General features: G+C 46.2%; 49 protein-coding genes and 3 pseudogenes (2 of these 52 only partly in view). 22 read left to right on the forward strand and 30 right to left on the reverse strand.

Annotation, left to right across the window (positions count from 1 at the left end):
- From D0A34_17200 to D0A34_17225, 6 genes are all read right to left on the reverse strand, one after another.
- Window positions 1-1,002 carry the 5' portion of an ATP-binding cassette domain-containing protein gene (locus D0A34_17200; GenBank protein UNU20378.1) on the reverse strand. Its footprint begins 999 nt before the window's first position, so the window shows 1,002 of its 2,001 coding nt (coding positions 1-1,002); it begins with the start codon at window positions 1,000-1,002; its stop codon lies off the left edge, out of view.
- 218 nt (window positions 1,003-1,220) lie between these two features.
- A complete protein-coding gene (ntrB, locus tag D0A34_17205; GenBank protein ID UNU20379.1) occupies window positions 1,221-2,066 on the reverse strand; it encodes a nitrate ABC transporter, permease protein in 846 nt (281 codons plus the stop codon).
- 64 nt (window positions 2,067-2,130) lie between these two features.
- Window positions 2,131-3,516: a bicarbonate-binding protein gene (locus D0A34_17210; protein ID UNU20380.1), complete on the reverse strand. Its 1,386-nt coding sequence runs from the start codon at window positions 3,514-3,516 to the stop codon at window positions 2,131-2,133.
- 781 nt (window positions 3,517-4,297) lie between these two features.
- The gene (locus tag D0A34_17215; protein UNU20381.1) at window positions 4,298-7,063 is read right to left on the reverse strand and encodes an HAD family hydrolase; all 2,766 of its coding nucleotides are present in this window, start codon (window positions 7,061-7,063) and stop codon (window positions 4,298-4,300) included.
- Between the two features lie 680 nt (window positions 7,064-7,743).
- Window positions 7,744-9,201 carry a chemotaxis protein gene (locus D0A34_17220; GenBank protein UNU20382.1) on the reverse strand — a complete coding sequence of 486 codons (1,458 nt, stop codon included), beginning with the start codon at window positions 9,199-9,201 and terminating at the stop codon, window positions 7,744-7,746.
- A 719-nt stretch (window positions 9,202-9,920) separates the two neighbouring features.
- Window positions 9,921-11,375: a chemotaxis protein gene (locus D0A34_17225; GenBank protein UNU20383.1), complete on the reverse strand. Its 1,455-nt coding sequence runs from the start codon at window positions 11,373-11,375 to the stop codon at window positions 9,921-9,923.
- Window positions 11,376-11,795: 420 nt separating this feature from the next.
- Between D0A34_17225 and D0A34_17230 the strand changes: the two genes are divergently transcribed.
- Window positions 11,796-12,818, forward strand: coding sequence for a hypothetical protein (locus tag D0A34_17230; protein UNU20384.1), 1,023 nt, complete (start codon window positions 11,796-11,798; stop codon window positions 12,816-12,818).
- A 383-nt stretch (window positions 12,819-13,201) separates the two neighbouring features.
- Here the strand turns inward: D0A34_17230 and D0A34_17235 are convergent, their stop codons facing one another.
- Together D0A34_17235 and D0A34_17240 are read right to left on the reverse strand one after the other, a co-directional pair.
- The gene (locus tag D0A34_17235) at window positions 13,202-13,690 is read right to left on the reverse strand and encodes a hypothetical protein (GenBank protein UNU20385.1); all 489 of its coding nucleotides are present in this window, start codon (window positions 13,688-13,690) and stop codon (window positions 13,202-13,204) included.
- Window positions 13,691-13,860: 170 nt separating this feature from the next.
- Window positions 13,861-14,889 (reverse strand): isochorismatase, encoded by a 1,029-nt coding sequence (locus D0A34_17240; protein UNU20386.1) that lies wholly within the window; start codon window positions 14,887-14,889, stop codon window positions 13,861-13,863.
- A 78-nt stretch (window positions 14,890-14,967) separates the two neighbouring features.
- Here D0A34_17240 and D0A34_17245 point away from each other — a divergent pair, with 78 nt between their 5' ends.
- Together D0A34_17245 and D0A34_17250 are read left to right on the forward strand one after the other, a co-directional pair.
- Window positions 14,968-15,699 (forward strand): TVP38/TMEM64 family protein, encoded by a 732-nt coding sequence (locus D0A34_17245; protein ID UNU20387.1) that lies wholly within the window; start codon window positions 14,968-14,970, stop codon window positions 15,697-15,699.
- A gap of 16 nt (window positions 15,700-15,715) precedes the next feature.
- Window positions 15,716-17,251 (forward strand): mercuric reductase, encoded by a 1,536-nt coding sequence (locus D0A34_17250; protein UNU20388.1) that lies wholly within the window; start codon window positions 15,716-15,718, stop codon window positions 17,249-17,251.
- A gap of 116 nt (window positions 17,252-17,367) precedes the next feature.
- Here D0A34_17250 and D0A34_17255 read toward each other — a convergent pair whose 3' ends face one another.
- Window positions 17,368-18,216, reverse strand: coding sequence for a polynucleotide kinase (locus tag D0A34_17255; GenBank protein ID UNU20389.1), 849 nt, complete (start codon window positions 18,214-18,216; stop codon window positions 17,368-17,370).
- A gap of 236 nt (window positions 18,217-18,452) precedes the next feature.
- Window positions 18,453-19,538, reverse strand: a complete 1,086-nt coding sequence (locus tag D0A34_17260) for a 2'-5' RNA ligase (protein UNU20390.1) — start codon at window positions 19,536-19,538, stop codon at window positions 18,453-18,455.
- Window positions 19,539-19,728: 190 nt separating this feature from the next.
- Here D0A34_17260 and D0A34_17265 point away from each other — a divergent pair, with 190 nt between their 5' ends.
- The 7 genes from D0A34_17265 to glgA all read left to right on the forward strand — a co-directional run bounded on the left by D0A34_17265 (window position 19,729) and on the right by glgA (window position 26,516).
- Window positions 19,729-20,289 (forward strand): hypothetical protein, encoded by a 561-nt coding sequence (locus D0A34_17265; GenBank protein UNU20391.1) that lies wholly within the window; start codon window positions 19,729-19,731, stop codon window positions 20,287-20,289.
- A gap of 147 nt (window positions 20,290-20,436) precedes the next feature.
- On the forward strand, window positions 20,437-21,438 hold the full coding sequence (locus D0A34_17270) for a hypothetical protein (GenBank protein UNU20392.1): 1,002 nt from the start codon (window positions 20,437-20,439) through the stop codon (window positions 21,436-21,438).
- A 138-nt stretch (window positions 21,439-21,576) separates the two neighbouring features.
- Window positions 21,577-21,813 carry a type II toxin-antitoxin system prevent-host-death family antitoxin gene (locus D0A34_17275; GenBank protein UNU20393.1) on the forward strand — a complete coding sequence of 79 codons (237 nt, stop codon included), beginning with the start codon at window positions 21,577-21,579 and terminating at the stop codon, window positions 21,811-21,813.
- A 262-nt stretch (window positions 21,814-22,075) separates the two neighbouring features.
- Complete coding sequence (locus D0A34_17280; protein ID UNU20394.1) at window positions 22,076-22,315, forward strand: hypothetical protein; 240 nt, start codon at window positions 22,076-22,078, stop codon at window positions 22,313-22,315.
- 48 nt (window positions 22,316-22,363) lie between these two features.
- Window positions 22,364-23,335, forward strand: a complete 972-nt coding sequence (locus tag D0A34_17285; protein UNU20395.1) for a hydroxymethylbilane synthase — start codon at window positions 22,364-22,366, stop codon at window positions 23,333-23,335.
- Window positions 23,336-23,694: 359 nt separating this feature from the next.
- Window positions 23,695-24,519, forward strand: coding sequence for a serine protease (locus tag D0A34_17290; protein UNU20396.1), 825 nt, complete (start codon window positions 23,695-23,697; stop codon window positions 24,517-24,519).
- Window positions 24,520-25,088: 569 nt separating this feature from the next.
- Window positions 25,089-26,516 carry a glycogen synthase GlgA gene (gene glgA, locus D0A34_17295; protein UNU20397.1) on the forward strand — a complete coding sequence of 476 codons (1,428 nt, stop codon included), beginning with the start codon at window positions 25,089-25,091 and terminating at the stop codon, window positions 26,514-26,516.
- 133 nt (window positions 26,517-26,649) lie between these two features.
- Here glgA and D0A34_17300 read toward each other — a convergent pair whose 3' ends face one another.
- The 3 genes from D0A34_17300 to D0A34_17310 all read right to left on the reverse strand — a co-directional run bounded on the left by D0A34_17300 (window position 26,650) and on the right by D0A34_17310 (window position 28,761).
- Window positions 26,650-27,078, reverse strand: coding sequence for a DUF1824 family protein (locus D0A34_17300; protein ID UNU20398.1), 429 nt, complete (start codon window positions 27,076-27,078; stop codon window positions 26,650-26,652).
- Between the two features lie 219 nt (window positions 27,079-27,297).
- A complete protein-coding gene (rnc, locus tag D0A34_17305; GenBank protein ID UNU20399.1) occupies window positions 27,298-28,011 on the reverse strand; it encodes a ribonuclease III in 714 nt (237 codons plus the stop codon).
- 168 nt (window positions 28,012-28,179) lie between these two features.
- Window positions 28,180-28,761, reverse strand: coding sequence for an NYN domain-containing protein (locus D0A34_17310; GenBank protein ID UNU20400.1), 582 nt, complete (start codon window positions 28,759-28,761; stop codon window positions 28,180-28,182).
- A 663-nt stretch (window positions 28,762-29,424) separates the two neighbouring features.
- On the opposite strand from D0A34_17310, the gene D0A34_17315 reads away from it, so the two are divergent.
- Entirely contained in the window at window positions 29,425-29,568 is a 144-nt protein-coding gene (locus D0A34_17315; protein UNU20401.1) for a high light inducible protein, read from the forward strand.
- Window positions 29,569-29,761: 193 nt separating this feature from the next.
- Here the strand turns inward: D0A34_17315 and D0A34_17320 are convergent, their stop codons facing one another.
- The 8 genes and pseudogenes from D0A34_17320 to D0A34_17355 all read right to left on the reverse strand — a co-directional run bounded on the left by D0A34_17320 (window position 29,762) and on the right by D0A34_17355 (window position 38,082).
- Entirely contained in the window at window positions 29,762-29,974 is a 213-nt protein-coding gene (locus D0A34_17320) for a hypothetical protein (protein UNU20402.1), read from the reverse strand.
- 106 nt (window positions 29,975-30,080) lie between these two features.
- Window positions 30,081-30,299, reverse strand: coding sequence for a hypothetical protein (locus D0A34_17325; protein ID UNU20403.1), 219 nt, complete (start codon window positions 30,297-30,299; stop codon window positions 30,081-30,083).
- Between the two features lie 466 nt (window positions 30,300-30,765).
- Entirely contained in the window at window positions 30,766-31,158 is a 393-nt protein-coding gene (locus D0A34_17330) for a response regulator (GenBank protein ID UNU20404.1), read from the reverse strand.
- A gap of 359 nt (window positions 31,159-31,517) precedes the next feature.
- On the reverse strand, window positions 31,518-34,082 hold the full coding sequence (locus tag D0A34_17335; GenBank protein ID UNU20405.1) for a PAS domain-containing sensor histidine kinase: 2,565 nt from the start codon (window positions 34,080-34,082) through the stop codon (window positions 31,518-31,520).
- Between the two features lie 365 nt (window positions 34,083-34,447).
- Complete coding sequence (locus D0A34_17340) at window positions 34,448-36,694, reverse strand: glycoside hydrolase (GenBank protein ID UNU20406.1); 2,247 nt, start codon at window positions 36,692-36,694, stop codon at window positions 34,448-34,450.
- Window positions 36,673-36,858: pseudogene (locus D0A34_17345) on the reverse strand (hypothetical protein). Before D0A34_17345 ends, D0A34_17340 begins: the two are co-directional and overlap by 22 nt.
- Window positions 36,859-36,915: 57 nt before the next feature.
- Window positions 36,916-37,152, reverse strand: a complete 237-nt coding sequence (locus D0A34_17350) for a NifU family protein (GenBank protein ID UNU20407.1) — start codon at window positions 37,150-37,152, stop codon at window positions 36,916-36,918.
- Between the two features lie 279 nt (window positions 37,153-37,431).
- Window positions 37,432-38,082, reverse strand: coding sequence for a DUF3386 domain-containing protein (locus D0A34_17355; protein UNU20408.1), 651 nt, complete (start codon window positions 38,080-38,082; stop codon window positions 37,432-37,434).
- Between the two features lie 320 nt (window positions 38,083-38,402).
- Between D0A34_17355 and D0A34_17360 the strand changes: the two genes are divergently transcribed.
- Window positions 38,403-39,941: a PAS domain S-box protein gene (locus tag D0A34_17360; GenBank protein ID UNU20409.1), complete on the forward strand. Its 1,539-nt coding sequence runs from the start codon at window positions 38,403-38,405 to the stop codon at window positions 39,939-39,941.
- A 307-nt stretch (window positions 39,942-40,248) separates the two neighbouring features.
- On the opposite strand, the gene D0A34_17365 is transcribed toward D0A34_17360, so the two are convergent.
- Entirely contained in the window at window positions 40,249-41,058 is an 810-nt protein-coding gene (locus tag D0A34_17365) for a GAF domain-containing protein (protein UNU20410.1), read from the reverse strand.
- A gap of 337 nt (window positions 41,059-41,395) precedes the next feature.
- Between D0A34_17365 and D0A34_17370 the strand changes: the two genes are divergently transcribed.
- Window positions 41,396-41,578, forward strand: coding sequence for a hypothetical protein (locus D0A34_17370; protein UNU20411.1), 183 nt, complete (start codon window positions 41,396-41,398; stop codon window positions 41,576-41,578).
- Between the two features lie 247 nt (window positions 41,579-41,825).
- Here D0A34_17370 and D0A34_17375 read toward each other — a convergent pair whose 3' ends face one another.
- The gene (locus D0A34_17375; protein ID UNU20412.1) at window positions 41,826-43,724 is read right to left on the reverse strand and encodes a GAF domain-containing protein; all 1,899 of its coding nucleotides are present in this window, start codon (window positions 43,722-43,724) and stop codon (window positions 41,826-41,828) included.
- Window positions 43,725-44,288: 564 nt separating this feature from the next.
- Window positions 44,289-44,516 carry a hypothetical protein gene (locus D0A34_17380; protein UNU20413.1) on the reverse strand — a complete coding sequence of 76 codons (228 nt, stop codon included), beginning with the start codon at window positions 44,514-44,516 and terminating at the stop codon, window positions 44,289-44,291.
- 327 nt (window positions 44,517-44,843) lie between these two features.
- Between D0A34_17380 and D0A34_17385 the strand changes: the two genes are divergently transcribed.
- Window positions 44,844-46,658 carry an elongation factor 4 gene (locus tag D0A34_17385; GenBank protein ID UNU20414.1) on the forward strand — a complete coding sequence of 605 codons (1,815 nt, stop codon included), beginning with the start codon at window positions 44,844-44,846 and terminating at the stop codon, window positions 46,656-46,658.
- A gap of 216 nt (window positions 46,659-46,874) precedes the next feature.
- Here the strand turns inward: D0A34_17385 and D0A34_17390 are convergent, their stop codons facing one another.
- The 3 genes from D0A34_17390 to D0A34_17400 form a co-directional block, all read right to left on the reverse strand.
- Window positions 46,875-47,321, reverse strand: coding sequence for a hypothetical protein (locus tag D0A34_17390; GenBank protein ID UNU20415.1), 447 nt, complete (start codon window positions 47,319-47,321; stop codon window positions 46,875-46,877).
- Complete coding sequence (locus tag D0A34_17395) at window positions 47,305-47,643, reverse strand: hypothetical protein (protein UNU20416.1); 339 nt, start codon at window positions 47,641-47,643, stop codon at window positions 47,305-47,307. The genes D0A34_17390 and D0A34_17395 overlap by 17 nt, the downstream gene beginning before the upstream one ends.
- 83 nt (window positions 47,644-47,726) lie before the next feature.
- Entirely contained in the window at window positions 47,727-47,897 is a 171-nt protein-coding gene (locus D0A34_17400; protein UNU20417.1) for a hypothetical protein, read from the reverse strand.
- Here D0A34_17400 and D0A34_17405 point away from each other — a divergent pair.
- Window positions 47,896-48,078 carry a hypothetical protein gene (locus tag D0A34_17405; protein UNU22346.1) on the forward strand — a complete coding sequence of 61 codons (183 nt, stop codon included), beginning with the start codon at window positions 47,896-47,898 and terminating at the stop codon, window positions 48,076-48,078. The genes D0A34_17400 and D0A34_17405 overlap by 2 nt on opposite strands.
- Window positions 48,079-48,183: 105 nt before the next feature.
- Here D0A34_17405 and D0A34_17410 read toward each other — a convergent pair whose 3' ends face one another.
- Window positions 48,184-48,477: a hypothetical protein gene (locus D0A34_17410; protein ID UNU20418.1), complete on the reverse strand. Its 294-nt coding sequence runs from the start codon at window positions 48,475-48,477 to the stop codon at window positions 48,184-48,186.
- A 159-nt stretch (window positions 48,478-48,636) separates the two neighbouring features.
- Between D0A34_17410 and D0A34_17415 the strand changes: the two genes are divergently transcribed.
- The 4 genes and pseudogenes from D0A34_17415 (at window position 48,637) to D0A34_17430 (ending at window position 54,075) form a co-directional block, all read left to right on the forward strand.
- Window positions 48,637-49,644 carry an ATP-binding protein gene (locus D0A34_17415; GenBank protein UNU20419.1) on the forward strand — a complete coding sequence of 336 codons (1,008 nt, stop codon included), beginning with the start codon at window positions 48,637-48,639 and terminating at the stop codon, window positions 49,642-49,644.
- A gap of 504 nt (window positions 49,645-50,148) precedes the next feature.
- Window positions 50,149-52,565: pseudogene (locus D0A34_17420) on the forward strand (ATP-binding protein).
- Between the two features lie 101 nt (window positions 52,566-52,666).
- Window positions 52,667-52,753, forward strand: a pseudogene (locus tag D0A34_17425) (Zeta toxin family protein).
- A gap of 383 nt (window positions 52,754-53,136) precedes the next feature.
- Window positions 53,137-54,075 carry an SDR family oxidoreductase gene (locus D0A34_17430; protein ID UNU20420.1) on the forward strand — a complete coding sequence of 313 codons (939 nt, stop codon included), beginning with the start codon at window positions 53,137-53,139 and terminating at the stop codon, window positions 54,073-54,075.
- On the opposite strand, the gene D0A34_17435 is transcribed toward D0A34_17430, so the two are convergent.
- On the reverse strand, window positions 54,022-54,243 hold the full coding sequence (locus tag D0A34_17435) for a hypothetical protein (protein UNU20421.1): 222 nt from the start codon (window positions 54,241-54,243) through the stop codon (window positions 54,022-54,024). The genes D0A34_17430 and D0A34_17435 overlap by 54 nt on opposite strands.
- Between D0A34_17435 and D0A34_17440 the strand changes: the two genes are divergently transcribed.
- Window positions 54,238-55,626 carry a UDP-glucose/GDP-mannose dehydrogenase family protein gene (locus tag D0A34_17440; protein UNU20422.1) on the forward strand — a complete coding sequence of 463 codons (1,389 nt, stop codon included), beginning with the start codon at window positions 54,238-54,240 and terminating at the stop codon, window positions 55,624-55,626. The two genes, D0A34_17435 and D0A34_17440, sit on opposite strands and share 6 nt — an antisense overlap.
- A gap of 104 nt (window positions 55,627-55,730) precedes the next feature.
- On the opposite strand, the gene D0A34_17445 is transcribed toward D0A34_17440, so the two are convergent.
- Window positions 55,731-56,201, reverse strand: a complete 471-nt coding sequence (locus D0A34_17445; protein ID UNU20423.1) for a hypothetical protein — start codon at window positions 56,199-56,201, stop codon at window positions 55,731-55,733.
- A gap of 166 nt (window positions 56,202-56,367) precedes the next feature.
- Here D0A34_17445 and D0A34_17450 point away from each other — a divergent pair, with 166 nt between their 5' ends.
- Together D0A34_17450 and ppk1 are read left to right on the forward strand one after the other, a co-directional pair.
- Window positions 56,368-56,586 (forward strand): XRE family transcriptional regulator, encoded by a 219-nt coding sequence (locus tag D0A34_17450; protein ID UNU20424.1) that lies wholly within the window; start codon window positions 56,368-56,370, stop codon window positions 56,584-56,586.
- Window positions 56,587-56,711: 125 nt separating this feature from the next.
- A protein-coding gene (gene ppk1 / locus D0A34_17455; protein UNU20425.1) for a polyphosphate kinase 1 crosses the window boundary here: on the forward strand, window positions 56,712-57,671 show its beginning. Its footprint extends 1,224 nt past the window's final position; 960 of the gene's 2,184 nt are visible here — the first part of the coding sequence; the start codon lies at window positions 56,712-56,714; its stop codon lies off the right edge, out of view.

Raw genomic sequence — 57,671 nt, forward strand, 5'->3', positions numbered from 1 at the left:
AGCTGCGTCTAAGTAACCTGCGGCGATGCCGTCTACGATGCCGCGCCAGCTTGTTTCCCGCACGAGGTGGACTTCATCGAGGCCGTGCTTGGCAAATAAGCCTTTTTCTTTGGCGACGGCGAGGGGAGCGCAGGCTGCGAGGGGGACGAAGCCGATTTCGAGGTTTACTTTTTCTAGGCCGTGGCGGGCGATCGCGGGTACTTTCCGCGCCCGCAGTTTTTTCACCCGCTTCTGCTGGTTGAGGAAGTAAATCATTTCGCTACGTAGAGCGTAGTAGCTGGGGTGTGAGACGACTTCCATCCGCTGGCGGGGGCGGGGGATGTCTACTTCGAGAATCCCGCCAATCTTCGATTCTGGGCCGTTGGTGAGCATGACAATGCGATCGCTCAGCAACACCGCCTCATCCACATCGTGCGTTACCATCAGGGCGCTGATTTCGTACTCTTGGCAAATTTCCATCAACTTTTCTTGCAAGTTGCCGCGAGTCAAAGCATCCAAAGCGCCGAAGGGTTCGTCTAAGAGTAACAGTTTGGGGCGCAGGGCCAGAGCACGGGCGATCGCCACGCGCTGTTTTTGTCCGCCCGACAGCAGTGCCGGTTGCTTCTCGGCGTGGGGAGTTAAGCCCACCATATCGATGTGTTTTTGAATGATTTCGAGGCGTTCCGCCTTGGGTAAGCCACTCATCACCGAATCTACAGCTAGAGTAATATTTTCTCTGACCGTCCGCCACGGTAGCAGCGAATAGTTTTGGAATACTACCATGCGATCGGGGCCTGGCTGGGTGATTCTTTGCCCTTCAATTGTCACCAATCCGGATGTCGGCAAATCCAAACCTGCCACCATATTGAGCAGCGTAGATTTGCCGCAGCCAGAGTGTCCAATTAATGAGATAAATTCGCCTTTTTTAATTTCCAGATCGATGCCTTTGAGGGCTATGTATGTGCCACCGTCTGATAAATTAAAAACTTTTTCGACTTGTTCTACTGCAATCAAAACAGACATGATTTTCTTGCCTTTTTTGTAGGTTTGTTATTTCGATAGCTGCTAATTAACTTCCCAGGCAGAGCCTAGAAGTAGATTGGAGGGAGAGACTGGAAGTATAAATACTGTGACTTTCCCGTAGAATATTATCTACTTCTTCCCTCTTCTTCCTTCGTGTCCTTCGCGTCTTCGCGGTTAAATAATCCTAATTCTTCCGGCATCCAAGAAGTAACTCAAAACTACTTTCCTTGACTAGGAGCAATCTTTTGCTGCAACCAAGCCATCATGCGATCGAGCAACAAACCAACAGCGCCAATGTAGAACACCGCTAACAGAATTTCGCTGATGTAGTTTTGCTGGTAAGCATTCCAAATAAAGAAGCCGATACCCGTAATCCCAGACATCACAATTTCCGCAGCAATAATCGCCAGCCAAGCCAAACCGATCGCAATTCTCAATCCTGTGAAGATATAAGGAAGCGCCGACGGAAACAAAATATTCATGTAATATTCCTGACGAGAAAGTTGCAGCACTTTCGCCACGTTGTTGTAATCGTCGGGAATTTGGCGAACACCTTCAGCCGTGTTGATTAAAATCGGCCAAACTGAGGTGATAAAAATCACGAACAAAGCAGCAGGTTCGTTTTGTTGCAGTGCAGCCAGGGCGATCGGCACCCAAGCCAAAGGCGCTACCATCCGCAAAAACTGGAAAATCGGATCTAAAGCCCTATTTAAAAAAGGATTCGTACCTACGACAACCCCCATGCTGATTCCCACAGCCGCCGCGAGAGTGTAGCCTTTTGCCACCCGTTCCAAACTAGCCAAAGTCTGCCAAAATAAGCCGACTCCGTAGGTTTTGGAGTTCATGAAAGGATACAGCAACAAAATCCGCGTCCGTTCGTCAGTCCAAACGCTGATCGGCCCGGGCAGTTTGATCAGTCCCGTACTTGACAAGAACTGCCAAACTAACAAAAATCCAATTACTCCCAAAATTGGCGGCAAGATATTCGGGGAATTCTTCTTCCAAAATTCGCCAAATGCTCCTTGGGCATCGACTCCGCCTCTCCGATTTGTGCTGACAGCCATCTTGTTAATCTCCTATGTTTCTGCTGTTTTTTTCGAGACTCAATTATGCGAAGCTAAGACCCCATCACACTTTTTTAATTGCCAAACTCTTAAGGTAAGCTTCGGGATTTTCCGGGTTGAACTCTTTGCCGTCAAAGAACTTCTCAATGCCGCGAGACGTACTTTTCGGAATGTCAGCATCAGCAACTCCGGCTAATTTAGCTGCTTTCTTCCAGATATCTGCACGGTTGACTTTATCGATGAGTGTCTTTTTGTCTGCCAAGGTTTTTGTCGGCAGGAAACCCCAGCGAACGCTTTCGGTAATGAACCATAAATCGTGACTCTTGTAGGGATAAGAAACGTTGCCGAGGTCGTCTTTCCAGTACAGCGGACTGCTCTTGAAGTCGTTGATGTCTGGTTTGCCGTCGCCCATGACATACTTGCCTTCATAAGGAGGCGTCAAAACCGTCGGAGATACGTCAAAGAAGTTTCTTCCAGAAACAATGGCGACTAATTCGGCTCGATGTTCGGGCTTGTCGCACCACTGCTGTGCCTCAATTAGTCCTGCGAGTAAGGCTTCGGTGGCTTTGGGGTGTTTGTCTACCCAGTCGCCGCGAATTGCTAGATATTCCTCTGGATGTGCTTTCCAGATTTCGGAGGTGAGGGCGGACATGAAGCCGATGTTTTCTTTGACAATCCGCAGCGGCCAGGGGTCGCCGGTGCTGAAACCGTCCATACTTCCGGTTTTCATGTTGGCCACGGTTTGGGCGGCCGGTACTGTTAGCAGTTCGACATCTGTATCGGGATTGATGCCGTTAGCTGCCAGCCAGTAGCGAAGCCACAAGTCTTGGTTGACTTTGGGGAAGGTGTAGGCTGCTTTGAAGGGAGTACCTGCTTGTTTGAGGCCTTTGATGTAGTCTTGGGCCGCTTGATCTAGTTTAAGTCCGAGCCCTTTGCCTTGGTGTTTGCTCGCGATCGCAATTCCATTTCCTTGAGTGTTCAACTGGGCTAGAACATACATCGGGATTTGGACGCCGTTTTTGGTGATCAGACCTTTACTAATTTGATAAGGCATCGGCATTTGCCACTGGCCGCCGTCAATGCCGCCGCCGGCAGAGCCGATTTCTACGTTATCTCTGGCAGAGCCCCAGTTGGCTTGTTTAGCAACTGTTACCTCAGTCATGCCGTATTTGGCAAAAAAGCCTTTTTCTTGGGCAATGATTAAAGGTGCTGCTTCGACGATCGGGATATATCCCAATGTAATTTTAGTGCTTTCAATTCCTTCGACTCTTTTCTCGTTGGCAACAGCCATTACTGAGGTAGCCGCGGGTATTGCGCCGTCAGCACCGGCAGTTGCACCGGGTTCTGGGGGATTTCCCAAACAGCCTTTGAGCAGTATTGAACTGACAGCAGATGCACCTGCTGTAACGATAAATTTACGCCGAGAAAATTGCTCTGAAAACTTTGTCATAGTCTAGCCTCGCTGCAATTCATAATCTTCTGTAACGACATCACTGAAGTTTATCAAGGCGCTTTTTTTCTGTTCGCTAAGGGAATTTAGCGAACTGTTTTGAGCGCTGGTTGGCAGGAGGGAGCAAAAGATTTATCGCTAGCATAAGTCTTTAAACTATCCCTGCTGATTTGACTTTTTTGATTAATATCGATATTTCGATCGGCCGAGTTCTGTGAACTCACTTTTTGCGAGCCGCACGTTTCCTTGACTTGATAATTAACTCTACCTTACTCGCGCCACAATTCTAAAACAATTATTAAATTTGATTGATAAGTAAATCTTTTAGGATGACGCTATCGATAACGAACCGTTGGGAAGGGCGATCTGGTTTGCTTATCAAAACTGGTTCAAACCAAGACTTGCTGGGTAAAGGTTGTAGCGAATGGCGATCGGGGCTCATTTAAATCTATTGTCAATAAGCGGCAAATCTCGCTACCCGCGCACATTTACTTTGTTAATATCTCTCTACTTTTTTAATGGTTAATTGTAGTGCATTATACAGAAACAATTAAGGTTTTACGAACCGGCTGTTTTCAAAGGGTTAACGGGTTTTCATTGGTGGACTAAAATTGGCGCTTAATCGTAAGTGATTTACCGAATATGATATGACGTGGGCTTTCAGGTTCGATTTCTGTAAAACAGAGAAACCCGGTTTCTTGAAGAAACCGGGTTTCTGAACACCCGAAATTACTAATCGGTGGCAGTACCTACAAGTTCGATCGCACTTTTGTGCAGCAGGTTAGTTGGGCGGGTCAAAGCGGTTGACCGAGAGAGCAACACCGATCATCGGTAGCGCGACTCCGAAACAAATCAACCACTGATCCAAGTTCATTGGAGCCGTCTCAAATATGCGATTGACAAACGGAGAATTAGCAAAGATGATCTGCAAAATCACCGCCAGGACAATTCCCACACCGAGGGCGGGAGCGCCGCTAACTTCTTCCTTAGAACCGCTAAACTTAGCAATCAAAGAAGGCAACAACTGGCTGAGACTCAACAGGTAAAAAATTCTCCCCATTACCAAAGCTTGAATCGCCATCGTGCGAGCCAGTTCCAAAGTTCCCCACTCCGCTTGGCGCACCCATTCAAACATTCCGAAAATCAGAGTCCAGTTGTAAAGAGAAATAGCGATGATCCGCTTGATCCGATTTCCGGTGAGAAAAGGTTCGTTTACCGGTCGGGGCTGCTGTTTCATGACTCCCACGGACTTGGGCTCGAAAGCCAGAGGCACAGTCATGGTGATCGAGTTGAGCATATTCAGCCAGAGAATTTGTAGCGACAAAATCGGCAATTCTCGACCTAGGAGCGTGCTGAGCAAAATTGTCATCGATTCTCCGCCGTTGACTGGGAGAATGAAGCTGATTGCTTTGAGCAGATTTTTGTAAACCGATCGCCCTTCTTCTACAGCAGATTCGATCGAAGCAAAGTTATCGTCAGTCAGAATCATGTCCGCGGCTTCCTTAGAAACCTCCGTACCGCTACCCATGGCAATCCCGATATCCGCTTGTTTGAGAGCGGGCGCGTCGTTAACGCCGTCTCCCGTCATCGCCACAATTTCGCCTTTCTGCTGCAAGGCTTCTACGAGGCGGAGTTTTTGTTCGGGGGCGACGCGGGCAAAAACTGAACCTGCTTCTACAGCTTCGGCGAGTTCGTTCTTGCTCATTTCGGCGAGTTGGGCGCCGGTGTAGGCTACAAGTTCTCTGTGGTGTTTAGTTTTGCGGAATCCCATGCGGCGGGCGATCGCCTTGGCTGTAGCGATGTGGTCGCCGGTAATCATTTTGACTTGGATGCCGGCGGTTTGACAAGCTTGGACGGCTGCGATCGCTTCTGCCCGCGGCGGGTCAATCATGCCTTGCAGTCCCAAGAAAACCAGGCCTGACTCCAAATCCGAGTGATCGACGGAATTTTGGCTTTGGGGTACTGGCTTTTTCGCTAAAGCCAAGACGCGCAAGCCTTGCTTTGCCATTTCATCGACTTGATGGTGAATTTGTTCGCGATCGACTTCTACCGGATTTCCTTGAGTGTCGAGACTGGAAGCGCAGCGGCCGAGAATTGATTCTACTGAACCTTTGACGTACAAAATTTTGCCAGTGGGAGTTCGGTGCAGCGTCGCCATGTATTGAAACTGAGATTCAAAGGGAATTGAATCCAGCCGCTGCATTGACTTGGACAAAACTTGCTGACTCAAATCAGCTTTTTTGCCTGCAGCAATTAATGCTCCCTCTGTCGGATCTCCGACGACAATCCAATCATCATCTTTAAATTCCAAGTGAGAGTCGTTGCAAAGGAGTCCAGCTTGCAAACATTCTTGCAAAGTTGGAGCTTGACTGACAGTAATTGGCAGTTGATTGAGTTGAATTTCACCTTCGGGGCTGTATCCCGTACCCGTAACCGAGTAGGATTCGCCGCCAGAATAGATTTCTTGCACCGTCATTTGGTTTTCCGTCAAAGTTCCGGTTTTGTCGGAACAGATGACTGTAGCGCCGCCGAGGGTTTCCACTGCGGGCAATTTGCGGACGATCGCGTGGCGATTTGCCATCCGGGAAACGCCTACGGCTAGGGTGACGGTGATGACGGCGGGTAAGCCTTCGGGAATTGCGCCGACAATCAGGGCGACTGCGGGTTCGACTGCTTCTTTAAAGGCTGAAACCCCCTCAGGGACTGGCCGCCCCAATCGAACGGCGAAGGTCAAGGTTGCCATTCCCAGCACGAATAACAGCCAGTTTTGACTGAATTGGTTGAATTTGCGGGTTAAGGGGGTGGTGAGGTCGAGGTGCCGATCTAATAGTTGGGAGATTTTGCCGGTTTCGGTTTTATTGGCGATCGCAATTACGATGCCGCTACCTTGGCCAAAAGTGACAAAACTGCCGGCATAGGCCATGTTATCCCGTTCTGCTAGTGGCGTTTCTTGTGGCAGAACCAAGTCTCCAGATTGTCCTAATTCTTTTTCGACAGCAACTGATTCCCCGGTGAGTCCCGATTCGTCGATTTGCAAGTCGCGCACTTTCACTAAGCGCAAGTCGGCCGGTACTTTGTCGCCGGAACTCAGGATTACTAAGTCGCCGACTACGAGTTCTTTGGAGGGAATTCTTAATTTTTTGCCACCCCGAATGACTGTGGCTTCGGTGGTGACAGCTTGGGCTAGGGCTTCAATTTTTTTCTCGGCTCCAGCTTCTTGGATGAAACTAATAGTAGCGTTGGTGGTTGTTACGCCCCAAATTACGCTAGCGTTTAGCCATTCTCCGATCACTGCTTTGATTAAACCTGCACTCAGCAAGATGATCAGGAGGGGTTGGTTAAATTGCAGGATAAATTTTAACCAGGCTGGTTTCGCTGCTTTAACCGTTAGTTCGTTGGGCCCGAATTTCTGTTGGCGATGGTTGGCTTCTGTCGGTTCTAAACCGCTTTCCAGGTTGGTTCCTAAGATAGTTGCAACCTTGGATATTTCTAGGTAGTGCCAATATTGCTCTGCTACGTCTACATCGTTGGCGGATCTTGATGGCATGATTCTTCCTGAATATTTGGGGTGTCTGACGAACTTCGATCGCTCATTAATAGGCACGCTCAATACAACTCACCGCTCGTTGGAGCGTGAATATATTGAGCGGCCTAATTGTTTGTTGAATGCTTTAACGGGCTGTGACTTACATCTATATTACAACGGATGTGGCCGTTTGTGGCAATAGATTTGGGAAATTTTTTCCGGCGCTAGATCTTGTTTGGGGCTTGGTGGCTAAGATGGGGAAAAGTCGATCGAGTCGCTTGACATTTGGCAAATTTTAGGTGTGGTTAAAGAAATAGGGAAGAAGGCAGAAGGCAAAAGAAAAATGCTGCGACTCCCCCACTCTCCTCCTCCTGGGCTCCCCGACGGACGATCGCCGATCGTGTTAAAACCTAGTTAAGCGACCATATTCTGAACTTATAGAAATAGTAGTGAGGCTGGTGCTGGGTTCGGTGCTCTTAGTCTGGGGAATACGGTTCGGGCGGGTGTTAGTTCGATCGTCCGTTACTGCTAACGATTTGTTTAAGGGCAGAAATTCGATCGCCCTGGCTTTCGGGATGCCATCGCCTGCGATCGTTTTGACTTGGAGGTCGGCTGTTTGACAAGCTGGGAGGGCTGCCAGATCAATTCATGACTCAATGCTATCAATTGCTAGTCTGCTAGCCCAAAACACTCAGCGCCCTTTAGACAATTGAATTGAGATTTTGGGCTGCATCGTTCAATTGTTGAGTGCCTACTTTGGTTTGAGTAATACCGCTAGCGGTTTCTTTTGCCGATAGGTTGAGGCTGTTCATCGCCTCCACTACTTGTTGAATGGCCACGGCTTGTTGTTGGGCAGTTAGAGAAATTTGTTGATTGTTCAATACCACATTATTAACAGCATTTGCTACTTCCGAGAAAGCTGCTGCCGTTTCTTGACTGATTTTGGTTCCTTCTTCTACTGTTTTAGTACCTTCCTGTGTCACCGTTACGGTGGAATTTATCGCCTTCTTGATATCACCGACTAGGCGGTTAATTTTCTCGGCAGATTTCTTACTTTTATCTGCTAGTTTGCGGATTTCTGTGGCTATGACGGTAAAACCTTTGGCGTTTTCGCCCGCCCGGACTGCTTCTACTGAGGCATTCAGTGCCAGCATATTTGTTTGATTGGCTAAATCTGTGACATCAGTAGAGATATTGCCAATCTGATGGGTTTGTTCGCTCAAGTTCAGAATTTGTGCCGCGATCGCCCCGACATTTTCTTTCAATATTGTCATTGATTCCAGGGTTTGCTCCACTGCTAGGGTTCCCTTTTCAGTGATCTTTAAAGCTTGCCGTGCAGATTCCGCACCAGCTTGGGCTTGGTGGGCTGATTGTTGGGAAGCCGCGCTCAACTCATCCATTGTGATTGTAGTTTGATTGACAGAGCTAGATTGTTGTGCGGCTGTGCGTTCCTGTTGTTCAACTGTGGCAGCAATCTCTGTGGAAGAACTGGCGATCGTATTTGCTACCTGATTGATTGGTCGGATAATTTTAGCAAAAATAAATAATACAATAAATGAACCAAATACTACAGCAACAATCGTACCTCCTATCGAAACAATCGCCGCTAATTGCTCCGACTGTTTTGCTAATTTGGTTCTTTGAACCAGTAGATTATCTTCTACCTTAAGCATTTCTGCCAGCTTAGCCCTGATTTCATCCATAAATATCTTGCCTTTACCTGAAAGCACCAAGGCTCTTAGCTCTGGTTCTTTCCCCGCCCTTTTCAGGGATATAGTTTCCGCTAATTCATCTAGTTTTTGCTGACCCAACTTTTCAACTTGGTCCAATTTTTTAACTTGCTCAGGGTTATCTTTTATTAACTCTTTTGTCTCATTTACTGTTTGATAAAATGCTACTTGACCATTTTTATAAGGTTCTAAAAATTCCTCCTTGCCAGCGAATATAAACCCCCGCTGTCCTGTTTCAGCATCCAATAAATCTTTTTCTAGGGCTTGTAAATTTGTCTTGACTACATAAGTATGCGTTTGCCACTCAATAGCTTCGGCTAAATTATCCATACTCAATTTAGTGGCAAATCCGATGGTAATCATTAACAAAAAAAGGGACCCGAAGCCCAACGGAACTACTTTACTAAGCCGAATAGTATTTTGCGACATTTCCGTTTTTACTCCTTGATGAGTTGTTGACTTTTGTGGGTAAGTTACAGCATCAATAATTTCCTGCTATTTTTAACCAGAGTAATTATTTAATCCCTAATACTAATTCATAATTAATGCCCCTTTTTACCTCGAAAAAAATTCCAGCGCTTCTTTTTGCTTTCCTTGCTTTACTAACTCAACCATTGACTCAGACTCATCAACAAAAATCTGACAAAAGTTAATGTCGAGCAAGCGATGCAGGTCAAGCCTTTAGAATTAATGGTTGTTTTCCCTGCTTCGATTTTGGATAAATCCTGTTTATTCGATTGTAGCGAGAAATTGAGGAACGAAACCTAAATATCGTCAAATTCTCTAAATTCTCTCCCCCACTCTTCTTCTCTCCCACTATTGATTGGGGTTCAAGTCGATCGCATAAATGTTAAAACCTAGTTAAGCGACCATATTCTGAACTTATAGAAATAGTAGTGACGCTGGTGCTGGGTTCGGTACTCTTAGTCTGGGGAATGCGGTTCGGGCTGGTGTTAGTTTGATCGTCCGTTACTGCTAACGATTTGTTTAAGGGCAGAAATTCGATCGTCCTGGCTTTCGGGATGCCATCGCCTGCGATCGTTTTGACTTGGATGCCGGCTGTTTGACAAGCTGGGAGGGCTGCCAGATCAATTCATGACTCAATGCTATCAATTGCTAGTCTGCTAGCCCAAAACACTCAGCGCCCTTTAGACCATTGAATTGAGATTTTGGGCTGCATCGTTCAATTGTTGAGTGCCTAATTTGGTTTGAGTAATACCACTAGCGGTTTCTTTTGCCGATAGGTTGAGGCTGTTCATCGCCTCCACTACTTGTTGAATGGCCACGGCTTGTTGTTGGGCAGTTAGAGAAATTTGTTGATTGTTCAATACCACATTATTAACAGCATTTGCTACTTCCGAGAAAGCTGCTGCCGTTTCTTGACTGATTTTGGTTCCTTCTTCTACTGTTTTAGTACCTTCCTGTGTCACCGTTACGGTGGAATTTATCGCCTTCTTGATATCACCGACTAGGCGGTTAATTTTCTCGGCAGATTTCTTACTTTTATCTGCTAGTTTGCGGATTTCTGTGGCTATGACGGTAAAACCTTTGGCGTTTTCGCCCGCCCGGACTGCTTCTACTGAGGCATTCAGTGCCAGCATATTTGTTTGATTGGCTAAATCTGTGACATCAGTAGAGATATTGCCAATCTGATGGGTTTGTTCGCTCAAGTTCAGAATTTGTGCCGCGATCGCCCCGACATTTTCTTTCAATATTGTCATTGATTCCAGGGTTTGCTCCACTGCTAGGGTTCCCTTTTCAGTGATCTTTAAAGCTTGCCGTGCAGATTCCGCACCAGCTTGGGCTTGGTGGGCTGATTGTTGGGAAGCCGCGCTCAACTCATCCATTGTGATTGTAGTTTGATTGACAGAGCTAAATTGCTGTGCGGCTGTGCGTTCCTGCTGTTCAACTGTGGCAGCAATCTCTGTGGAAGAACTAACAATCATATTGACTGAGTGATTCATTCTCTTTGCAATGCCTGAAGCAATCCACAGAGCGATCGCAATTGCCGTAAGTGCAGCTAAAGCAGTGCTTAAAATCACGACTGTAGTCAGGAACTGCAAAGCTTGAATTTGCTCTTTTTCTCTGTTAGCTAAAATCTGTTCCTGGGTGCTTTCAAACTCCTTAGCTATAGCATCAACCTGACGAAGCTTTGGTACAATTTGTGTCTTCCACAAGTTAATTCCCTCGTCTCGCTTACCTTGATCAACCAAAGAAAAGGCTTGTCTATAGCCTTGGTCTATCTTATCTTGTAATACATTCATTTCATCTAGCCGCTGGAGCTGCTTCGGGTTTTGAACCCGCTTAAGTAAATCCTGATAGAAAGAGTCAAAGCTGTTTACCCCTTCATTGTATTCAGTTAAGAAAGCACTCTCTTGTCTCAAAAAATAGCCGCGAGCAGCTTTCTGCATACCTGAGAATCCCAGTTCAAGATCTTTTATGCCTATAACAATAGCATTAGAATTGTTTAGAACTTTTGCTTTTTCTTCTACTCCTTTAGCATTAAAAAAAACCCAAGTAGCTGCTCCAACTGAGAGCAAAATCGGTATGGAATATCCCCACAGGATACGCTCTCTTAATTTGGTGGCTTTGAAGTTAAGCATCTTAAAGTTTTCCTATAATTACAAAAAAAATTACTTAATCCCCTTCAAATCAATGGGAACTCCATATCCGAGTAACATCCGGTTTCTCAGATTTAAGTTGGCAAACATAAGAATATCTCCTTTTGGGTTAGGTAGCTGAATTATCTGATTGTCAACCATTGATTCACACTCATCAATAAAAACCTGGCAAAACTTAATGTCGAGCAAGCGATGCAGGTCAAGCCTTTAGGATTAAGGGTTGTTCTACCTGCTTCAATTTTGGATAAATCCGCTTTATTCGATTGTAGCTAGAAATGGAGGAACGAAACCCAAACATTGTCAAATCTTCTCTCCCACTCTTCCTCTCTCCAACTATTGAGTGGGCTCCAAGTCGATCGCCGAGCGTGTTACAACCTAGTTAAGCAACAAAATTTTGAGTTCATGGAAATAGTAGTGACGCTGGTGCTGGGTTCGGTGCTGTTTGTCTGGGGAAGGCGCTTCGGGCGAGTGTTAGTTCGCTCTGGAGTGACGGCTAACGATTTGTTTAAGGGCAGAAATTCGATCGCCCTGCTGTTTTTGGGTTTTTATATTGCCTTGCTGCTACTGGCTCTAAATCTGCCTCAAATGCCAGCTTTGCCGATCGAGTGGCGCTTTCACGGGATGCAAGTTACTTGGACTTTGCTACGAGTGATGTTGATGGGAGTCTGCGGTATTGGCTTTAGTATAAGTTGGTTGACAGCGCGATCGCAAGTAATCGCAGTAATCTTAATTGGTTGCTTGGGATTGGCAGGATTTACAGGCGCTGAAAACTATTTTCTGGCGCCAATTTATGCTGATTTAATAAATAATTTGCAGCCCAACGGTGTTTTTCGACAAACATCTAACAGCAGTTGCGCCCCCGCGGCGCTAGCAACAGTGTTAAGGCGTTGGGGAATCGATGCGACGGAATCGAGTGTAGCGCGTTTTGCGGGGACGAGTCGCTTGGGAACTTCCATGCCACAGTTAATTATAGCAGCAAGAGCTTTGGGCGTAAATGCGATCGAATTAACGCCAACTTGGGAGCAAATTCAGCAAATTAATCGCCCCGGAGTGCTAGCAGTTTGGCTGTTTGACGGCCCTCGGAAGCTACCGCACGCGGTGGCTTTGCTGGGAATGAATGACAGTGTAGCTGCCATTGGAGACCCGGCGCGGGGCAGGATTTTCTATTTAGATAGGACAACTTTTGCCCAGATTTGGCGAGAGGAATACGTGCCGATTTTTCGTTCTGCGGATATCTTGTTAAGCAATCAGCAAGCTATTGACTATTTGAGTAAATTAGGATATAATTCTGGTAATTTGCAAGCAGATATTGAGCGCTTTCAAACAGATAAAAAATTAAAAATCAGCGGCAACTTAGACCGGATGACTGAGTTAATGTTGAGCGGCAGTTTTTTGGAAGGAGTCCCCCGATTGGATGGGAAATAGTTATTACAAATCATCAAGCGCAGAGGCACTCTTGACCGACAGAAAATAGGAATCATGCGGTTTTTTTTCAGACAATCTTTGAGTCATTCGTTCATAGCGATCGCAAATATTTGATCGCCCCAGCAGATGAGCGACGATCGCACCTTCGTAGCATGGCTGCATGAAATTACCCATATAACCGTAGGCAGTTGCATCTAATTCCTCCTCTATTTTTGGCGTTGCAGAATTTGAGGAGGATTCTTGTGGGGACTAGGGTTAGGCGTTCCGCCTGCTGTGAAAATACACGCCTTCGGGGTACGAGAGTCCATGCCACAAAACCATCAAAATCATCCCGCAATTATGCAACACCCTATTTTTAGGGTCGATCGCACCTTAGCCACGCCTCACCGTTTTTGACAATTGGGAACAGTTGAATCGCTCATTTTAGGCTCAGACAGCTTGACTTCCCATCCAGGTAAATTCCACCAATTAACTCGCTGATTCGGCTGAATCCAAAAGTTTAGTTGCGTAATTTTGCCATCCTCAAATCTGAGTGTGGGAAAGGTAGGATAACTGGTATCATCGGTTTCGCGATAAGTGCGTCCAAGGTAATTTAGGCAGGTCGTTAATCCCTCCGTAATTCCCAATTCTTCCACTCCCGTTCCCTTCAATTTGGCATCATCGTAGCTGAAAGAACCGTTGAATGAATTGCCCGCTAACCCGCCTTTGGTAACAGTGATAGTGAAATCGTAGGTGACGGGAGCTGCGTAGGCTTGGGTTGCAGTGACAACTGTGCTCAGAAGAGTAGTGGCGATTGCCACCGAGAGTTTTGAAATTGCGGGCACACTCGCAGCCCGATAAAGAACAACACTATAAATTTCGCTTTCAATCATCGGGAAACTCCTTGATTACACTTCTCTAGTAAGTGATTTAGCGGATATGATATCATAAGTAATCAGTTAAATGCGATCGCAGCAGAGTGCCAAGCGAACAAAAATTACCGCCTCTGGTGAATCATGTATACTTTTTTTTCACTGAAAACCCCAACAGAAAACACTCGTCTTTAATCGCCCAGAATTAACTCAGTAGATGGAACAATCTTCATTCCCGCCGCAGCAAATTTTTGATAAGCTGCATCTGCTTGTTCCGTAAAATCAACAACACCCGGAACAACCACAGGCGAAGTGCAATCTTCCAGCAAATAAACCTTCTTTGCCAAATTCGGATCTCGCGCCAAAATTTCCGTTAACAAATCATCAATTGTCCAAGCAACGCAGTGACTTTTGGCTTGTCCGGCAATAATTACTGCATCAAAATCGAGCAATTTATCAATAAACTTAGCATTCTTTTCGGCAATCGGATTGCCGTCGAATCCATCTAAAACTTCTGGGCGCAAAACAGAATAGTTTTCTGTCAGTGGATTCCCACCTTTGATTTCAAAAAGTGCTTGGCTGTTGCGGGCGATGCTGTGGAAAAATATTGCTTCTTCCACCGCAGAAACCAGGGCGTGTCCGATGCCGCCCAGCATCGAGTGATAGGGCCAAATTGTCAGGGGATATTTCCCATCGTCGCTAAGTTTTTTGACGTAGTGGCAAGCCTGTTTTTCCAGTGCTGAAAGATTGCCGCCGCTGATGCTGTCGGCGACGGCTGGATTGACTTTCCAAATGCCTTTTTGAACATCTTCGAGTGTAATAGAAGTTGCCGCTGGTAGGGGGTGTTCGCCTGCTTCGTCGATCCAAAAAATTGGATGAAAAATTTGCAGGGCGGTGTGGGTGTCCATTGTCGGTGCAATGGTGGTAATTGCATTTAAATTGCGATAGATGAATTCGCACAGCCGCAGGTTATCATCAACTGCACCGCTACCGGAACGCCCCCCGACAAATAATTCAAATTCGGGCAAACAAAAGGTATTTTGGGCATCGATTATCATCAAACAAATGCGGTTTGTGTCCTTTGTGGCTGGCTGGATGTTGTGCTGTTTGGCCCAATCTTTCGCTTGGGCGGCGCGTTCTCGGTAGGGGACTCGCCAGACTTCGCCTACTTTTTTCGGGTCGAAATGTTCGGGGGTTGGGAGTTGGGCTTTTGATGTCATAACCTATCGCTTGTAGGGTAGTTTACAGTAATAATTTAAGTTTGGAGTATAATGTTGATAAATATTTGCAGGTGAATCATGCCCAAAGAACGAATCCAAGATTATGCTAGGGTAAAATTTAAACGCATAGTGTTGTTTTTTTCGATCGCACTTTTGCTCGCTCTGTTAATTGTAGCAACTAGATCGGCCTACGTTCAAGATGTTTTGAGAACTCTGTTAATGCGGATCGAGGATTTAGGGTGGTGGGGGCCAGTGGCTTTTGTAGCTACTTATAACTTGGCTACTGTGCTGTTTGTACCGGGTTCGGTACTGACGGTGGGAGGGGGGGCGATTTTTGGTTTGTGGTGGGGTTCGGTTTACGTCTTTGCGGCGTCCACTTTAGGTGCTGTATTTGCTTTTGCGATCGGGCGCTATTTGTGTCGCGATCGCGTGGTAAAATATATGGAATCTCACCCCAAGTTTAAAGCTCTCGATCGCGCAGTTTCCCAACAAGGATTAAAAATAGTTTTTTTAACTCGCCTTTGTCCTTTATTTCCTTTCAATTTATTGAATTACGCTCTGGGAATTACTCAGGTTTCTTTGAAAGATTACGTGCTGGGTTCCTTTGGCATGATACCGGGTACAATTATGTACGTTTACTCTGGTTCTTTGGTGGGAGAGGTTGCTGCGATAGGCAGGGAAACTGTGTATGTAAGTCCTCAAGATTCCGCCGTAAAATGGTTGATTAATATTATCAGTTTTCTTGCTACAGTCGCTGTTACTGTCTATATCACTCGGATTGCCCGCAAGGCTTTGGATGAAAGTATTTAATTAGCAGGATTTGCCCATGTCGCAGTCAAAAGTCGAGCGCGTAACAGTTCCCCCGATGGACGAACACAACCAGAAATTAGTCTCCTATTTGCATCCGCCCGATTGGGTAAATCCGCAACCGGCTAGCAGTTATAATTTAGTAGTAATTGGCGCGGGCCCCGCTGGATTAATTGTTGCTGCGGGTGCGGCAGGTTTGGGCGCGAAAGTTGCTTTGATTGAAAAACATTTGATGGGGGGCGACTGTTTGAATGTGGGTTGTGTACCCTCAAAAGCTTTAATTCGTTCGTCTCGCACTGTCGGCGATATCTGGGAAGCAAATAAATTTGGTGTTAATGTTTCTGAAAGTGTAGAAGTGGATTTTGCTGCTGTGATGGAACGGCTGCGCCGCATCAGGGCGGGAATCAGCGATGTTGATTCTGTTCAACGATATCAGGAGAAATTAGGAGTCGATGTTTTTTTAGGTTCTGGTCGTTTTACTAGCAATAATACAGTTGAAGTTGCAGGTCAAACTCTCCGCTTTAAAAAAGCAGTAATTGCCACAGGTGCAAGGGCGCTACAACCGCAAATTCCCGGCTTGCAGGAAGCTGGATATTTGACAAATGAAACTGTTTTTAACCTCACAGAAAGACCTCAGCGTTTGGCAGTAATTGGCGCAGGGCCGATCGGCTGCGAATTGGCTCAAGCATTCCGCAGGCTGGGTTCGGAAGTCGTATTGCTGCACAAAAATGCTCAGATTTTAGATAAGGAAGATGCGGATGCTGCTAAAATCGTGCAGCAGGCTTTTGTACGCGAAGAAATTCAACTAATACTAGAATCCCAAATAGAGCGCGTTGAGAAAACAAATGCAGGCAAAGTAATTTATTATAAATCTCAAGGTAAGGAAGCATCGGTAACAGTAGATGAAATTATTGTGAGTACAGGGCGATCGCCCAACGTCGAAGGATTGAATCTGGAGGCTATCGGCGTCGAATATGACACACAAACAGGCGTCTTTGTCAACGATTATTTGCAAACTACTAATCCCCGCATTTATGCCGCCGGCGATATTTGCATGAAACATAAATTTACTCACGCTGCTGATTTTGCCGCGAGGATGGTGATTCAAAACACTCTATTTTTCGGACGCAAAAAACTCAGCGCTTTGACGATACCTTGGTGTACTTACACAAACCCGGAAATTGCGCGCGTCGGATTGGGCGATCGCGAGTTGCAAGCCGCAGGGATTGATATCGATACGTTTTTGATTCCTTTCGATAAAGTCGATCGGGCAATTATTGACGGCGAAGAGGAAGGATTTGTGAAAATTCACGTCAAAAAAGGCAGCGATAAAATATTAGGTGCAACTATTGTAGCGCGACACGCTGGGGATATGATCGGCCAGATTACTTTGGCAATGGTTAACAATATTGGTTTGGGAAAGATTGCTAGCACAATTCAACCGTATCCGACACAAGCTGAGGCAATTCGCAAAGCCGGAGATGCTTACAATCGCACTCGTTTGACTCCCTTTGTGAAGAATTTGTTTAATAAATGGCTGGCTTGGACGCGATAAATAATATCCAATCCGGTCGATCGCACGCGATATCTGTAGGACACGGCATTGCCGTGTCCCTACCCGTAACCCGTTCATTAACCGCATTTGGGATAATTTGAGAGAATTTTGGTATTTCAAAAATCCCCTTCATCTACTTGAAATACAGTCATTCCCAACGACCGCCACATATCAACAACTTGCTGGCGATCGTCCAACACAAACTTAACATTATATTTTCCTTCAATATGTCGCCGATAGAACTCCTCTTTAATAATCGAATCCTTCCTCATATCTCCGGTTTTCCGCATATAAAGACTGGCATAATTAACGTCGTACTGCTGCAACCATTTTTTAGTTTGAGGCTGAGAGTCATCCGTCCGGCCCGACACTACAATGATATTAACGCTAGACTGCCACTTGCGAACGGTATCTAAGACGGGCTGATTGGGCAAATCGCGATCGCACGTAGAAGCATCAAAAGGATTTCTGCCGTTGAGAAGCGCTAATGTGCCGTCCATATCAACAATAATTGCATCCGGCAAATCCGGGTTATATTTCGGCGGCGCAACGCGAACACGCACGTACTTATTGTACATCTTCATAATCACATCTTTGCCCACCGAATTAAGTCTTTTCAAATCCCGTTTAATACATTCCTCTACCGGAACTTGGAGAAAAGAATCATTAACTTCCACAACAGCTTTACCTTTAACCAACTCCTTGATATGCTCGATGTGAGGGCCAAAATTAGTATCATCAACAATGACGTGTTTGCCACTTTCCAAAGCCATCAAAATAATTGTATCTCTCAACTGCACAATAAACTTTTCATTGGCAGGCGACCAATGAGAAGCGTGAGCCATTTCTCTGAGCAAATCTTTATTGCTACGCACCCACTTGGCAGGTTCAGACAGCAACAATTCCCTAGCAAATTGAGATTTTCCCGAAGCAGGTAAACCGACAAGTACAATAACTCTTTTCATGGTAAGTAGAAGGAAGAAGGAAGTTCGGCAACGGATTCTGTAACGGATGTAACGGATGTAACGGATGTCAGGAAGAAGGAATAAGGAATAATGCTCATACAGCAAGCTTTTTAGCCACCTGTATCTTAGGTTTAATTAGGTGCATTTACTTCTTTATTCTGTCACCTAAATATAATGTTAATTTTCGTTTGCAGTGAAGATTTTAGTCCTCATTCAAGAAACGACTGTAGTCGTTACTACAAACCTAGATGGAGGTAATCTAAACCCAAGAGCTCCTCTATTTTATGGATCGTAACATCACGGAGAGCTTCTTTCACTCCCGCAACTCTTCGGGCCCGCAAAGAAAACAAAATCCCGGAATACGGCAAATGCTTTACAGCTAATGCAAAATCTTTCTGAACTTCGATATGTTCGTGCTGTCGGTAAGCTTCCTCGATTTCTTCAACCAAAGATTGATATTTGTCTTTAACTTTTTGATACAACTCACTCCACTCAGGAAAATAAGCTAAAAACTCTTCTCCTTCATTAGTTAAAACAATTTCTATCAGGCGGCGAGTCGAAAACCCTTCGCGCAGATGGGAAATCGCGACATATTGCGGAGACTTAACTTTAACTCTGTTGAAGTTAGCATCGCAGATAATATACCCTTCCGAATCCATCGGATCTAAATGTTGAGCCGCTTCGATAACTTCTTTCCAGCTAGTTAAAGGATAGGAAGCGACCAATTCCCAGCCATATTTATTGGCCCAACTACTCGGGTCTGTTTCTATCAGCGTTTGAGTGTTGCGAACCCCGTGCAGCACGATTTGATTGTTTTGTTGCTGGACAACTATTCTATTGTAAGGCGTCATCAACTCAAATATAAAACACTGGTCGGTTTCTTGTGGCAATTGATATCCCAATTCTTGCCAGACTTTCCAAAAAAGTTCCGCAAAGCTGAACCCAAAACCATTAACTTCGCCGGCCGCGTCGGGAGTGCCGCTAGATTGCACTCTCCATTCTCCCTTGTAAAAATACAGTACAGTCAGAGAACCGTCTAGTTTTTCATAAACTTTGGCATTTCTCCAATCAATTGCAGCGGCGTGAATTTCTCCGTAATTAAAAAATTTGTCGTAGGGATAAGAAACTATCTGCCAATCCTGAGATGAATCTAAAATAATGCCTCGGCACTGCTGGACTATTTTTTCGCCTAGGGGAGATTCTATCTGCGAGTATTTCAGACAGACTAAATCGGGATATTGGCGGTGGCGGGTAACTTTGATATGATAAGTTTCGGACAAAGTTTCCAATCCGTGCTGGCGCAAATACTCTTGCAGTTCCACGATCGACTCCTAAATTGCTCGCCTTCTCTATATTATATATGACTTCATATTCTGCCAACCTTGTCAAGATAGTCAAAAAACATTTTTCCCGGAAAAGCGAGTGTTAATTTGGTATTTTGAATTATGGTTGTACATACGTGAATGTGGTTCGCCGCCCAACTAAACTATTGGAATATTAAGGGAAAAGACCGTGAAGAATAAATTATTACTTTTGGCTACTTCTGCTTGTGTATTGACTGCTTTAGTACCTCCCTCGGTTGTTTTTGGATCTTCGCAATTGTCGCTGCGACAATCGGGAACAACACAAATTGCTCAAGGAGGCACTGCGTTTCCGGCAAATGAAATTTTGCGAAAGTTAAAAGGCAAAACGCAAGTGCCTATTTTTATTCCCACCAGGATTCCGGTTTCGCAAAAAATGTACTATCCAACTACAGCAGAAGCAAACAGCTATACTATTTCAATCGAGTATAAACCAGATTGTGGCGGTACGACAGTTTGCACTTTTGGGTCAATTCAAGGTCAAAAAGGCGGGGAGTTTACTACAAAACTAGAAGGGGTAACTAAGACGTTAAAAAATGTCAAGCTTGCGGGCGGAGTGAAAGGAGTTTTTCATAACGGTTGCGGGGCTTACTGCACAGCAACTCTTGAGTGGAAAAGTCAGGGTTTTATGTATACCGTAGCCATTAAGAACGGACGAGAATCTGATTTAATTTTAATAGGAAATTCTGCTATTCAAGCTGGGAAGCGTTAAGTTTAGCAGTCTGGGAGGGACAACTTCTATCTGTAGGGTGCGTAAGGGCGCACCTTACCGTTATTGTATGATATATCTTAACTCGCACTCGCCCCTTACAAGATGCTATTGTTTTTTTTGCGCTGACCTACTTAGGGGGAAATCAGGATGAGGGGAAGATGGCTATTTGCGGCGATTTTTGCTTGTGTGGTGACTGCTTTTACGATCGCACCTTTGACACCAAACTCAGCGTTAGCAAGGACTGAACTCCCGATTACAGAAATCCGCTGGTTTAATTATTCCCCTGAAGATAGCTGGCAACCTATACAATTTATTGTACCCGATCGCAACACTGCAAAATCGGCCGGCAGCCGCAAGTTGCGGTTGTACGATGTTCATATTGCCAAGATGTTTGAGATTTCTCATTTTCTGTGCGATCGCGATCGTGCTTCTGAAGGTTACAATTGGTCTTATCAAGCGGAAAATGGCAGTATTGAGATGGGACGCTTCAAAATTAGCTGCAACCTCGCCCGTTCCATAGCCACAGCTTACGGGTTAGGGAAACCAGAAATTACAGCGATTCGCCGCAGCTTCAACCTGAAAAACGGCCGCCCTTCTATTGCGGTAGAAAAATATTCGATTCCCACTCTCAACATTGCTAAAAATAGAGTTGTGCAGTGGAGGGATTTTGTGGGAAAGTTTTCCCCAATCCCGGATAAGTCAACAAACCAAGCTAACAGTATTTTCCCTGCAAGTAACATTTCTAGGCAAATCAAAAGCAAAACGCGAGTGCCTGTTTTTCTTCCGAGTATACTTCCTTTATCTAACACTCAGCAAGTTGATTTTGATGTGCAAGCAGGTTCCCACGGTTACATTGTGGAAATGTATTTAGGCAAAGGATGCCGCGGGGGAGCCTGTTATTTTGGTACCATCGAAGCTAAAAGAAATGAACCGTTTTCGCCTCCTTCGCGATTGCCGCAGGATACTTACAGAAGCATTGAATTGGCCGGCGGCATCAGGGGAATTTATTTCAATAATTGCGGTGCTTACTGCACTGCTTTTGTTGAGTGGCAAAGGCTGGGGGTGCTGTACCGAGTCACAAGGAAAAACGGACGGCAGCAAGAAGTTGTCCAGATAGCAAATTCTGCACTTCAAGCAGGGCAACGTTAAATTTTGCGGGAAAAGGAAAAACAAACGCGCGAGCGAAGCTATCTTCCTGCAGGAGTTCCCGAAGGGTAGGGAATCGACTTTTTTCGCATTAAATATCCCGTTGCTGTACACTTAAAAAGTACCTAAAAAACTAATGAGATGCCTGCGATTAGCCTTGAAGAAGCCAAGCAGAGTCTGCAAGCTATCTTGGAAAAGGTGGCCAAAGGCGAAGAAGTGACGATCGTACACGAAGGCCAAGTAGTAGCTCGCGTAGTCCCGCCGCTATCCAAGGAGCAGCGCTTAGCTAGACCTAAAGCATTCCGAAACTCCATTAATGTCAAGGGGGAGCCGATGAGTGCAACAGTCATTAGGCTAAGGGAGGAAGCGCGGTATTGATTTATATAGATACTATTAAAGTAAAATTCAGTTATTAATTGCCGTAGCTGAGGGCTAAAAGTTCGAGATCCCTTTGGTCACCGAAGCTGCTACAAATAAATCCGCTCGCCCTTTTCCCCTCGCCACTACATTTCTCTCTCCAAATCGCGCAACTTTTGAGCTAATTTTTTCTCGCTGCAGCTAAGCTAACTCCTCATGTCAACCAGGTTCATCCGGCTCTAAGCTAGGTAAATCCTACATCGCCGGCAGCCTTTGCTTCGGAATGTCGATCGCCCTCGTGCAAGCGACGCCCAATGCTGGATGGGAAACATCATCAAGGCTTACGGCTACTGGCGGTCATACGATTTTAGATTTTAGATTGGCAATGGCTTATTATGTAAAGGTTTGGAACTTGCCTACCGTTGCATCCTTTTTTCAAACTGGCGGTCAAAATCTGGTATTTCTCTTTTATCGCCCGAATTGTCCCAACCAGCAATTAAAGTCCCCACCTGCGGTACGCTAGATCAGGTGAATATATTGGCTGATTTCAAGCTATCCTCCGATCGATCTTATGTCCCCAACCACATCTGCCCCTTCCCGAACCGTTCGCATCGGTTCTCGCAAAAGCCAACTCGCTCTCGTGCAAACCCACTGGGTGCAAGAACAGCTACAGAAACACTTCCCGGAACACACTTTTGAAGTCCACACCATGTCAACCCAAGGGGACATAATTCTTGATGTCGCCCTCGCTAAAATTGGCGATAAAGGACTTTTCACCAAAGAATTAGAAACGGGGATGATTAACAATGAAACGGACTTTGCCGTTCATTCCCTCAAAGATTTGCCTACCAATTTGCCGGAAGGTTTAATTTTAGGATGCGTCACCGAACGGGAAAATCCCGCTGACGCCTTGGTAGTTCACTCCAAGCACAAAGACAAGCAACTCGACACTCTCCCAGAAGGTTCCGTAATCGGCACTTCTTCCCTGCGGCGGCTAGCTCAACTGCGACACCATTTCCCTCATTTTGAATTTAAAGATATTCGCGGCAATCTCAATACTCGACTCGCTAAATTAGATGAGGGCGGTTACGACGCGATTATTTTAGCAGTTGCTGGTCTCGAAAGATTGGGAATGGGCGATCGCATCCACCAAATTATCCCTGCTGAAATCTCCCTTCACGCCGTCGGACAAGGTGCTTTGGGCATCGAATGCCGCGCTGGAGATACAGAAATCATGGCAGTGATTAAAGCTCTCGAACACTCGGAAACTGCCCAAAGATGTTATGCCGAACGCGCATTTCTGCGGGAATTAGAAGGTGGCTGTCAAGTGCCGATCGGCGTCAATACCAAAATAGAAAACGGTCAATTAACCTTAACCGGAATGGTATCGAGTCTCGACGGCAAGCGGTTCGTCAAAGATACTGTTTCAGGCGCTGCCGAGACGGCTGAAATGCTGGGAATTGACCTCGCTCACCGCCTGCGCCAACAGGGTGCTAGTGCAATTTTGGAGGAAATATTTGTCCAAGTTCAACGTGGTTCCTAAAACCGATCGGCATCTATTTGTTAAGGCTTTGAGACGCGAGCTATCGCCTTTAGTAAAATAAAAATAACAGGCGGTTCGCTTTGGCTTTCATAGGTAGAGTAGCAGTCTGATTGTAGATTTTTGGTGGGGATTTTAGATAGGACTTGCGCGATAGATTTCAAAAATATCTGACTAATTTAGGACGCTCCGCACGGGTGTTAAGCAACCCGGTTTCTGATGTAAGTCTCGCTGTATAGCCCAAGATTTATGGTAAAAACCGGTTTTTTTTCGTGAGTCCTATAGTTCTTAACCTACCCACCCACAATCTACAATCAAACATCCAAAATTAATCAGCAATTTATTTCAGGTAAAGGCAAAATATGAGCGCTAGAGAAATTCAATTAAAGCTGGAATTGAAAAAGGTTCAGCAACTGTATAGCAAAATGCAGGCAGACCAACAAGCTTTGCAGAAGCAGTTGAAAGAGTTCAAAACTCAAGCAGGAAATTTTTCGGATGTAGTCGAGCAAGTCTTGCCGTCCGTAGTGTCAATTTACGTCATGGATTGGGATACAGAAGAAGAGATTTCTTCTGGAAGCGGGTTCTTTGTATCGCCGGACATAATTGTCACGAACTATCACGTTGTAGAAGATATTGCCGATCAAGATTACTTCTATGAAGAAGATGAAATCGAACAGGTTTTAGTCGAAACTCACGACGGAAAATTGAGATTGGCCGAGGTGGTGTTTACTGGTAATGCTGAAGAAGATTTAGCATTACTCTTAATTAGCGATTTTACCTTCGACCCGAATACAGGGGAACAAGTGGATTCTCCCCAAGAATATCCTCCCCTCGAGTTGTCTTTTGATGTGAAAGTGGGAGATAGAGTAATTGCTGTGGGCAATCCTTTGGGGCAGTTTGCTTCAACTGTAACTCAAGGTATTGTGAGTGCAATTCGCGAACCCGAGGAATATGAAGAAGGCGACGAAGAAGATGATGTTGCTGAGGTGAAGGTGTTGCAAACTGATGCGGCGATTAATCCGGGCAATTCCGGCGGGCCACTGATTAATATGGCAGGTCAAGTGGTTGGGGTGAATACGTGGGGATGGGAAGATGCTGATAATATTAATTTGGCGATCGCCTCTGAAGCTTTGGATGATTTTCTAGCAGGATTTGAGGAGACTTTTGAGGACAATTCTCAGAATTAGTCGGGAGTTGTCCGGGGAGCATCTCACATTTGTAAAAACACTTCTTTTGGCTCATTCCTTCTTCTTCTTTCCTCCTGCCTCCTGTATCCTGTCTCCTGCCTCAAAACTCCAATTTCTAGCTTGGCTGCTTTCATTGAGATGCTCCCCTTGTCCGTAATATGTGATTCGAGCGTTGGCGAAGCCCTCGAAGAGGATCGCTATTTTTCTCAGAGGGGATGAAAAAGGCGATCGCTATTTCCTTAATTACATACTGATGGCTTTGCGTGCAGTTTTACTAATGCGTAAAGGTGAGCAGACTGCATACAATTTTTGATATTTACTGTCCCTCAGAAAGTGACAGATAAATTTGATTAGATCGTGAAAATTCTCGCGGGAGGGGAGTACGGGCGATCGCTCTTTTTGTCGCCGCACAGCGACGTGGATGGAAAAAGGGCGATCGCATTCTTGAATAAACTGCGATCGCTACAGCAACTCAGATTTATACTTGTTTTTGGACGGCGCGTTAATATTGTGTCGCTCGCCATTTAAACTTAATCTAGACTAACAATCTCCAGGAACACAAAAAAATAATGCGTATTTTATTTGTATCCGCCGAAGCAGCACCTCTCGCCAAAGTCGGCGGTATGGGCGATGTCGTCGGCGCTTTGCCTAAATTTCTGCGGCGCATGGGACACGATGTCCGCATCTTCATGCCCTACTACGGTTTTATCCCCGACAAAATGGACGTTCCCAAAAAACCTGTTTGGGATGGGGCTGCCATGTTCCAAAGCTTCTCGGTGTTTGAAACTGTTTTGCCGGGAACCGATGTACCTTTATACTTAATGCAACATCCATCTTTCTTGCCGCGCCGCGTTTACGGCGGTTTAGATGAAGATTGGAGGTTCACTTTCTTTGCCAATGCTGCGGCTGAATTTGCCTGGAATCACTGGAAGCCCCAAATTATCCACTGTCACGACTGGCATACGGGGATGATACCTGTTTGGATGAGCCACGATCCTGATATCAGCACAGTTTTTACTATTCACAATTTAGCTTATCAAGGGCCGTGGCGCTGGCGTTTGGAGCAGATGACTTGGTGTCCTTGGTATATGCAAGGTCACAATACCATGGCTGCCGCAGTACAGTTTGCCGATCGAGTAAATACAGTTTCACCGACTTACGCCGAGCAAATCAAAACCCCAGCTTATGGGGAAACTTTGGAAGGTTTGCTGTCTTACATCGGCGGTAAAGTATCGGGCATTTTGAATGGAATTGATACAGAATCTTACAACCCAGCAACTGACAAGTACCTCCATCAACAATTTAGTGTTGATACTATTGAAAAGCGCCCCGCTAATAAAATTGCGCTGCAAGAAGAAGTCGGCTTGGAAGTGAATAAAAATGCTTTTTTGATCGGCATGGTGACGCGGCTGGTAGAACAGAAGGGATTGGATTTGATAATTCAAATGCTCGATCTGTTCATGGCCTATACCGACGCTCAATTTATTGTACTCGGAACGGGCGATCGCTACTACGAAACCCAACTCTGGCAAATGACAGCCCGCTATCCAGGTCGGATGTCCACCCAGCTACTTTACAACGAGGCTCTCTCCCGGCGCGTTTACGCAGGCTGCGACAGCTTCCTGATGCCCAGCCGTTTCGAGCCCTGCGGCATTAGCCAAATGCTCGCCCTCCGCTACGGGTGCGTGCCAATGGTTCGCCGCACCGGCGGTTTAGTCGATACCGTTTCTCACAACAACCCGATCGACAATACTGGTACCGGTTACTGTTTCGATCGCTACGAACCCCTCGATTTGTTCACCTGCATGATCAGAACTTGGGAAGGTTTCCGCTACAAAGATAAGTGGAAAGAACTGCAACAGCGCGGCATGAGAGAAGATTTTAGCTGGGATATTTCGGCCCGGAAATACATCAACTTGTACAGCGATATTTTGGGACTGCCACCAGAAGAAACCGCACCGGAACAAGAGCCGGAATTGAGCCTTGGCAAGGGTTAATTTTAGTAAGGTGCGTCAGTCGGTGTTTGATTCAAATGAATCGAAGGGCGATCGGCTGACGCACCCTAAAGCTTAGTCCGCAGTCGGTTTTTTATTCAGTTTAAGCGATGATTGACTACTGACTACTGACAAATTAATCAACAAATAAATCGAGAGGTAAATGACCGTAAGTGCCAGTAACTCCACCTTCTGAGGCAGATTGGCACGAAATCAAAACGCCCCGGTAAGTTCCGGGATAGGCGTCAACATAATACGACCCCTTCAAAGTATTGAACTTAATATAAACCGAACCAGCAAATGAAGAGACAGCATTGGGATCTAAAACAACTTGATATCCCAAAGCTTTCAAATAAGCTTCTAAAGCTAAAAACCCCTCATCCGTCGAAGCAGCGCACACTCCCAACATTTGATAATCCGACAAACTTGCTACCAGCAAAATCGCTTGACGGAGGGCCTGTTTTTCCAGTGGCGATGCTACAGATTGCATATCCAGACAAGTGAAATCTTTGAGGATTTGCTGTGCTTCTTCAACAGTTAGGGTAGTCGGGTTTTGAGTAGACATGAATGGCTCTGATATTTCCCAAAATTACGATCGACAATCGGGCACTCGGCAACGAATTTCTGTCATTGCAACCCTCAATCGACGGCGGTAACACTTGCACAAGTCCTGATTATAGCCCATTGTGTGCTCGGGCCATCAATTCTGGCGATCGTCTTCGAGGGCTTGGCCAACGCCCGTACCGCAGAAAAAAGCTAGTAGTTTTTACCGATGTTTTCAAGTTTAGATCAGTCCGCGTTTTTTCAGCTTTGCTAGCGCATCTTCTGCTGCATTTTTCTCAGCATCTTTTTTGCTTTTGCCTTTACCTTCTCCATAAAGTTTCTCTGCGACATAAACTTTAGCGAGAAATTCCGGCTTGTGAGGTGTGCCTCCTGCTTGGACTGTCACGTATTTAGGCGGAGTCGTGTCACCATTGGCCTGTACCCATTCCTGAAAGCGATTTTTCGAGTCTACAGTCGATCGAGTTTCCACAACATTTTCGGGAACAGAATCAAACATTTGTTGCACAAAGTTGCGAACTTTGCCCATGTCTTGCGTGTCGAGATAGTAAGCGCCAATAAATGCTTCAAAAGTGCTGCTGAGCAAATTTGGATTAGTAATCCCACCTTCTCGATAAGCTCCTTTTCCGAGCCGCATTTTTAAGTCTAAACCTATTTCAGTAGCAAATCTGGCTAATTGTTTTTCATCTACTAATGCAGAACGCCGGCGAGTCAGTTGGTCTTCTCCCATTTCTGGATGACGCTGATAGAGATATTCGCCGCTGAGAAAAGTCAGCAAAGCATCGCCGAGAAATTCTAAGCGTTCGTTGTCTTCTTCGCGGAATGTGGGGTTTTCGTTGACGTAGGAACGGTGGGTTAGTGCTTGGCGCAGCAGTTTTTCATTTTTGAATTCGGGAAGGGTAATTTTGAGTTCTTGTGTTGGATTAGTTAATGGCATAGGAGTTTTGTAATGGTTATTGTTTTTGGAGTTGGCTGTTATTATGTGGACATGAAATAGCCGCATATAGCGCTAGTTTTGGAGAATCTAGTTTATCAAATAAACGGGATTTTTGCTATCTACGGCGGGGGTGAATATCGAGGAAATTTAGGCTACTCGTTTGTATGCCTAGATCGAATTCAGTATTTCATCCACAAAGTAGAATTTATCCGCCAGCTTTTTCAGACTTTTCCTTTCATTACCTTGTCGAGCCAAAATTATCACCTTTTTACCCTTGTTTTGTAGCTTAGGAATCAAGATTTCGCAATAGCCGTCTCCAGACAGAACGATAAATAGGTGTGGATACAAACTACTTGTTGCTTCTCCATAACAGTCGATAGACAGACTAAAGTCAGCAGCATTTTTGATAGAGTGGGGTACATTAACACACTCAAAACCAAGATTAACGAAGGTTCTTTTTTGAGAATCCTTATTTCCCTGTTGCCAATTGTCGTAAACCTTTCTGTTAACTACATATCCCAATGAATTCGCAAAGAGCAATAAGTTATTAGCTTGCTTTGCATTTGGGATGTTCTGATAATCCCAATAAATGGAAACTAAAGCTTGCTGTTGCTCGGTTGATGGGTTTGAGGTTGGATGATTGTCCGTCATTTGATTATGTCCTACAAAGAGGTTGACTGGACAGCCTCGACATATCGCGCATCTAGGATTAATGGAACGTTGTCTGTGGGTTTGCTCAAAAATGAACATCTCGGCACAGGACAATCTCTTACTACCAAATACTGTGATTTTGTAGGGATTTGATTAACGTCTTAGCTACAGGATTTATAGAACTGGAACGAGCTTAGTAGCACCCCGTTGAAAAGAAATTGAACTCAATAATGTTTTGATTTTCTCAAGCTTTTATCAACTTGTTAAAACGACATTAGACGTACTTTCTCCTCAACGGGGCGCTAGAAACTTGCCCCAGTTCTATAGCAATCCTAAATGAATTGTGGGATGGGCCGGAGAGCCCGTCTAGGCTAGAAGCCTGAACCACGTTCATAACTGACTTAGGATTGCTATATAACCCCTGTAGCTAAGACGACTCAATCAACATTCCTTAATTTTGAATGCGATATTTAGTTTTAGCTGCATTTTTAACCTAGCCTTCTAATTATTGGATGTCAAGTATTAACTCAAAATAATTTTTTTACATCCTTATACATCTCACCAAGGTTTTCGCCAACTTGACACCAATCGCCCGTCTTTCAATAAAAACCCTCTCCTCCTCCCCCCGGGAGCCCCTCTCCCTGCGGGCCCATCGCGCTGATCTCCGGCATTTGAACAGTAAATGTAAAAATATGTTGCAAACTTTGTACTGCTGTGTTAAGTTTAGTTACATAAGGTTGAAATTAAACGAGGTTTCTGGTCATGGAAAACAAAGACGCAAAGTTGGGCTTTACTGAGTTCGCTGAAACGTGGAACGGCCGTTTGGCAATGTTGGGCTTCGTTATCGGCTTAGCTACCGAATTCCTCACCGGTCAAGGCATTCTCTCTCAAATCGGTTTGATGTAATCAGCTTAACTGCATACAATAGCTGAAATTCCGACGATCGACCCCTTCACAAGTGCAAAAGCCCCCCCGCTAATAAGTCCCCTTCACTTCACACGGAAGGGGGCTTTTGCATTTTCTATCAAACAATCCAACAGATGGCAGCATCAAAAATCTTTTCCGTCTCCCTATTTATCGCGAGACTAACTCCAGCAAACTAAGCAATTCCTACCGAATCCAACATTCTCAATTTAGGAGTCAAAGCCGGATGTTTCACCAAACCGTCTCGTTTGTGAGTTCCCGCACTGTTACCTAAAATCATCTCCGACAGATCCGGCATTTCTTGCCAGCAGTGCGAGCAGAACCAATAAACGCGATTGTGGCGAGCGTGGCGGAGCAATTTAGAGGAGCAACAAGGGCAACTATTCATGATATTTTAAACCTTCTTTAAGATAATGCAGCGATAACCGAATCATTACAAAGATTGACGAGTGCCGGTGCATCTCAACTCCAGACACAACAATAAAAAATCTCTTTCACTCACAACTTTGAGTGTCTCGTAAGTAGCACTTTTGGAGGCCCAACAGCAACACCACAATCAGAAGCTGAACGCTCCAAGGAGCCCAAGAGAAACCCCAAATAAAACAACCCAGTCCCGCCCAAGCCACAAGAACAAAAATATCTTGAGAGGTTTGCCAGTAAATCCAGACTGCTGCCAGAGAAACTATTAGTAGCAAAATGTAAGCTGAGGGCATCGTCGTCTTCTCCCAATGTGTCTGCCAACAGTCAGGAGCGATCCCTGACCCTGTGCTTAAACTTAAAACTAAAACCTGAAGAACTTATGAAGACGAGTGAGTTGTTACAAAAAGTAAAATAATCCTGCCAGCTTATATTTTCCCGATAAATCAGTAGGAATACTGAGCTCATGGCTGAGGCCGAATCCGGTTAAATGAAGGCACTAGAAATAGGGACTTAGGCATCACCTATTTGTGTCAATTTCACCTCAAAGAGCGGCAGGGTTGAAACGCCTCTGCCCGACTGCGGTTTTTAGTCTTAAGCTGACAGGACAAAAGGCACAGCCCCTAAGTCCCTACAGATATGCCCAGCGCTCGACCCGATTCGATCGCTCGGCACCATACCAAAGAAACCAAGTTTTTTTAACTCTCTTTGCCTGCAAAACTACTGCTTGAAAAGCTGCACAATTCAATGCGCGCGATCGATCTATTCTTGCTCCCAGCCCAAAGCCTCAGCGACCTGAGCCGCCAAAAACATCGGTTCAAAAGGCTTAGCAATCACGCTCACCACCCCCAAATCCGCGAACATCCGCCTGTCCCCAGCCAGAGCCTTAGCTGTCAATAAAATTACCGGAATGTGCTGCGTAGCCTTATTAGCTTGTAACTGTAAAAAAGTAGTAGGCCCGTCTTGGTCGGGCATCATCACGTCCAATAGAATAGCATCAGGCTGTTCGGCAAGAGCCTTAGCAACGCCCTCGCGACCCGAACTCGCTGTCAGGACTTCCCAGCCCCCCACCACCTCAAGACTGACTTGAGCTACTTCCCGAATATCTTCCGCATCGTCAATAACCAAGATGCGCTTGGCAGTCAAAATTAACATTTTTTTAGGAATGAGAACTGATCACAGATTAGAGGCGAAATGTGAATATTTTGTAAAGCAAATTATTTTACCTGATCGGACTTTACAGTAAATTTTCAAAACTGTATAGCAGATGTTGAAGTAAGAAGGAAGAAGGAAGACCTAAGTTGTCATCGATCGGCAGGGTTTCAACTAAGAACGTCCTAACCGTCTGGCGCGCTTGCTGTAAAATATCCCCCCCAAAAAAAGCCGCTTTTCGACCTCAAATCGCGCTTTTTGCCTGCTGTCCCCAAACTGCATAAAAGGCTGAGATTGTTTGTCGATGACTCGATCGAACAATCTGCACAAAATCAGTAACTTTGGGTACACCTGGGTAGAAATTAACTTTCAGTTGCAAGCCCCTCCCTGAGAAGTGGCAGACTTAAGAAAAAAGTGCTGCCCTCCCCCAAAACGCTCTCCACCCACATCCGCCCCCCGTGCTGCTGCACGATACTGCGACAAATAGCCAGCCCCAAACCAGTACCTCCCTTCTGGCGAGAATCAGAAGCATCAACTTGTTGAAAGCGTTCAAAGACCATCTCCAGTTTGTCTGGCGGAATACCCCGCCCTTGGTCTTTCACAGCAATCACGATGTACCACGAGCTCGGAACTAGCAAGTGCGGAGGCGCGGTGGCAGGCTCAGGAGACAACAAAGACGGGGACGACACCGGCTTGTGCGCTGCTTTTTCTGGCACATCCGGATTGTGGGTCAACTCCCCGCTCAGCCAAACCGTAGCGCCGGAGGGAGAAAATTTTATTGCATTACTGAGTAAATTTGTCAAGGCTTGAATTAGCCGATCGGGAACAGCTTGCAATTGCGCCCCCACAGGCTTCACCGACAGAGTAACTCCCGCCTGCTGAGCCATTCCCTGCATCTCGTCAGCCGCTTGCAACATCAGCTCAGCCACATTGCAAGTTTGTTTGATGGCAGTGCTGTAACTTGACTCCATCCGCTCTAAATCTAGGATGTCGTTGACCAAGCGCACCAAACGGTCAGTGTTAGTGACAGCAATCTCCAGCATCCGCTTAGCTTTCTGGGGGTAAGCGTCAAGCAGGCCGCTGTTGAGGAGGCCCAGAGCGCCGTGAATTGAGGTCATGGGCGTCCGCAGTTCGTGGCTGACAACAGAGATGAATTCATCTTTCATGCGCTCGACGGCAAGTCGCTCCGTGATATCTTTAAAAGTCACTACAGCTCCAATAATTTCGCCTTGTTCTCGCATCGGAGCGACAACGTACTCAACCGGAAAACTGCTGCCGTCTCGCCGCCAAAAAATCTCATCGGTGACGCGCCGCGCCTCTCCGTCTTCCAAGGTGGCTAAAATTTGAGAACTTACCCGGTTCGGCAGCAGTTTGCCCGCCTGTGCGGCGCAGTGTGGGACAAGTTCAGAGCCTGAATTGATGTCTGTTGCAGGTGAGAGTCGCTGAATCGCCTTTGAGCATTCTTCCTGTGCACGGTGTAAGCTTTCATAGAGTGGTCGATCGATCAATTGCTTCGATTCGCACCCAGCCATTCTCACCGCCGCAGGATTGACAAAAGTTACTTTTCCCTCTTTGTTCAACCCGCAAATTCCTTCTCCTGCGGAGAACAAAATCATTTCTGTTTGGTGGCGGAGTTGTTCAAAGGCTTTTTCGACTCGCTTGCTGTCGCTGATGTCGCGAGAGATTGTCGAAACCCCCGTTACCGCTCCAGTGGCGTCTTTAATCGGAGAAATCGTCAGGGACACATCTATCTGTTGACCGTCTTTCCGCAAGTGCACGGTTTCGTAATGGTCGATGCTGGCTCCCGCCCTAATATTTTCCAATATTTGAGGCATTTCCTTGGGGCGTTCGGGTATGGCTAAAATCTCGATCGACTGCCCCTTGATTTCTGCGGCACAGTAGCCGTAAATCTTCTCTGCTCCTGCGTTCCAGCTCTGAATTGTCCCGGCGAGGGTTTTGCCGACGATGCCGTCGTCGGAAGACTCGACAATCGACGCCAAGCGCACGAGTTCGTCTCTAGTTTGCTTGTGTTCGGTAATGTCCCGACCCAAAATCACTATACTTTTGCGTCTGCCGTCGGGGTGAAATACAGGTACTTTAATCACATCGTAGATTTTCACAGTACCGTTTGAGCGGGGAATCACTTCTTCTCCCCTAGAAAGCTCACCTTTTTCCCACGCTTCTCTATCGCTCACCTCGCACGCCTGTAGCGCCTCGCGGTAAAAAATGCTGATTTCTCCTAGCTGAGAATCTTTGAGGCCGCGGTAGTCTATCTTTTCTAGCTCGAACACTTCCAATAGGGCTTGATTTGCCTCCTGCCACCTGCCCTCGCCATCTTTGAAGCAGACAATATCTGGCATGGCATTGATCAGCGAGTCAAGATAGGAGTTTTCTCGCAGTGCAGTTTCTAGCTCCGCCCGCTTGGCGATTTCCCGTTGCAGGTTTTCGTTTGCCGTTTGCAGCGAGTCTTTTAACAAACTTTTTGTAAAAGTCTGTTCTTTAATTACTTCCTGAAGTCTGTGGAGTTCTAGCGACTGCCACCTGCGGGCCAACAAATTCTCTACCCGCAAGTGCAGTTGGGCAGGTTCGACGGGACTTACTATCAAATCGTCTATTCTGCGTTCGAGTTGTTTTGCCTGCTGCGAAAAGGGCTGCTCAAAAAGAGCAGGCGTTTGGGATTTACTAACAAGCAAGAACGGTAAAAATATCGGCTCGGCGGCTGCTTTTAATGATTCTACCAGCGGCCCGATGCGATCGAAATTTGCCTCGTCGAGAATGCACAAGTCAAAAGCGATTTGGGGAAAGGGAAATTCGGAGTTGGGATCTAAAGCGCGCTCGAGTACGATCACCTCATGCTCGGTGTTGAGGTGGGCGATCGGCAAATTAGGTTGTTGGTGGCGATCGACCAAGAGTAAAATGCGGCTCATTAGTGTGTTAATTTCCCCATGACTAATGATAGGATGTCCGGTCAATTAACCATTATAGGGTTTGTAGTGAGGACTGAAGTCCTCTTGTTTATGAGGACTTCAGTCCTCACTACAAACAAATTTTATAGCCCTATATCCACCGGACGAGATCGAAAGTATCAAGGCATTAGGCAGCCCGAGTAGAAGCCCTAAGGCAATAAAAGTTGATAATTATTTAATTGTTTGTTCGTTCAAAATATGACTAATGACTGTTGACTAATTCAGTTAGGGGGGCGGGTTTATATGTATTTGCGTTTGCTGTTCTATTTTGTTTGTTAAACCCGCCCCTACAGACTAATGACTAAAGACTGATGACTAATGACTTTTTACGGCATTCCGATCTGAATTAAAGTATCTTCCGGCATACAGCTAGAGTAACAATCCCCTTCCGATAAAACCGCAATCAGCCTCACCTGCCAGTCTGGCATAATCTGCAAATCAGCCCAGGGCACTGCTACCTCCAAACACTTATCCACTCCCACTTGGGCCCTGCTGATGCGAGGCTGCCACTCATCGCCCTCTCCTGCTTCCTGAAACCAAATTGATTTCGTTAGCAAATTAATCTCTAACTGATGGTGGAATCGATAGTTTAGCGGTGCTTGGTCAGGCAAACCCGACAGGGGAATCAGACTGTTGTTCATCGTGCGATCGGGATAAAACCAGAACAAATTTAACTGCTGCGGGCAATCAATTCCCGGCCGCACCCCTACCTTGAAGTCGGCACGAATATAAAAATTCAAGTGGTCAACCCCGTACCAAAGGCGCTGAATTGCCGAACTCCGGTGCATCGTACCCCTGGCTCCCCCAACTTCAATCCGGCCGGCTTTGTCCCAATCCTGTTCGTTGCCGATACCGTCAATCACCGGGTGAATAAAGCTCAGCGGCAGGTGGTCGCCTTGAACCTCGTGTACCTCTACTTGCCGTCGCACTTCCGGGGGTACGGGTTCGCCGAGAGCTTCGTAAATCGCCGCTACGTGTTCCCGAAATAGCTGGTCGAACATAGCATCTTGGTTCGACGTGTGGCCTTCGCCAAACCACCAGAACCAGTCGGAACCTTCTGCAGCGTAAAGCGCTTCCCAAGCTTCTGGGTTGCTTTCTTCTGTGGCCTCTGGATGGTTTGCCAGCATTTGTCTCGCAGGTCCTAACAAGTCCCAAGCGCGATTTTTCGCGGGATCGCCGATCCAAGTTGTGAGGGAACCGTCTACCCAGGAACCGGTGTGCAGTTGGGCTGCGGGAATTGTTTCGGTTGCTGGGAATTGGTCGAGAAATTCCGAGACTGTGACTAATTTGATATCTGGATTATCGCTGAGAGTTTGATAGAGGGATTCTAAGAACGGTTTGCCGTCTTCGGGATAGAATTCCCAGCAATTTTCGCCGTCTAGGGCGATCGTCACTAACCAGGGATTTTCTAAAGCTGTTTGGCCGTCGGGTTGTCGGTGTTTGAGAGTTCTGCCGATCGCTTCTAAGTGTCCCACTAAATCTGATGCTGCTTTTTCCGGTTCCATCGAACCGTAGGTAAACCCGATCAAGTCGGACAATCTGTGGTCTCTAAATACTATGGCTAAATCGCCGTCAGGAGTTTCTAAACGGTAAGGGCGATATAAGAATTCTGGTTCGTAGACATTCCCTGTCGCGTCGCGGTTGAAAAAGTGTTTAATTGTCCACCCCAATACTGCTTCGTCCGAGACTATCCATTTAAAGCCTTGTTTGGCAATGTAGGGCAAAATTTCTGGGCTGACGGCTTGTTCCGACGGCCACAAACCGCGCGGTTGGCACTCAAACCGGTCTTGATACATTTCCCAGGCTTTTCTCAGGTGTCGGGGAATATCTTCTTCCCACTGAAACCGCTGTTGTGGCAGCGTCATGTTTGGAATGGCTATGCGACCGCCGTTGGTGTCGGCAAGCAGGGGTAAAATCGGGTGCGTGTAGGGGGTTGTAGAGACTTCCAATTGTCCCTCAGCTTGCATTTTACGGTGCTGGGGAATGATGCGAGCGAGGATTTCTTTTTGTTTTGAGTAGATGTTTTTTCGGTCTGCCAAACTAAAATTTTGTCCTTGTTTGAGCCACCCTGCAATCTCGGGGTCGTCCCAAAATAGCGGGTCAATCCAAGCTAAATTGTGCCACGCCAGCAAGTCGCTAAAATCCTGCAATTTCCAGTTTTCCAAACACCACTGAATGCCTTTTTCCTGCCGCTGAGTGTAGAGTTGAGCGTAGCGGGGGTGTGGCTGAATCAGGGTGTGGTAATTGGCGTCAAAGAAGTGTTCTAAAATAAACTCTTGTTCTTCGATATTTAAAGTTTCTGCTGGCTTTAATGTCACCGCCAAGTAAGGGTCTAATGCTCTGTCTGCGATGCAGTCTTCTATCTGCAAAATCAAGGAGGGAACCAAGTTTACGGTTTGATGCAGTTTAGGATATTTTGCCAGCATTAGCACTAAATCCAAGTAGTCTTTGACTCCGTGCAAGCGCACCCAAGGCAGTCGGTACTGGGCTGCTCCTGCGCTACCTGATACTCGGGATTTGTAGAGCGGTTGGTGTTGGTGCCAAATGAAGGCTACATAAAGGGGGTGAGACATTGAATTTGGTAATTGGTAATTGGTAATTGAATTTGGTATTTGGTAATTGGTAATTGGTAATTAAATTTGGTAATTGGTAATTGGCAATTAAATGTTGGTAATTGGTAACAGTCAACAGTCAACTGTCAACCGTCAACTGGTAATTGGTAACAGTCAACAGTCAACTGTCAACTGTCAAACGTCAACCGTCAACTGCCAACTGCCAATTGCCCACTGACTAATTACATTACCTGTTCGACTTCGGCAATTTCTGGGATAGCCTCGCGCAGGCGACGTTCAATGCCCATTCTCAGAGTCATTGTGGAACTCGGGCAAGAGCCACAAGCTCCTTGCAGTCTCAGGTGTACCACTGGCCCGTCAATTTCTACGAGTTCGACGTTGCCACCGTCGGATATCAGGTAGGGGCGCATTTCATCGAGAACTGTTTCGACGTTATCTCTGGTTAGTGCTAGTGTCATATTTCGCCTCTGTGATGATTTCTTGCAGTTGATGAAAGTTCGATTTGACTCAAGTACAGCATTCTCAACCCGCGCGGATTTAAGAAACCGGGTTTTTTGATAAAATACTTAGGCACTCAGGTGAGTCCGCGGCAGGAAACCCGGTTTCTGTCACGCTGATGCTCGATCTGAGTTCGCTCTCTCGTTCGATCGTAGCGTTACTTGCTGCCAAATCAAGTTGATTCTGATACGTTATCCAAAAAAACCCGTTTTATTTAAGAAATTGGGTTTTTGATCGCGCTACACTACTGCTGGTTCTAGCAGTTTGACGTTGGAGTAGTTGAACTCGGTTGTTGTCTGTTGACCTTTTTCTTTGGCTCGAACAACTTGCTTGGTCATGACATAATAGTCGCCTATCTTGTCAAAGGTATCTTCAAATTCGAGTTCTTTGATGATTTCGTCGGTTTGGGGGTTGCGGAAAACGGCATCGTAGTGGGTGGCCAAAGAACCTTCGGGTGTCTCTAAGCTTTTGTGCGTGTCAATTACGAAAGCCATGCGGCCCATCACCCGGCTGACTTGACAAATTGAGAGACCTCGGATTTTATAATTCGAGCCCATTGAGTCGCCTTGCACCAAGATGTCCACAGCGTCGGTGCTGTCCTTCTCGCCCAGGGTGAAGCTATTTTTGCCGTGAGATTTTTCAAATGTCGAGCGTTTGCGGTGGGTGACAATATCGCGCATTTGAGTGTAGACGCTTTGCTGCACTTCCTCATCTTGAATGCCGCTGACTTCCACGCTCATGTCGGGTTTGATGGAAACATGACCCGTATATACTTCGTCGCCCTGTTTGAGTTCAATATCCGCACTGTAACCGGGAAAATTGGCATCCCAGGTATAGCGGTGTTCGTAAGCAGCGCGAAACAAATCGCGAGCGTTGGCTTGCTCTGTCATAAATCCCTCTTTCTCTTGACACCCATCTAGTTTAGCTTAACCGCGAGAAGCCCCACATTCACTGGGTAGGGGAGTTACCCGCACTCCTGGCGAGCACTTGTTGGCGGTGCTGCTGGGCTGGCAATTAGGGCGCAACAATAATTTACTTTCTCTATCGGTTGCTATGATTTGAAAATAAAGTCACAAAATGCCTGGTTATTGAGAGCGCGATGGGTCGATCGCCAGACACCAGTCTTAGTTATGGGTTATCTTGAAAAAACTTGTGTCCGCTTTTTAGGGGTTGCACCCGCAGGCAACTATTAGATTCCCCCCTTAATAAAATGCTAGAAACTGTCTACAAACACTTAGAAACATTGCAGGAACAAGCTAGGGAATTGCCACACCCGCAACAGGCAATTTTCACAAAAATTTTGGAAGATTTATCAAATTCTCTACAGGAAATGGCAGGTAGCCGCTTGTTTGAAAGCGCAACAAATAACGCGGCAAAGCTGGTTGAAATTGAAAAAAATAATCGCCTCTTGGAACGCACTGTAGCCCAGCAAGTAGGGCAAATCAGACAGCTACGGGAGCAGTTGGAAAAACAAATTAGCCAGCATCGCAGGGACACTCAAGCATTAACTAAAAGTGAAGCCAAACTGCAAGCTATGCTGCGTAATTCTCCCGATCTAATTAGCATTGTTGGCTCGGACGGGCGAGTTCGATACCACAGCGGAACCCTACAGCGGCTTTTGGGTTACAACCCAGAAGAAAGAATTGGCAAATTTCACGGCGAGTTAATTCATCCAGACGATTTGCTGGCTTGGCAGACGTATTTTGGTAAGTTGTTAGAATCTCCAGGAATTGGGGGCGCAATCGAATATCGGAAACGCCACGCTGACGGTTCTTGGATATACATGGAGTCGATAGGTAACAGTTTGCTTTACGATTCTAGCGTGCAGGGAATTATAATTAATTCGCGGGAAATAGGGGAACGAAAGCAAGCCGAAATCGCAGTCCGAGAGTCGGAACTCCACTACAGAGTTATGTCGCAAATTACTTCGGATTTTGCCTATTCTTTTAAGGGACTGCCCGATGGCAAGTTCACCTGCGAGTGGGCGACAGAAGCTTTTGAGCGCTGCAGCGGGATCGTTCCTGAAGAATTAGAATCGTTTGGTTGGTGGAACTCCGAACTCGTTCATCCCGACGACAGGGAAATGTTAATTAAACAATTAGAAGGGTGTACTTTCAGTCGCACTGGAGCTAATGAGTATCGCATAATTAATCAAAAAGGCGAGGTGCGCTGGGTGCGGGACTACTGGCAGGTGGTGTGGGACAAAACTGCTGAACGGGTTGTCCGTTTGTGGGGCGCTTGTCAGGAAATTACCGATCGCAAGCAAGTAGAATTGAAACTGCAACTCGTTAACCAACTTTTGCAAGCCCAGATAGCATCGGCGCCACTGGCGATTAACTGTACCAGCAATGACGGCAATACCGTTGTTTGGAACCGCGCCGCCGAACAACTTTTTGGCTGGACTGCGGCTGAGGTTTTAGGGAAACCTTTACCGAATATTCCTGAAGGCCAAAAGCAAGATTTTTACGCGCTGCTAAAGTCTGCGTCTAATGGCAAACCGCAAAACGGTTTGGAAGTATCTTTGTTGAAAAAAGACGGTAGTTCGATCGATGTTTGGCTTTGGGCCGCACGCGTGCGAGATGCGGGCGGTCAAACTGTCGGCAGTATCAACATATTTTCTGATCTTTCAGAACGCAAGCGCATAGAGGAAGAGCGCCAAAAACTAGCAGCGATGAAAGATATGGAGGAACCTTTTTGGGCGCGCTATGTCAGCCCTCCAAAAACTCCCAAAAAAAAGGGCAGTGGGTAATTCTATCAAGCACAAGTTAAAATCATTAAAAGTGCGAAAGTGCAATCTTATGCTTGCAATATCCTTTCCGGTCAAATAACCTATTTGATGGCAGTCCTTCGAGCGGACATAATATGATAAATACACCGCGCTACCACGTGTATTAGTCGCTATGCTGTACTGTGTAAAACGATAATTCCCTAAAAACAATTGATGAACCACCTACCGAATTGATTGAGGGAATTTATAGATCAAGTGTCAGGTTTTTCAGGCGGAAAACTTGTTGGCACGGTAAATATTAGACTTGTTAAATACGCCACTAGAAGGTTTACTGATGCCCTGATTTCTCCTGGTTTCTGAAACTGGCTAACTCTGCGTGAGTTTGGCAAGCTTCACTTAACTCAATGTAATCTAAGATATTGGAAATTACCTTAGAAAGGTGGATAGCCGAACGGTGAGCTTCTTGGATAAAATCTCTCTCCTCTATCGGATCGTCAGCTTGATCGTCTATGGTTAGTTGTAGATAACCGATGATGTGATTTAGGGGAGTGCGGAGCTCGTGGGACGCCTTCAACAAAAATTGCTTTTTGAGCTGGGATAGTCCTTGTACTCGCTTGCTACGCTCTTGGTAGAGGGTGGCGAGGGCGATCGCACTTCCTACTTGCTCGGCAAGTTCTTGTGCGAATTCTATCTGGGATTGAGTCCAAGGTCGATCGGTCTTACCCTTCCGCGACGATCTGCCCTGGGACTGATGCAAGCTAATTATGCCGTTAGCTTGCTCTTGATAAGCGGTAGCCACCACTAGCAGCGACTGTGGCCCAAAAGGGTCATTGGCTGCAAAGGACTCTACTACCACCGGTTCGAGGGTGGCTAGAGCTTGAATGAAATGAGGTGCTGCTGTGAGCGAGATTTCCATTCCCAGCATGGGTAAAAATGGTTCTTGGCAGTATTCAGCAGCTACTTTGACTTGCAGGCTAGAACTTTCATAGGGACAAATGATGCAGCGGCTGACGCCTAGTGTTTCTCCCAGACTGTTAACTGTTTGCTGCCAGATGCTATCGAGATCCAAGGTTCGACGAATCTTTCTGCCAATTTGGAGTAAAAGTTTTTGCGATTGAGCTGATATTTGCTGATTCATAGCAACCCTTTTTCTAATAGACTGGCAAAAGTTTACCATTCCGCCAACAGAGCAGGAATTTACTGAATTTGCCAGCCTGCCGCTGCCCGGCTTAGGGATTACGTAATTCTACTTAAATCTTCCCACACGCCGTCAAACATTACTAAGTAGTTTCGGTGTCTTTACAAGATCTTTATGATTTTCACAGAGAACTGAGAGCGTCCAGTATGCTTAATAATCCTTTACAGTAGGGGGTTGGGAAGCGGAATCAGTCGTATAAGCTGGCATTAAGTTTTTGTAAAGCTGGCGGTGTGCGCGGGTTTACTCGCAGGTGTGTGATCCCAGCGCATAAATAAAGATGAGCTTTGTTATCTGTACCCCCCGGATTCCATTGATGCGAATTCTGGGTGGGATCGGAAGTGGTGGGGGCGATCGATCTCAGTTGCAAACTCCCAAGGAGGGAGATTGGGGATGGATAAAAGTTAAAATTGATACAGGGACGATCGAACTGTGTTGTAGAATAATTATCAATTATCGATGATCTTTATTCACGAAACGGAACTCACGGATACACGAATATAGCGATTTTTATAAGTAACGTACAGTTTGGTAATTGGTAATTGGTAATTGGTAAGAAAGCTGGTGATTACCTCACGAAAGTTTAGAATCGCTCTAGCTGTTTTTTTCCTGATTCCTGATTCCTGATTCCCTCTTGCTTCTTGCTGATTCCTGATTCCTGATTCCTTCAACGTCCCGATAATTGATTACCGATGATTGATGACCGATGATTAATTTTTAAAGAGTGGTTCTTGATAAAGCGGCACAGTAAAAGTAACAGTCGATCCGAGTCCTTCCCCCATACTGTAAAAATTTACTGTACCGCCCATTGCTTCTACCAGTTTTTGAGAAATAGCCAATCCCAAACCGGTGCCGCCGTATTGCCTGGTACGATCGCCGTCCACCTGAAAAAACGACTCAAATAATTTATCTTGCTTGTCGAGAGAAACCCCAATCCCAGTATCAGCAACTCGGATTTTCACCATTCCGGGGAACTGCTGGTTGTTAATAGTCACCTTTTTCTTAATAACTTCAGCACTGATACGAATTCCCCCTTCGCCGGTAAATTTAATTGCATTGCCCGTGAGGTTCAAGATTACTTGAAGCAGGCGTTGGTAGTTGCCATACAAAATAATCTCGTCCTCCACAGCGGGTTTTTGGATTTGAAATTGCAATCGCTTTTGCTCGACTTGAACCCGTGTGAAATTCTCAACTTGTTGCAAGAGTTCGCCGAGTTTGACGGGAGCGAGGTCTAACTCCATTTTGCCAGCTTCGATTTTAGCGACATCCAAAATATCGTTAATCACATTGAACAAATGTACTGCGGAGCGGTAAGCTTCTTCGATAAATTGGTGCGCTTCTTCGGGGTCATCTGCCATGCCGTCTACAAGCAGTTTCAGGAAACCGAGGATGCCGTTGAGGGGGGTGCGGAGTTCGTGAGAAGTATTGGCAAGAAATTGACTTTTAAGTTGGGAAAGAGCCACCGCTTCGGCGCGGGCCTGCTCTAATTCTTGGTAAAGTGTAGCGTGGGCGATCGCACTGCCGACTTGAGCGACTAACTCGCGGGCGAATTCGAGTTCGACATGACTCCATTTCGGGGAACTGCCACAGCGGTGCAAACATATCAGTGCATTGGGTTGGTCTTCATAGGAGGTAGCTGCTACGAGCACGGAATGGCGGTGGAATGGATCGGCGGCGGGGGAGGCGTAATCGACTGCTACTGGTTTTAAGGTGGCTAAAGTTTGAATCCACCCTGGCTGTTCGGCGGCGCGCAGTTCTAATCCCAGCATAGAAGAGTAAGCTTCTTGGCGGTACTCAGCTACTACTTTAAAAGTTTTCGATTGGAGATTTTCGATTTGAGCTGGGGAAAGCGGGGGTGAGGGGTCGCTAGCTATTGACTGTTGTAATTCGGCTGCAGCAGCGCTCGATTTTTGCTGATTTTCCGAGGGAAGGAAGGGGGAGGTTTCGAGATTTTCGCTGTCTTTTTTGTAGGAACAGATGATGCAGCGACTCGCGTTCAAAACTTGCCCCAAGCTGTTAACAGTTTGCTGCCAAATTGTGTCTAGATCGAGGGTTTTGTGCAGGTTTTGAGCGATTTGGGAGATGATTTTACGATCGATTTCCGAGTAGGGAGGGAGCGATCGACCGGGGATACGGCTCGCTGGAAGCGACATTTGTTGGCGGGCGTCCCAGGGGGATGGCAAAGCTCGATAGAGCATGAATTCTGGGGAGTCTGGCCGTCTGTCTGTGGGTTTGTCAGACAGCAGCCTTCCCATAACTAAGACTTTTGCAGCTTTGCCGTTTGAGTCGATCGCCGGAGTGAGTGTCAAATCGAAGAGAAAATATTGTCCGGCGTGGCCAAATGGATAGCTGAAGCGTTGCGGCACGAAGGTTTCGAGCGCTCGTCGCAGGATATCGAGATAAGGCGCAGGGGGGATGGGTTGCAGGGTTTCGCTGAGAGGGCGATCGACAATTTGTTCTGCTGTAAGGTTGTACTGCTCGGCTTTTTGCCAGTAAAAAGATAGATATCGACCAGAGGCGTCTTGGGTAAATACTAATTCTGCCCCTAACTCTTGAAAAAAAACTGTAGAGGCGAGGCTCGATCGCCGGAAATCTGTGTTAGAGTCCATCAGAGTAGGGGATGAAAGTAGTTCGGATTTTGGAGTATTGAGTTTTTAATAAGTAACTCAATACTCCCCATTCTTTGGGGCTTCTACTGTTATTTTGTGAGTTATTAATCAATTAAAAAGTTGTTGGCTTTTTAATTAAAACCTTAATCGCTCAAAACTCACCATTTGCAAAAATTTTAGGCTTCTACTATTGACTTTTGAGGGATTAATGAACTCATCAAATATTAATTCTTTAATTCTGAACTCAACTCAAAATTCAAAACTATTCGTTCTCAGCCGTTTTGGGTAATTTAAAGATAAAAATTAAGATTGAGAAATTAGGAATCTGCACCGATTAACTATCAAGTGTGAAAATTACGCCAAAATATGAGGCTGCGAACAACTCTAGTCAGGGAATGGCTCAGGCATTTTTTCCCTCACCTGGAATAGTTGCGAGGTTGTGATTTAGCCGAGTTCACTCGCCCACCACCTGTAGCTTTAGCCACGAAATCTGCAGGAGATCGCCCGCGCGATCTAAATTTCACAGCCTGCAGATTTGCGCGCGCCGTCTGGGGCGAGAGCACCTCAGTCGTTCCATTCACCGCGTGGCGGGACTGGCGGGTTGCGACGCAAACCCAGAGCCAGTTCGTCTTCGCGGCGCTCGCCTCTGAGCCACTGCTTGATTGCTGTTTCAATGACTTTGCTGGGGTCATTCGTCAAGTGCTTAATTTGGTCGAGGAGTTCAGAATCGATATGGATGGACAGTTCGACTTTTTCTGACGAACTGTGGGAAGGTATTCTTGATTCGCTCATAGTTAAAAATCCTAGTTTTAATTCTTAAGTTTCAATTCTTTTGATGACAACCGACTGGACTAGATATTTGAAGTCCCTGATTTGCACCCAACCTTTCCTCAACCGCATAACCGCTTTCTGTACAATGAGAGAGAGAAAAGTTTTTTCCTTTTGGGTGTCCGGGCTCGGTCGGACACTTGAAAGGCTAATAACTGATACTCTTGAGGTTTGCCTCAGTTGTGGTTTCATCTCAATCCCCAGTAAGAGGTTGAAGTAAGCACTCTACTCTTGCTTGTGTAATCATACAACAAAAAGTATCCTTTGCCGATTAGCTCTTAGATAAAAAACATGACTAACGTCCCTGTATCTCGCATTCGTAATTTTTCGATTATTGCTCACATCGACCACGGAAAATCGACCTTGGCCGATCGCCTGTTGCAGGCGACTGGGACTGTGCAGGCACGGGAGATGAAGGAGCAGTTTTTAGACAATATGGATCTCGAACGCGAACGCGGCATTACGATCAAGCTGCAAGCGGCTCGGATGAATTATACTGCCAAGGACGGTCAGGAGTACGTGCTGAATCTGATCGACACTCCCGGACACGTGGACTTTTCTTACGAGGTGTCGCGATCGCTCGCTGCTTGCGAAGGGGCGCTGCTGGTGGTAGACGCATCTCAAGGCGTGGAAGCACAAACCCTGGCCAATGTCTACCTTGCCTTGGGAAACAATTTGGAAATTATTCCAGTTTTAAATAAAATTGACCTGCCGGGGGCAGAACCGGAACGGGTAAAAGGGGAAATTGAAGAAATTATCGGTCTGGACTGTAGCGGGGCGATTGAGGCTTCGGCTAAGGAAGGAATTGGTATAGATGAGATTTTGGAGTCGATCGTCGAATTGGTGCCGCCGCCGCAGGATACTGTTGACAAACCGCTGCGGGCGCTAATTTTTGACAGTTATTACGACCCTTATCGCGGGGTAATTGTGTATTTCCGGGTGATGGACGGAAGTGTCAAAAAGGGCGATCGAGTTTTGTTGATGGTTTCGGGTAAGGAATATGTCATCGATGAATTGGGCATCCTTTCACCGACTCAAGTTCAAGTAGACGAACTGCACGCCGGGGAAGTGGGTTATCTGGGCGCGGCAATTAAAGCAGTAGCTGATGCTCGCGTTGGCGATACGATTACTTTGGTCAAAAAGCCTGCACCGGAGCCTTGGCCGGGTTATACAGAAGCAAAACCGATGGTTTTTTGTGGCTTGTTCCCGATCGATGCTGACCAATTTCCCGATTTGCGGGAAGCTTTAGAAAAACTCGAACTCAACGATGCTGCGCTTTCTTACGAACCGGAAACTTCGAGTGCGATGGGATTTGGTTTCCGCTGCGGTTTCTTGGGTTTGCTGCACATGGAAATTGTGCAAGAAAGACTGGAGAGAGAATACAATTTGGATTTGATTGTTACGGCTCCTTCTGTGGTTTATCAAATCACAACAATTAAAGGGGAAGTGTTAACAATTGACAATCCCAGCCACTTGCCCGATCCTCAGTATCGGGAGAAAATTGAGGAACCTTATGTGCGGGTAGAAATGCTGTCGCCGGAAACTTATGTGGGCGCGCTGATGGAACTGTCTCAAAGTCGGCGGGGCATTTTTATGGATATGAAGTATCTGAGTCAAGGCCGAACTACGCTGGTATATGAGTTGCCTTTGGCGGAGGTGGTGACGGACTTTTTTGACCAGATGAAATCGCGATCGCGCGGCTATGCGAGCATGGAGTATCACCTCATCGGTTATCGCGAAAATCCGTTGGTGAAAATGGACATTTTAATTAATGGCGATCCGGTTGATGCTTTGGCGATGATCGTACACCGGGATAAGGCTTATAATGTGGGTCGCGGGTTGACGGAAAAACTCAAGGAGTTAATTCCCCGCCACCAGTTTAAGGTGCCGATTCAAGCAACAATTGGCGCGAAGGTGATTGCTTCGGAGCACATCCCGGCTTTGCGGAAGGATGTGTTGGCGAAGTGTTACGGCGGTGATATTTCGCGGAAGAAAAAGTTGCTGCAAAAGCAGGCCAAGGGTAAGAAGCGGATGAAGTCTGTGGGTACTGTGGATGTGCCGCAGGAAGCTTTTATGGCTGTGCTGAAGCTCGATCGAGATTCGTAATCTGTGTGGCCTTTTGTCAGGAACAGGCAAGATGCCTGTTCCACAAAGAGTCTGTTTTCTTGTAGTTATTTGCGATTACCTGGAACAGGCAAGATGCCTGTTCCACAAAGAGTCTGTTTTCTTGTGGGATGGGCATCTTGCCCGTCCCCGTGGAAGCCCAGAATATGGCTGCAGCGTCAGTGGCGATCGCCCGCTCGCATCACAGCTTACTACAACTTAAACAAGAATACTTTGTTGAAACTCGCGCTGAATTTCATCTACAACTTTGCGATCGCTCAAATCGCGATGCCACCAGTGGCTACAGCCATCTTGACAAGATTTGCAGTACCTGCGCGCATCGGCAATTGCCAATAAACTCATTAACAGGAAAAAGGTTTTGATAAATTCTGAGGGCGGGAGTTTCAAAAGCTTTGCCATTTGTTCTTTTAATCGCCCTCTACTCAGCAACACACAAGGGGTGTAAGTTGGGCGAAGTTTTGATTTGGCAATTGCTAGGGAAACATCTTCTTCTCGCGCCCCTGCTTGGAGGGTCATGTAGGATAGCCGCTGCAATATTTCCTGCTGGTCTTCGGTTGGGAAGCTTAAAAACCAGTTTTTTGCATCTTCTTGGCTAATTAATTCTTGTTGAATTTGATTGATTGTAATTTCATCGGCTAGATTCATTTGCCTCTCCTAAGTCTGGCTCAAATATAACGTGAGGTTCTCCTGAGATGAGGGGGCCAGTAAAAATATCGATTCCCGTTTCTCGACCTGAACTATTAATTTCGCCGCCGCTTGTACCCCGAGGGACGGAACTGCGAGCCGAATGCCGCTGGCGAGAGTTACCTAACATTATATAGTCCCAGTCAGAAGTTGGCGTACTTGTCCCGTTTGCTCGACTGCCCACAACTATGATGGTTTGTTTCGTGCGAGCGGCTGCATTCTGAATTCTCCTGGCATCTTCTGGAGATATGCCTGCTTCTTGCCATGTTTTTACACCTCTCATTTAATGAATATTAGCATTGCAGTAGGCGAGTTTTTTCGCACTTCCCGATTAAAATTTTAAGCACGATAAATCAAGTTTTAGTTTCAGTCATCTGTTGATTTGAGCTTGCCGGATGCTTTTGCTTGGTCGATCGCCTTTTGAATCAGAAGGTAGACAAAGTTGGAGATCGATCGCTTTTCGAGATCGCACAACTTTTCGAGCTCCTTTTTAGCCTGTGTTGGCAAAACCACTGAAATCCGCTCGCTGTCGCTCATTCCCTGCAATCTGTTGGAAGTTTTCCCTATTGTGCCACCTCGGAAGTCCAGCTTGCAATGGGCGATCGTCGGTCGCTATCGCAGCCGATCGGATGCGGAGGGACATCTTCAGTTGTTTCGGCAACGAGTACCCAACATCCGATTTGAAGTGGTGTTTGATTTACCCTCTCGCCGAGGATAACTTTTTGAGGGAGGGTTTTTGATAAGTTAACTGTCAAATTATCGAGGCAGATCGCACTTTTGGAAATGAAGGGCGATCGCCCTTTTGCAAATAAACTATCCGAGATTACTCATTATCATCATCATCATTATCTTGAACTACTTTACTACTTAAAAGTCCGAAAATCGCACCCACACCCATATTCCAAGTGCTATTGCAAGTCTCAAAAATGCGAGCTTGTTGGGGAGATGGCCGATCTTCGGTACTAATTCGTAAAGAGACTCCTCCAGAAAGTAACGTAAAAAAGATAACAGTGGCGAAGACGTACTGGAAAGGAGAGGGAGATTGAGGAAAAGTGTTTTTACGAGTCATTTTAGTAGATTTGGGTTTAGCAGGTGTCATATTTGGTTGAGCTTTCATGATTGCTACCTTCTTATTGGATATGTCTTAATCTTAAAGAGGAAAAGCTTGAAAGTCAGCCTGTGTATAGGTTTCGCTTAGTATGAGTTTGGTATGCGTTTAGGATGCGTTTGGTTGGCGATCGCTCGCTATAATACTTAAAAGGTTTGTAATTTGGCTATGTCGCAACCAACGCTCAAAGCATCCCAGGCAGGAATCGAAAAAGCAAAAACAGCTCAAACAGGTAAAGGCTGGAGTCGCCAAGACTTAGCCGATCGTGTTGTCCTGGGGGAAGGCAAAAATTCACAGACAGGCATCAGTCGTGGTATAGTTAATAATTTTTTCACCTGTAAGGATGTCAAGTCCCAGTTATTTGTTGGAATTTGCAAGGCTTTAGGATTGGATTGGGAGGAAATTCGAGAACCCAATGGAACGCCATCGCCCCCAAAACCAAAGTTCAACTACAATAATCCATTTTTTCCTCTAAGTGGCAGGATAGACAAACCGCAATTTTTATTTGGTAGAAAACGGGAAATTAAAGCGGTATTTGATACGCTCAATAGTGGCAGTAGCGTAGCAATCATTGGCGAAAGAGCGATCGGCAAAAGTTCTCTGCTACAAGCCATTTACCGAGAAGCACCAAATCAACTCCGTGAGCCTCGCAAACCCATTTACCTAAACTTAGAAGATGTTTACGATGAAAATGACTTTTACGGTGCTTTGTGCAGATTAACGGGTATCGAGAAAGCAAAGGGCACTGAGTTATCACGGGCTTTAGATTCGTCCCAATGCCGATTCCTGTTGCTTTTAGATGAAGTCGAAAACATGATCTGGGATGGATTTACTAACCAAGTACGCAACCAATTGCGGGGTTTGGCAAATGGAAGTGACGCACCTTTGCGTCTAGTTGTCGCCGCCTGCACCTCTCTTGATACCCTGTTTCCTGATAGTCAAGACAAAAAATCTCCTTTCCAAGGGATTTGCATTGAGGAAAATCTGAAGCAATGGGATGAAAAAATCTGCCGTGAATTTATTGTTAGTCGCCTCCAGGCTGAGTGGTTAACACCTGTTGCTCAGCCCGTGAGGTTTACTGAGGAAGAAATTGCGGGGTTAATTGCTGAAAGTGGCGGCTATCCTCAGAAATTGATGCAGTTGTGCTATCAAACTTATGCCCGTTATATCAACTAGGGCTTAGACATCGCGGCCCAGAAACCGGGTTTTTTACGAAAATATTTCGTTAGAGCACCGCAGATTCGGTAAAAAACCCGGTTTCTCACCACCCGTGCGTAAGTCCTGTTTATTCATCCCACCTATTTATGAGTCAAAACGATCAACCTGTTCCTCGGTTAGATTTAGCTCCCAAACTGAAGCGTTCTCTTTCCTTGTGGAATCCTTTAGATTACCTGCGATTGTTATATTGGGTGTTTTTCTTTCCTCAAGCTGTGCGGTGGTATGAGTCTACTTTTGGGGGGGAATCTAATTTACAAGACGCCAAAACCTGGCGAGAGAAATGGGAGTGGTTGCGTCAAAATCCTGTCAAGCGTCAGTTGATTTTGCAAGCCTTGGTGTTCATACTTACTATCCCTATAGGTTTTAATCTACTTCTTGAACACATAGGCGTTCCTATCAATTGGTTCGGCGTGCTGTGGGGCGTGGCGTTGGGCGTGGCGTTGGGCGTGTCGGGCGTTGAGGATGACGTGGGGTTGGGCCTGGGGTTGCGCGTGGCGTCCGGCGTGGTGTGGGGCGTGGTGTCCGGGGTGGGGTTCGGCGTGGCGTCCGGCGTGGCGTCCGGCGTGGTGTTGGGCGTGGGGTCCGGCGTGGGGTTGGGCGTGGGGATGGGCGTGGTGTTGGGCGTGGCGTCCGGCGTGGCGTCCGGCGTGGTGTTGGGCGTGGGGTTGGGCGTGGTGTTGGGCGTGGCGTCCGGCGTGGCGTCCGGCGTGGCGTTCGGCGTGGGGATGGGCGTGGGGCTGGGCGTGGGGTTGGGCGTGGTTTCCGGCGTGGGGTTGGGCGTGGTTTCCGGCGTGGCGTTGGGCGTGAGGTTGGGCGTGGGGTTGGGCGTGATTTCCGGCGTGGCGTTCGGCGTGGCGTTCGGCGTGGCGTCCGGCGTGGTGATCGCACGTCCTGAAAATTGGCTTTTCGCTTTACCGTCTACCTTACTCCAGCATCAACAGCAAAATAGACCATTTCCTCACATTACCCCACTTCCCCTTCCCTACCTGTCTTCTCAAATAGCTAATTGGCTGAGGCGAGATTGGGAAACAGGATTGCACAACATTGACGAACTACTAAAATTTACCTTTCAGTTTATCCCTGTTATTCAAGCTGTAAATCGGGTACTAGCAGAGACACCAAAAGACCAACTGATCTATCGCGTCGCTCAATTATCAGAATCTCCTGATGATTGGAAGTTGGTGCGTTTTGCTTCAACTTCTCTAAGTGAAGTAATGAAGTCAGAAGCAGTAAGAGGTTTGTTTTTCATCCTACCTTATCCACAACAAATTCAAGCTCGTTTTCAAACAGAAATTCGTTTAAATACTCCTGCCCGTGCCTCTGCCGCTGGTTTCTGGTATCTCCACGAGCAAAAACCAGACAAAGCCACAGAAGCTTTCGCTGTAGTGCGAGATCTGCTTTATGGAGAGGAAATGTTTACCTTAGCGCAGATTCTCACAGATTTTCACCAAACAGCAGAACTAGCCGAGATTGCTTCCCTGAAGCTACCTGCTTCCCCAAATGCACCTCTGCTGCGTGGCACTACTTGGGAAGCAATTGCTTCTCTACGGCGGGTAATTGCCGATGTTCAAGTCGTCGAGAATAGCGTATCTCGTTCTGCCCGTTCCCTTGCCCTCAACCGAGCATTAGGTGAACTTGAAACTATCCTCAAGAGTCCAGATATTATACCACAATGTGAACGCAATTTAATTATTAAAACTGCCAAAAAATGGCAACAAATATTACTGCAAGTGACCGGGAAAATCGGAGATATTTCGATAACTCAACCAGTCAGTATCCCCTATATAATTGGCGATCCAGTCCAAGGCAATCTATTTGTGGGCCGCGAAGACATCATCAGACAGCTAGAGGAGTTGTGGGTAAAAGGCAATCAGCTTCAATCTGTGGCTCTCTACGGTCATCGGCGGATGGGAAAAACTTCGATTTTGTTGAATGCTAGCAACTGCTTAGGCTCAAAAGTACAGGTGGCTTATGTGAATTTGCTGCGGGTAGGAGATTGCTCTCAAGGAGTCGGCGAACTGCTAATATTCATTACCGATGCCATTGCCAAAACTGTCAAGATTACACCTCCTGCCGATCGCGATTTACTCGATTTACCCTATCTCACTTTTGGCCGCTACATCGAACAAGTAGTAGCAAATGTAGAAAGTGGATTGATCGTTGCTTTAGACGAGTTTGAAAAAATTGAAGAATTGATAGACGCTGGGAACATCAATCAAGATTTGATCGGTTTTTTGCGAGGGATGGTGCAAATGAGTTCTAAAATTGCCTTTGTTTTTGCCGGATTGCACACCTTGGATGAAATGACCGAGGATTATTTCAATCCTTTTTTTGCTAGCATTATCCCCATCCGAGTAGGTTTCCTGAGTCTAGGTGCAACTCGCCAAGTTTTAGCCAATCCCGATGATGATTTTCTCCTCGACTATAAACCAGAAGCACTCGATCGCATTTATGAACTAACTCATGGCCAACCCTACCTCACGCAATTGGTAGGATTTCTGTTAGTCCGCCTCTACAACGACCAAGTATTTGAAATCGGACGCCCCCGCGATCCAATGTTTACACTAGAAGACGTAGCAACTGTCATCAATGACCCGGAATTTTTCAGCAGAGGTCGCTACTATTTTACAGGAGTTTGGGGTCAAGCAACGCAAGGCGCATCGGGACAACAGGAGATTTTAAAAGCCTTAGCACCTCACTTAGAAGGGATGAATCTCGACAGGCTGAGTCAAGAAACAGGGATGGATGAGACAAGTTTACAGGAAGCACTAAAAACTCTCGAACGCCACGATGTGGTTCGAGAAAGTGATGGTTGCTACAGTATTACTGTCGAACTATTCCGCCGCTGGGTTCAGATGTCATTGGGAGGGAAGGGATAGTGAGTTATCCCTTTGAGTATTCGGCGCTTGAAACCAATCCTACACAAACTTTCGTCCGAGTAGAGGGGGACTAAGAGACAAGCTATAAAATTAATATTACTATTAGGCCCAATATTTACATTATTGGCGGCCCTAATGGTTCAGGCAAAACTACAGTTTTCCAGAGATTGTTACCTAATTTTTTAGATCGACATAATTTCTCTCATATTGCTTTTCAGATACATCGACCCTGGTTTTTTCAAATAAGCCCGTGAAGCGCAGCTATCCCCTAGGGCATCGCCCAACCTCACACCGAAGTCATCAAATAACCAATAACAAATAAAAAAACTATTGTCAACAGTGTTTTTTCGGAAATATTAAAGCTTAAATAAAAATTGCTACTGAGATTGGCGAAATATAGCACTTTGTTCCAAGTATTTGAAAATGCTAAGTTAATTAAAGATTTTATAAAAGTGACCCATAAGTCTTTACATTGTCGATCGCAATTTTGTTATTCTATTAGTAAGTTTCATTCGAGCGACTGAATTTTTGTACTCCAGTCCTACCCCTAAACAGAACGGCAGTTTCCACAATGAGAATTTTAGTCACAGGCGGTGCGGGTTTCCTCGGTTCCCACCTAATCGATCGCTTAATGGCCCAAGGACATGAGGTAGTCTGCCTGGATAATTTCTACACCGGGACTAAACGCAATATCCTCAAATGGCTGGACAACCCGTATTTTGAGCTGATCCGCCACGACATCACGGAACCGATTCGGTTAGAGGTAGATCAGATTTACCATTTGGCCTGTCCCGCTTCCCCGATACACTATCAGTACAACCCTGTCAAGACAATTAAAACCAACGTCATCGGCACGATGAATATGCTGGGGCTGGCTAAACGGGTGAAAGCAAGATTCTTTCTGGCTTCCACTTCCGAAGTGTACGGAGATCCTGACGTACATCCACAAACAGAAGATTATCGTGGCAACGTTAATTGTATCGGAATTCGCAGTTGCTATGACGAAGGGAAACGAGTAGCTGAAACCTTATCTTTTGATTACCACCGTCAAAATGGGGTAGACATTCGAGTTGTGCGAATCTTCAATACCTACGGCCCTCGGATGTTGGAAAATGACGGCAGAGTAGTGAGCAATTTTATTGCTCAAGCTTTGCGGAATCAACCGCTGACAGTATACGGCGACGGTTCCCAAACACGGAGTTTTTGCTACGTTTCTGATTTGGTGGAAGGATTTATTCGTTTGATGAATAGCGACCAAATCGGGCCGATGAATTTGGGGAATCCCGGTGAATACACTATTTTAGAACTGGCAGAAAAAATTCAAAATATGATTAATCCAGGGGCAGAAATTATCTTTAAACCGCTGCCGGAAGACGATCCAAAACAGCGACAACCGGATATTACTCGTGCTAAAACTTGGTTGGGGTGGGAGCCAACTGTGCCGCTGGATCAAGGTTTAGAGTTGACTGTGAAAGATTTTCGCGATCGCATTGAGGGAAACCAAAAGTAAAGACTCAGAGAAGGGGAGACTGGGAAAGTGAGAGAGGGGAAAAATCTTCCTTATTCCCAATTCCCAATTCCCAATTCCCAATTCCCAATTCCCAATTCCCAATTCCCAATTCCCAATTCCCGATTGCCATCTGATTTTTTTACTAACTTTGAGGACATTTGTATGCATGTTTGCGTCATCGGTACAGGATATGTTGGCTTAGTCACCGGCACTTGTTTGGCCCACATCGGCCACCACGTGATTTGCGTAGACAACAACGAAGAAAAAGTTAAATTAATGAAGTCTGGACAGTCGCCTATTTTTGAACCCGGACTGTCTGAATTAATGTCCTCTGCATCTGCGTCAGGCAATCTAGAATTTACTTCGGATTTAGCAGCAGGAGTCTCTCACGGGGACATTTTGTTTATTGCCGTGGGGACGCCTCCTTTGCCTACTGGGGAAAGCGATACTCGCTACGTGGAAGCGGTTGCTCGTGGAATTGGAGCTCACCTCGACGGCGATTACAAAGTCATTGTCAATAAATCTACGGTGCCCATCGGTTCCGGGGACTGGGTGCGGAGGATTGTTCTCGACGGTTTGGCGGAACGTCAAAAAACTCAAACCAATGACATGGCTACGGGTGAGGAAGTAGCCGCAAAAAAAGGTGTGGTATTTGATGTAGTTAGCAACCCGGAGTTTTTGCGGGAGGGGTGTGCTGTTTTCGATACTTTTAATCCCGATCGCATTGTTCTCGGCAGCAACTCTCGGCGGGCAATGGATATGATGCTACAGTTATACCGGCCGATTGTCGATCGCAAGTATGCAGAAAATCCGTCTTTGCCGGAGGTTCCTGTGGTGATGACTGATATCAGTTCAGCGGAGATGATTAAGTACGCAGCTAATGCTTTTTTGGCGACGAAGATTAGCTTTATTAATGAAGTGGCTAATATTTGCGATCGCGTCGGTGCAGATATTACCCAAATATCGAAAGGTATCGGTTTAGATTCGCGGATTGGTGGCAAGTTTCTGCAAGCTGGCATTGGTTGGGGCGGTTCTTGTTTCCCCAAAGATGTCTCAGCTTTAGTTCACACTGCTGAGGATTACGGTTACGAGGCGCATTTGCTGAAAGCGGCAGTGGAAGTAAACGAACGCCAGCGGTTGATTGCTATTGAAAAGTTGCAGCAAGTTTTGAAGATTCTCAAAGGTAAAACAATCGGACTTTTGGGTTTGACTTTCAAGCCGGATACTGACGATTTGCGGGATGCTCCAGCGCTGAATTTAATCGACAATTTGAATCGGTTGGGAGCGAAAGTTAAAGCTTACGATCCGATTGTTTCTCAAACTGGGATGCGTCACGGTTTGTCGGGAGTTTTGGTAGAAACCGATCCGGAAAGACTGGCTGATGGTTGCGATGCTTTGGTGTTGGTGACTGACTGGGAACAGTTTCGTAATTTAGATTACGATAAAATGGCCAAGTTGATGAATCATCCGGTAATGATTGATGGCCGCAATTTCTTAGACAAGAAGGCTTTAGAAGCGGCTGGTTTCCAATATGTGGGTATTGGAAGGTAAAGAAAAGTTTTGAGTAGAATCTCTATTTCGTAGGGTGCGCCTCGCGCACCTTACATTTATCTTGCTGGTGGCCAACAATCGCGGGTTTACTCGCCCCGACTGCTTTAAAAATTTTCCATCAAGGCTTTTTCTTGGGCGTAAACATCTCGTAGCTGTTGCAGTGCTGAGGCAGAAATTACCGATTTAACTGTAGCTACTAATTTGCCCCACTCAAGCAAGCTGTCAACTGAAACAGCGGCTTTGAAGTTATACGTATAGAATTTAGTCCAAAATTCTGGTGCTTGTGTCCGTTTCCAGCGTTTGTACCATGCGACAAAATCTGGAGCACAGGGCGCTTTTACTTCTAGGATGGGCGGAAAATCGGCGTAGCTGACAAATCGACTGAGGCCTTTGGCATGAACGTACACCACGTTGTGGCAGCATTCGATCCGGTAGATCTGTTCGGGTGATATGTTGAACAGGAGTGCCACTGTTTCTTCGGTGACAAATCTCGATCGCGGATTGACGATCGACGATTTGTGAATAATTTTTGATGCGCCGATCGCTGACGATCTTAGCTGATTTTCTGATATCATTGTAGTTGCATCTGGTGGTGGTAGCTAAATCTATCTCTGCTAAGTGCGATCGACAGAAATTATCTGTCGGGATTAATTTTAACTGGCGATCGTCTTTAGTTTGCAGACCGGGGGCGATCGCTTTTTGATATATTATACTAAATCCAAAATTTTGTAAATAGTGAATATGAGCAAAGGCTTAGTCAGGTTGCGGGTTCGAGAGTTGGCTGCCGAGAAGGGATGGACGCTCAAGGAAGTTGCGGAGCGATCGGGCGTGGGCTACAGTACCATTAGCAATTATGCTCGTTCTCAGGGGATGGCAATGGTTGACTTTGCAGCAGTCCACAAGCTGGCTCGAACTTTTGATGTGATGATTGAGGATTTCGTGGTAATCCTCGAAAAATAGTTGAAAGTTTTGCCTAAATTCAATGTTTGAGCGATCGACCAAAGGCAGATGCGAACAAATTCTTTAACCTACAATACTAATTCAAAGATGCCATCAACCGAGCCTCCCAAAGACTCCCCCCAACCATGCCCAAGCCAAAAAAGACCCCCGCCAAAACCTACACTGAAATCAACCTCAGCGATCCTCAATATTACTTCAACCGAGAACAAAGCTGGCTAGAATTCAACAACCGGGTGCTCCACGAAGCCCTCGACCCCCGCACGCCCCTCCTAGAAAGGCTCAAATTTCTCGCTATTTTTAGCTCCAACCTAGACGAATATTTTATGGTGCGCGTGGGCGCCCTCAAACAACAAGTACACGCAAAAGTCAGCAAATTAACCTCCGACGGTCGCACGCCCCAACAACAGCTAGATGCCCTGAACAAGCGGCTTTTGCCGATGGTTACTCAGCAGCACTCGTATTTTGAGCAAACCCTGCGGCCGAAACTAGCAGCAAGCGAAATCTACATTCTCGACTACATTGACCTCAATCAAGAACAGCGCAATTACTTGCACCGCTACTTCAAAGAACAAGTATTTCCCGTACTCACTCCCCTAGCAGTTGACCCCAGCCACCCATTCCCCTACCTTTCCAATCTCAGCCTCAATTTAGCAGTAGTAGTCAGAGACCCCGACACGCGCGAAGAATTGTTTGCCCGCGTCAAAGTCCCGCAGGTTTTGCCGAGGTTTCTGCCCCTGCCGGGGGATTTGCAGTGGCAGCAGAGGGGCAAATCTCCTGTTTGGACTGGCGTGCCCCTAGAACAGGTGATTGCCCACAATTTAGAAGCTTTGTTTCCGGGGATGGACGTTGAGGAATATCACCCGTTCCGCATTACTCGCAATTCCGATTTAACGGTGGAGGAAGATGAGGCAGAGGATTTGCTGCTGGCAATAGAACAGGAGCTCCGCAAGCGCCGGTTTGGAGGTTCTGCGGTGCGGATGGAAATTCAAGCGATTATGCCGCCTGCGCTGCGAGATATGCTGATGGAAGAGCTGGATCTCGGCGAGCAAGATGTTTACGTCGTAGAGGGGCTGCTAGGCCTCAAG

Source organism: Microcoleus vaginatus PCC 9802 (assembly GCA_022701275.1).
In the GTDB taxonomy this organism is placed as follows: Bacteria; Cyanobacteriota; Cyanobacteriia; order Cyanobacteriales; family Microcoleaceae; genus Microcoleus; species Microcoleus vaginatus_A.

Excerpts from the sequence above, each read along its gene's own strand:
- ntrB (UNU20379.1), bottom strand. The coding sequence starts at position 2,066 with ATGGCTGTCAGCACAAATCGGAGAGGCGGAGTCGATGCCCAAGGAGCA.
- D0A34_17210 (UNU20380.1), bottom strand. The coding sequence starts at position 3,516 with ATGACAAAGTTTTCAGAGCAATTTTCTCGGCGTAAATTTATCGTTACA.
- D0A34_17215 (UNU20381.1), bottom strand. The coding sequence starts at position 7,063 with ATGCCATCAAGATCCGCCAACGATGTAGACGTAGCAGAGCAATATTGG.
- D0A34_17220 (UNU20382.1), bottom strand. The coding sequence starts at position 9,201 with ATGTCGCAAAATACTATTCGGCTTAGTAAAGTAGTTCCGTTGGGCTTC.
- D0A34_17225 (UNU20383.1), bottom strand. The coding sequence starts at position 11,375 with ATGCTTAACTTCAAAGCCACCAAATTAAGAGAGCGTATCCTGTGGGGA.
- D0A34_17230 (UNU20384.1), top strand. The coding sequence starts at position 11,796 with ATGGAAATAGTAGTGACGCTGGTGCTGGGTTCGGTGCTGTTTGTCTGG.
- D0A34_17235 (UNU20385.1), bottom strand. The coding sequence starts at position 13,690 with ATGATTGAAAGCGAAATTTATAGTGTTGTTCTTTATCGGGCTGCGAGT.
- D0A34_17240 (UNU20386.1), bottom strand. The coding sequence starts at position 14,889 with ATGACATCAAAAGCCCAACTCCCAACCCCCGAACATTTCGACCCGAAA.
- D0A34_17245 (UNU20387.1), top strand. The coding sequence starts at position 14,968 with ATGCCCAAAGAACGAATCCAAGATTATGCTAGGGTAAAATTTAAACGC.
- D0A34_17250 (UNU20388.1), top strand. The coding sequence starts at position 15,716 with ATGTCGCAGTCAAAAGTCGAGCGCGTAACAGTTCCCCCGATGGACGAA.
- D0A34_17255 (UNU20389.1), bottom strand. The coding sequence starts at position 18,216 with ATGAAAAGAGTTATTGTACTTGTCGGTTTACCTGCTTCGGGAAAATCT.
- D0A34_17270 (UNU20392.1), top strand. The coding sequence starts at position 20,437 with ATGAGGGGAAGATGGCTATTTGCGGCGATTTTTGCTTGTGTGGTGACT.
- D0A34_17275 (UNU20393.1), top strand. The coding sequence starts at position 21,577 with ATGCCTGCGATTAGCCTTGAAGAAGCCAAGCAGAGTCTGCAAGCTATC.
- D0A34_17280 (UNU20394.1), top strand. The coding sequence starts at position 22,076 with ATGTCGATCGCCCTCGTGCAAGCGACGCCCAATGCTGGATGGGAAACA.
- D0A34_17285 (UNU20395.1), top strand. The coding sequence starts at position 22,364 with ATGTCCCCAACCACATCTGCCCCTTCCCGAACCGTTCGCATCGGTTCT.
- D0A34_17290 (UNU20396.1), top strand. The coding sequence starts at position 23,695 with ATGAGCGCTAGAGAAATTCAATTAAAGCTGGAATTGAAAAAGGTTCAG.
- glgA (UNU20397.1), top strand. The coding sequence starts at position 25,089 with ATGCGTATTTTATTTGTATCCGCCGAAGCAGCACCTCTCGCCAAAGTC.
- D0A34_17300 (UNU20398.1), bottom strand. The coding sequence starts at position 27,078 with ATGTCTACTCAAAACCCGACTACCCTAACTGTTGAAGAAGCACAGCAA.
- rnc (UNU20399.1), bottom strand. The coding sequence starts at position 28,011 with ATGCCATTAACTAATCCAACACAAGAACTCAAAATTACCCTTCCCGAA.
- D0A34_17310 (UNU20400.1), bottom strand. The coding sequence starts at position 28,761 with ATGTTCATTTTTGAGCAAACCCACAGACAACGTTCCATTAATCCTAGA.
- D0A34_17315 (UNU20401.1), top strand. The coding sequence starts at position 29,425 with ATGGAAAACAAAGACGCAAAGTTGGGCTTTACTGAGTTCGCTGAAACG.
- D0A34_17320 (UNU20402.1), bottom strand. The coding sequence starts at position 29,974 with ATGAATAGTTGCCCTTGTTGCTCCTCTAAATTGCTCCGCCACGCTCGC.
- D0A34_17325 (UNU20403.1), bottom strand. The coding sequence starts at position 30,299 with ATGCCCTCAGCTTACATTTTGCTACTAATAGTTTCTCTGGCAGCAGTC.
- D0A34_17330 (UNU20404.1), bottom strand. The coding sequence starts at position 31,158 with ATGTTAATTTTGACTGCCAAGCGCATCTTGGTTATTGACGATGCGGAA.
- D0A34_17335 (UNU20405.1), bottom strand. The coding sequence starts at position 34,082 with ATGAGCCGCATTTTACTCTTGGTCGATCGCCACCAACAACCTAATTTG.
- D0A34_17340 (UNU20406.1), bottom strand. The coding sequence starts at position 36,694 with ATGTCTCACCCCCTTTATGTAGCCTTCATTTGGCACCAACACCAACCG.
- D0A34_17350 (UNU20407.1), bottom strand. The coding sequence starts at position 37,152 with ATGACACTAGCACTAACCAGAGATAACGTCGAAACAGTTCTCGATGAA.
- D0A34_17355 (UNU20408.1), bottom strand. The coding sequence starts at position 38,082 with ATGACAGAGCAAGCCAACGCTCGCGATTTGTTTCGCGCTGCTTACGAA.
- D0A34_17360 (UNU20409.1), top strand. The coding sequence starts at position 38,403 with ATGCTAGAAACTGTCTACAAACACTTAGAAACATTGCAGGAACAAGCT.
- D0A34_17365 (UNU20410.1), bottom strand. The coding sequence starts at position 41,058 with ATGAATCAGCAAATATCAGCTCAATCGCAAAAACTTTTACTCCAAATT.
- D0A34_17370 (UNU20411.1), top strand. The coding sequence starts at position 41,396 with ATGAGCTTTGTTATCTGTACCCCCCGGATTCCATTGATGCGAATTCTG.
- D0A34_17375 (UNU20412.1), bottom strand. The coding sequence starts at position 43,724 with ATGGACTCTAACACAGATTTCCGGCGATCGAGCCTCGCCTCTACAGTT.
- D0A34_17380 (UNU20413.1), bottom strand. The coding sequence starts at position 44,516 with ATGAGCGAATCAAGAATACCTTCCCACAGTTCGTCAGAAAAAGTCGAA.
- D0A34_17385 (UNU20414.1), top strand. The coding sequence starts at position 44,844 with ATGACTAACGTCCCTGTATCTCGCATTCGTAATTTTTCGATTATTGCT.
- D0A34_17390 (UNU20415.1), bottom strand. The coding sequence starts at position 47,321 with ATGAATCTAGCCGATGAAATTACAATCAATCAAATTCAACAAGAATTA.
- D0A34_17395 (UNU20416.1), bottom strand. The coding sequence starts at position 47,643 with ATGAGAGGTGTAAAAACATGGCAAGAAGCAGGCATATCTCCAGAAGAT.
- D0A34_17400 (UNU20417.1), bottom strand. The coding sequence starts at position 47,897 with ATGAGCGACAGCGAGCGGATTTCAGTGGTTTTGCCAACACAGGCTAAA.
- D0A34_17410 (UNU20418.1), bottom strand. The coding sequence starts at position 48,477 with ATGAAAGCTCAACCAAATATGACACCTGCTAAACCCAAATCTACTAAA.
- D0A34_17415 (UNU20419.1), top strand. The coding sequence starts at position 48,637 with ATGTCGCAACCAACGCTCAAAGCATCCCAGGCAGGAATCGAAAAAGCA.
- D0A34_17430 (UNU20420.1), top strand. The coding sequence starts at position 53,137 with ATGAGAATTTTAGTCACAGGCGGTGCGGGTTTCCTCGGTTCCCACCTA.
- D0A34_17440 (UNU20422.1), top strand. The coding sequence starts at position 54,238 with ATGCATGTTTGCGTCATCGGTACAGGATATGTTGGCTTAGTCACCGGC.
- D0A34_17435 (UNU20421.1), bottom strand. The coding sequence starts at position 54,243 with ATGCATACAAATGTCCTCAAAGTTAGTAAAAAAATCAGATGGCAATCG.
- D0A34_17445 (UNU20423.1), bottom strand. The coding sequence starts at position 56,201 with ATGATATCAGAAAATCAGCTAAGATCGTCAGCGATCGGCGCATCAAAA.
- D0A34_17450 (UNU20424.1), top strand. The coding sequence starts at position 56,368 with ATGAGCAAAGGCTTAGTCAGGTTGCGGGTTCGAGAGTTGGCTGCCGAG.